Consider the following 57,671-nt stretch of genomic DNA (forward strand, 5'->3'; position numbering starts at 1 on the left):
CATGTAAGAATAAGTAAAAACCGAGTAAAGCTTCCGCGTCCTGCTCACGCCCCTTACCTACATCCATGTAGGCAACAAAGAGTTTATCGACCCTAGGCAGAACCCGAAGGGCAGCGCATGTTTGGCATTTATGCTGCGTTATCGCCTATTTATGGGGAGTAACCACACTTCATAGGCTCTGGCTTGCCTAAAAACCAAACAACTGCTGAAAATTCAACCACCAAAGTTCAACACGCCCTAATTAAATATGTTACTCCAATCTTGTTTGATCAGTGCGGGAACAGCTTCTTTTGGTACTGGCTTACTAAATAAATAGCCCTGAAAATGCCTACAGCCTAACTGATTTAAAAACTGTAGTTGTTGTGTGTTTTCAATGCCTTCAGCCACACACTCTTTACCTAGGCTATGCGCTAAGGTGAGCGTTGATTGAATAATCGCTTCATCATCAGAGTCCACACCAATATCTTGCACAAAGCTTCTATCTATTTTCAATACATCAATAGGAAAACGTTTTAAATACGTGAGTGAGGCATAGCCTGTACCAAAGTCATCCATGTAGAGTTTACAGCCAAGTTTTTTCAGCATTTCCATACTATGTAGTGCTCGTTTTGAGTCGCGCATTAAAATAGACTCAGTGATTTCAAACACTATCGCGTCTGAAGGTACATCAGCCTTTGTAAGTGCCTTATGGATTTCAGTTACCAGCTCTTCGTATTCAAAATCAAGCGCAGAGAGGTTAATCGACAAGTACAATTGTGGCGATATTTCTCGCCATTGTTTAAGCGCTTGTAACGCACGGGTAAAGGTCTGCAGCATTATTTTTGTTATTAAGCCAATGCTCTCAGCCGCTAAAGAAAATTCTTGCGTTGGCACTAGCGTGTTTTCAGGCCAGCGCAATAACACTTCAAAGCCTTCGGTTTGCTGAGTGCGCGCATTCACTATGGGCTGATAATAATTACAAAACTGTTCTTCTTGGTATGCTTTAGTGAGCAACGACTCTAAATGCAGTGCTTTTTGTACATGTTGGTTCATCTCCTGCTTGTAAAACTTATAACTACTTTCGAGGGACTCTTTTGCATGATACAGCGCGATACTCGCAGCTTTTAAAAGCGCTGCGTGATCGAGAGCGTCATCAGGTGCTATTGCAACACCTATGCTTAAATTAACGTTTACCACCTGGCCATTAAATTCCATATTTTGGCTGACAGAGTCTATCAATTTAGAGCAAATAAGTAGCACTTCTTCAATTTGTTGCACATCTTCCACCAGCACAACAAATTCATCGCCGCCAAAGCGGGCCACACTGGCTGATGGGCGTAATGCGCGTTTAATGCGCTTAGCCACTTGCTTTATTAGCTCATCCGCCGCTTCACGTCCAAATGAATCATTAAAGTATTTAAACCGCTTAATATTTACATGCAGCATAGCGACTTTGCATTGATGATTTTGTGCTTGCTCAATAGCATGCTCAACCCTGTCGTTAAACAGCATGCGATTAGGTAAACCGGTTAAGGAATCGTAATTAGCTAAAATATGTAGCTCATTTTCGGCCAATTTTTGTGCATGAATATCGGTTAAAATAATAACGTAACTGCTTAAGCGATGTTCTGTGTCGGCCACTGCACTGATTTTTACTAATACATGGCGCTGCTCGCCACTGGCGAGGGTAACTAAGTCTTCACACGAAAAGTGCTCACCTACATTAAGTTTTTGCATTATCCGCAGGTAGTCAAAGCGGTTGCTTCGCGATATACCTAAATTAAGGGCACGGCTAGAGCGTGGCTCACTCGGAAAGTTAAAGGCCGTTTGCAATGATTTGTTTGAGGCGCGAACCGTAAAGTTTTTATCAAGAATAAACACCCAATCACGTGTTTGCTCAAATGCTGCGGTAAACAAACGCGCATGCTCTTCAAACACCATCTCGCGGGTCATATTGGTGTAAGTACCCGCTACTTTTTTAGGAGCCTGACCGCTCCACTCCACCACTTTGCCAAAATCTTTATACCAACGCCAATAGCCTTTAGCGTGGCGTAAGCGATAGGTGCAATTAAAGTAGCCTTTGTCGGTTGATAGAAACTCTAACCATTCTAATCTAAAAAGCGCTTTATCTTGCGGGTGAATTTTAGCGAGGTAATCATCTAGGCTTACACTTTCTTGATCATACCCAAGTTCATTACATAAGCGAGGTTGGTAAATACTACTGGATGTTGACTGCCAATCCCACATACCTGATTCACTTCCCTCTAAGGCTAATTTTAAGCGCGCTTCACTTTCTTTACTTTCTTTATTTGCCGCTAATAAGATGCGCTGAACTTTGTTGCGGCGCATTACCCAAAAAGCAATAAATGCTATAAACAAAATAGCATAAAGCACTATAAAATACGGTGCTCGCCACAGTGGATACTTAACACGAATTTTTAATACTGCAGGCGGAGTATACTCGCCTGTAAGCGGGTCTTTAGCCCATACCTTTAATTGGTAATTACCTGGGTTTAATTTTGGAAATAACACCCGATTATTATTACGCGTGTACGTTTTTTGCCCATCATCAAGCTGATACTCATAAATTATGCGCTCTTGATAGCTAAACGCCATTGCTGAAAACGCCACTTCTAAACCGATATCATCATGATTGAGTACTATTTCATTGAGTGGCTGTTTTAAATCGATAGATAAATCACGCGACATTAAATCAACCCGAGTGATATTTACGTGGTCAATTAATGAATGGTAATTTTGATTTTCCATTGGATGAAAATACGTAATGCCCTTTAAGCTACCATAGGCAATTCGGCCATCTTTTAGGTGCGCCATAGCACTGCTGTTAAACTCAGCTGAAAGCAGTCCTTCTGATGTAGAAAACTGCTGAAAATGAAGTGTTTCTGGGTTTAGTCGCCATATACCTTTATGACTACTCATCCAAATCATACCATCATCATCCAGTACCATGTCGTAAAGTAAGGTACCTAGCTTGTTTTTTTCTAAATCAACGGTGTGCACTAACTCATAGCTTTTAGCATCAAGTCCTATCAAGCCAAAGTTAGAAAGCGAAATCCATAAAATACCATTGTTATCTACCACGTAAGAAAGCACATTAATAGCCACATTGTCGTGTTGTTTTGGCACTTTATAAATGGTGTTTAACGTTAATGTGGTTGGATTTACTTGGTACAAAATACCCGCATTAAAAAACAGTGGCATATCGGGCTTGGTTGCCAGCGCTGGCGAAAAACCGTGCGCCAAAAACGGTTCTATTTTGCTAAAAGCCCCTTCTAATCGGGTGACTTTCTGGGTGTCGATATTGTATCTAAACATGCCATGATCCGAGTGCACATAGTATAAATCACCGTTTGGCATTAAAGTGACACCATGCACCCAACCCTGTATTAAGTCTCTATTGCTAGGATTACTTAAGGTTGGCTCGTTAATTTGATGGGTTACAGGGTCAAATTCAAATAACCCTCTGTTTGTATGTAACCATAACTTATCTTTGTAGGGAATAGCTTCATAAATGCTAAATTCAGTAGTCAATAAGTCGACTTTATAGTCTTTTAAGTAAACCTTGCTGGTGTGAGTACTCAAGTCAATTTCAGTTAAGCCATTGTGTGTTGCAAGCCACAGACTGTTATCGTACTCCGTAATGCCCCAAACCGAAGGATGAGAAAGGCCATCCCCCCCCAGTTGGCTACCATCTATATTGCTAAAGTGGTAGGTATTATTAGACAGATAAAATGCACCATCGGTTTTTGTAGCTAGCCAATAGCCACCCGATTTATCTTTAACCATGTCTATCATACTGGTATCAGATAGGCTGTATTTACTTTGCGTTATACGGGTGTTTTTTACTAACTCTTTCGTATTTAAATTAAATCTAAAAAGCCCTTTATTGGTCGCTAGATCTAGCTCTTCGCCTTCGTTAATAATGCGCCATACATTTAAATCGGCAATAATGGCTTTGTTTTTAAATGCTAAGTCGGGACGTTCAAACATGCCCGGCAAATCGCTAATATCAACTTGATATAACCCCTTGACGGTACCAACTAGCAACTGGTTGTTTTCTATTACAGAAAACGACTTTACGTTGTTTTGGTAAATATGTTCAGCTTTGCTTTTTAAATGCTGCAACGCTCTAATTTGCTCAGAAGCAATATCAAATACAAACGCGCCATGGCTAGTACCTATAAAAATATACCCATTATGATGAAAAAGCTCTCTTACTAAGGTGTTTTCGTATTCTTTAGGCAACTCAAATAAGCTCGTTATTTTACCTGTTTCGATATCTAATTTAGCAAAATCGCGTCCACGCCCAATCCACAAAGTCTTGTCATCAACAGCGACCATACTAAATACCGATTGGCTTAAAATTTGTTTTTCGCTGGTAGGCTGGGAAATAAACTGCTGGTAGGTATCAGTAGTGGGGTCATATTTGAATAAACCAGCGAGTAAAGAAGCTATCCAAATATTGCCCGCGGGGTCTTGATAAACACAATCAATAATAGCTTCTTCAAGCTCGCCATTAGGGCCGTTAATTGAAACAACTTGGTAGCCATCGTAACGATTTAACCCCCCTTCCGTAGAGAGCCATAAATAACCGTTATTATCAAGCAGCATAGTATTCACATAGCTTTGCGAAAGGCCCTCGCTGGGAGATAAACGCTTTACTTGTGCGCCCACTTGGCAACTAAATATAGCAATTAAAGCTATAAAGCAACTAATGATCCCGTTAACGCCTTTACTCATGGCTTGGTCCGTTGTTTTTGTTATAGGTATTCGAGAGCAACTATATTTCGATGAGCATAAATATCAAAAAGTGCTTTTAAACCAGGAGTATATGTTAATACCTGGTTAAAACCAAGGCCCATATATAAAGCTGTAATACTTTTATAAGCAAAGGTGTAAAGTGGTAGGGGCTGGTGTTTTACTGCAGCACTTACAAGTTGTGTTGCCAGCCCTTTACTACGATGCTGAGGGGCAACAAATACGGTCGATAAAAATAAGAAGTCGTGTTTATTTTGAATCCGACACGCCGCAACTATGTGCATTCCTTTGTAAACAACCCAAACCTGATCTTGCTTATTGGCACGCCCTCTTACGCTATACTGTGCATAAAACTTATTAACTAATGGAGTTTTAAGTGCGTCTAATATTTGTACTGTGTACATACTAGCTTAGCATTAACGCCAAATACTGCTCAAACTGTTGCTTTAAAAATGCTTGCTCAGCCACCGGGCGGCTATGAATGGTGTTGTAAACTTGTTCACGTGTTTTTTTATTACGTTTAATTTGATAAGCCCAAAATGATGCCTCGTAATCTAATTGAATCTGGTATTTTTGCTCTCGAGGTAAAGCACATAAGTTAAAACTCACAACCACTCCTAAGTACGGTTAATTATCCGCATTTATTATACGTATATTTGATACTATTTACTGTTTAAAAAGCAACAAACATGGGCAAAAAGCAGACTATTTTGTTATTATTTGCGACGATCATTTGTCCCTATCCCCATTTTAAACGGAAGTAATCTTGCAGATACAACCCAATGCTTTGTTTTTATTAGTCGTTTTATTTTTTAGTAAAATCACACTCGCCAATCACAATAGCGTTATATTTAACCGCCCCGCCGACTCAGCTCAAGCAAGCTATGCGCTCGCTTTACTCACATTAGCCTATAAAGAACTTAACTACGAAGTACACATAATTGATTTTAATCGCCAAAATGCATTATTAGCAGCCAATAATGGGGTGTTAGACGGCCAACTTGGGCGTGACATAAGCATAGAAGCAGATAATCAAAACCTAATTAGAATTAACTATCCGCTGTTTGACTATAAGCTTTTGCTATTTAAAAACTGCCAACCCAATACTCTCGATAAGCTCGATAGTATTGCGGTTTTGTCGGGTTATCCGGTTCAAAACCATTATTTGAAAGAGCAAAAATTTAACGGCAATATTATTGAAGTAAAAAATATTACAACCCAACTTAACCTACTAGCCCAACATAAAGTTGAGGGGGTAATTATGCTCGATTTTGTACTTAAAGCCGATAACTTTGCCCTGCCTGAGACGTGCATGCAAACCCAGCTGCTAAGTACGTTTTCGCTCTATCATTATGTACATAAAAAGCACGCGGCTTTGGTAAGTAAATTATTGAATGCTTTAAATAAATTGCACAATAACGGTACTACTCGCGCGTTGCGTGCAAAGTATAATTTAAAATATTAATAAGTCACACTAGGTTTAAAATTCAAAGCCTTGTTGTTTGTCCAAAGTAGTTTGAGATTGGGCTGCTTGGCGCTTTTGCAAATACCGTTTGTAGCGCTGCTGGCATAAGCTAAGTACTTTCTTTTTTTGCGCGTTGGTTAATGTGTTCCAATTAAAGCGCTCATCCCGGCTTCGGTAGCAACCTTTACAATAGCCTCGGTTATTTACTTGGCAAATACTTTTACAGGGGCTTGGAATATCAAATATTTCAATTTGTTGCATTGTGCCCCCTAAGTAGATTAATTACTTTGTACGAGTATAGCGTTATTTATGTACAAAAAAAAAGCAGCGTTTACGCTGCTTTTTTTACGCCAACGAAGCTGCCTAATGGCTTTCCTTACATGCTTTGTTTGTGATTTCAGCTTTACGTTGAAATGGCTTTGCATACATGGCTAAAACAAGTGGCTTTAGCTCTTCAGGCACCAAGGCTAAACGCTGCTCAAAGGTGGCGGTATCCGGCTCATTAATTACTGCTTGCTTGCAACCACCGGCAATGTAATTACCTGGGTGTAAGTAAAAAGACTCAACAATGTGCTTATCAATTGTTTGCGCTAGCTCATCGGCATCATCGCAGCCGCTTTGCACTGGCTCTCCAAAAGCTAAGTGTACATGCCCTTTGGCAGAGCTAAACCCTTCAACAATACTTGCAATGTCTTCGCCAGCTGATTTTACGTATTCACCATGTTGCTGTTTATGGTAAAGCTCTTTTGCTTTAGAAATTGCACAAGGCTCATACTGGTAAGAAATAGACACCGGAACAATTTTTAACTCTTTAATGTACTCACCAAACTCTTTCTTTTGTTTACGGCCATTCAGTTGCAGCATTTTTAGAAGCGCAGGATCTGTTTGATCAAATCCATCTTTTGCACGGCCTTCTTTTTGGGCAATCCAAATAGAGTTTCCTGCCGCTAACGAGTCATAAATATATGATGATAACTGCGTAAGCGCCTTAAGCATCTCTTTAGGTGCTTTGGCTGAGCGCTTAACGATAAAGCTTTTATTTAAACGCATCAGCTCGGTGATATAGGGTATTTGCAATAAATTATCGCCAATTGCTATGCGCACCGTCTTCATATTGTGCTGATACAACCCCCAGTTCACTAGTGCAGGATCCAGCACTATGTCGCGATGGTTTGATATAAATAAATACGCCTGCTGTGGGTCTAATTTATCTAAACCCGAAAAGGTGACTTTTGAGGTAGTGCGTTTTATAAGTTTATCTAAATACTCTGCAACTTCGTTTTGCACATCTTCAACGCTCGTAAATTTACCCCATTTTTTTCGTAACTGGCTTCTCACCAGTGCGCGAGCAATAAAAGGTATAGCCGATATAAAGCGCGGCAAGTTGTACTTTGCTATTACATCAATAAACGCATTATCGTTAATTAAACGCGCTAGCGAGGCCGCAACTTCGTCGTCGTTGTAAGGTCTTATGTCTGCGTACTTATCTTCTAATTCACTCATTACTGCATCTACAATGTTAAAAAACGGCACGCAAAACGTACCGTTTATATATAATTTTGATTATAACTCAGCCACTCTTAAATAAGAAATAGCCAATTGGTTATGCTTATTTGCGAGCCATTTCAGTTTATGACCACGCAAAAAGAAGTTGGTGCATTGTTTTTTAGTCTTATCAACTTTAATAAGGCTTGCTGACCTTTCATGGGTAAGTAAGTTCAACCTCAAAATAAAAACAGGCCCCAGCGATATAGCCCGCTAAAATATCATGTTATTTATATTTGAGTGGGCAGACCAGCCAATTTAGACTTTTATCAATAGCCTGACTTTTTGTACTAAGCATTTGGTAGTAATAGCATTAACATAAGTGTGTATTCGTAGTACCTTAAACACTCTTGTCATTTTACGGTACGCATTTAGATAGGACACACAATGAAAATCACCATTCTCGATAACGCTACTTTAGCTAAAACCTCGTTAACTTGCATTGAAGAACTAGGTGAGCTAACGACTTACGAACTTACCTCACCTGAGCAAGTTGTTGCTCACAGCCAAGGCGCGGACGTCCTTATTACCAACAAGGTTGTGCTAAATCGCGATACGATAAGCCAACTTAAAACACTTAAGCTTATATGCGTAAGTGCAACAGGCACTAATAATGTTGATTTAAACGCCGCTGAAGAATTTGGTATTGCCGTTACCAACGTAGCAGGCTACTCAACCCCTTCGGTTGTACAGCACACGTTTTCGTTGGTAACTAATTTATTAGGTAATACGCATCGCTATCAACGCGATTGTCAGCAAGGTGCATGGCAAAAAAGCGAAATGTTTTGCAGATTAGACTACAGCTTTAATGATTTACAAGGTAAAACATTTGCCATTATAGGTGGCGGCACGCTGGGTAAAGGTGTAGCCACAGTAGCACAAGCATTTGGCGCAAATGTAGTGGTGGCAGAGCGTAAAGGTGCGCCTTGTAGGAAAGACCGCACACCTTTCGAAGAAGTATTAAAAACCGCTGATATAATTAGCGTGCACTGCCCGCTAACTGATGAGACACGCGATTTAATTTCGTTAGATGAGCTAAAAATGATGAAACCCAGCAGTATTATTATTAATACCGCCCGCGGTGGCATTATAAACGAAGCCGACCTAGTAACAGCGCTTGAGCAAAATTTAATTGCTGGAGCAGGCGTTGATGTACTAACAAAAGAGCCAGCAGAGCTCACCAACCCACTAGCAAATTACACCGGCGAAAACTTGCTGCTTACCCCTCACATAGCCTGGGCAAGCACAGAGTCAATCGTACGCTTAATTAATGAGGTGAGCTTAAACATAGCAGCCTTTACTAACGGTGAATCTCGTAATCGTTTAGTGTAACGTATTTTGGCTATACTATATTTAATTGACCTAAATTAGCCTAATCGTTAAAAAAACTAAAAAGTGGCTGTTTTTACTAATGATTTTTATAATTCATCATTTAAAAATAGTCACAAAATCATAAGCTATTGAATTTTAAATCTTTGTTATATTGGCCTACTACTTGCCTTGAATGAGTAAATAATTAAATTAAAACTCATCAAGGACTATAACAATGAAAAAATCACTTTTAGCTGCAGCACTTATTGCCCCGTTTCTAACCGGTTGTGTTATTGCCGTATCAGATGGCGAAGCAGAAACGCACTGGGCAGGGAATGACTCATCAAGTTGGCAACAGCATCATAAAAAAAACCGCGAAGCAATTGCCGATCTAAAAATGGATAGCAGCTACCAATCTGTTTTAGCACAATTAAAAACGCCAAGCTTTACCGAACTGTTAAAAAAAGACGGTGATGTGTATCAGGTACTTTATTACATGACGCATAGTATTCACTCTGATGGAAAAACAACAAAAGATGAGTGCACACCGTTGGTGTTTAAAAATGATAAACTGGTGGGTATTGGTGAAAGCGCGCTGGGTATGATCACCAAATAACAACGTGCTAGTAAAATATAGTTGCCCCGCTCGGTAATAACATAATGTGTGGGGCCGATTTAAACAAGGCTTTGTGAAAACACAGCCATATTACAAGTTAAGCGCAACCACCTGATCACGACCTGCATCTTTTGCGGCATATAGCCCTAGGTCAGCTTGTTCAAGTAAAGCCTGCTCGGCACTGGCGTTGCCGTTTTCCATACTCGCAATACCAATACTAATTGTAATATGATCTGCATTTAAAGATGCTTTGTGCTCTATATTTAAATTGTTTACCGCTTTTCTTAGCTTTTGTGCAAAGGCTAATGCCTGTTGTTTATTAACATCGGGTAAGACCGCTGCAAACTCTTCCCCCCCGTAACGCGCTATAAAGTCAGTACTACGCTCACATTGCGCTGCTAAGGCTTGCGCAACCTGCTTTAAACACTCATCACCAGCACGATGTCCATAGCAGTCGTTATAGCGTTTAAAGTGATCGATATCCATTAATAAAACAGATAAGCATGAGCCATTACGTTTGCTTCTGCGCCATTCGCGAGAGAGGTTTTCGTCTAAATAACGCCTGTTGGGTATTTCTGTTAAGCCATCAATGGAGGCAAGCATCTCAAGCAAATCATTTTTTTGCTTAATAAGTAATTGATTACGAACTCTCACTTTTACTATAGATGCATTAAAGGGCTTAGTGATGTAATCCATTGCACCTAACTCAAGGCCTTTGGCTTCATCGGTGTGGCTATTATTAGCCGATATAAACACGATAGGGATAGATTGCGTAATAGGGTTTTCTTTAAGCTGCACAAGCACTTCGTAACCATCAATGCCTGGCATTACCACATCTAAAATAATTAAATCGACCTGATTTAATTTAATAAAGGTGAGCGCTTTTTCGCCGCTTTCGACTAAAAATACGTCATGCTCCGTGCCCAGTGTTTTTTCAAGCACAAGCCGATTAAGAGGATCATCATCCACAATCAGTATTTTAGCTTTTTTCGGCATCCCGTCCCCCTAAGGTTTCAATAAATATAATCACTTGTTTTAGCTGTGTGATCAGCTCTTTTAAACTTTGCTGAACAGGCTCGTTAGTTGTTTTAAGATGCGCTTCACATTGTTTTGCACACAGTGAAAGCCTAATAAACCCTAAGTTACCCGCAACCCCTTTTATGCTATGCACTAAGCGTACCACTTCATCCCGCTGGGTATTTTCCTCAATTTGCTGTAATTGGGTGTCACATAACTTTGCAAACTTCCCGACCATAGTTGCCAGTAAAGTTTCATCAAAATTAAACTGGGTAAGCGCAAAGTTTTGGTCGTAAAACTTAGGTTTTGTAAAGTCTACGTCCCTAATTGCATCTATCAAAACCTTAGCTACCACAGGTTTTGTTAAATGCTTATTCATACCACTATTAAGAGAGCGCTCAACATCTGCAGGCTCACAATGTGCTGTTAAAGCAAAAATAGGCAGTTGGCGTGCGTCAAACTGTTGGCGAATTAATTGTGTTGCTTGGCAACCGTCAATATGCGGCATTTGCACATCCATCAAAATTAAATCCGGCTTTAATATTTGTAGCAGCTCTATTGCCTCGGGGGCATTGGTGACTGTAACTACATTAACTTGGGCTTGCTTTAATACACTGCTAATAATGTCTAAGTTAAGTGGGTTATCATCAACCGCCATGATAAGTAAACCCGATATATCTTTTTTTAGCGCTTCATGATTGCTGGCTGATGCAACGTGTTCATCCCCCGCATTCGCGTTTAAGCTCATTAATCGTTGTGCTAACGCTGAGGCTTTAACATGCTGTGCGTTGATTTGGGTAGTACAAGGCAATGCTAATGTGTGCTCATGATTAACGACAACCACAGGGTATGCGTTGGCGCTGAGCGTTTCGTTTATAGATTCAACATTTAATAAATCGTTCAACGTACTTTCATCAATAATCAGTTGCTGGGCGTCAGCAAGCTTTATTGGGTAGCGTATTGCCTCTTCTAAGTGAATAGCAGCCACTTGCGAATAAGCATTAACAACCTCGTTTAGTTGTGCTGTCTCATCGCTCACAACAGCTAATGTATCAGGCATAAATACACTATTTTTAGCCGTATCTACTGCAAGCGATAAAGTAAAGTAAAACTCACAGCCATGGCCTTTATCACTATTAATAGCAATTTCGCCGCCCATCAATGCAACGCCATGCTTTACTATGGCCAAACCAAGCCCTACTCCTTGGTGGATACGTGTAGATGATTCATCCCCTTGAGTAAACGCATCAAACAGTCGCAGTTGGTCTGCTTTGGCAATCCCCACCCCACTGTCTATGACATGAAAAGATATACGCTGCCTATCTAAAGCATCATCTTCTTCAAGTACCAATTTTAAGGTAATACTGCCTTTATTAGTAAACTTAACGGCATTAGTGAGTAAGTTACCTAATATTTGCTGTAAACGGATCGAGTCACCAACGAGCGCGGGAGTTATGAGTGGGTCTACTTCAATATTAAAGCTTAACCCTTTATTTTCACACAGTGGCGCTGTTAAGCTCTCACAAATATCAATCAGTTCAACTAAACAAAAAGGCACCGGTTTAATTTGTGCTTGCGAACTCTCAACACGGGCAAAATCAAGCATCCGGTTTAGCATTAACAATAAGCTTTGCGCCGCGTTTTTAGCTTGCTTAGTTTGTTGCAATTGCTTATTTGTTAATCCCTGTTCCACTATCATATCTAATAGCCCTAACACAGCGTTTAGAGGCGTGCGTATCTCATGGCTTAAGTTAGCGATAAAGCGGCTTTTGGCTATTGTTGCACGCTCTGCATCATGCTTTGCTTTAGTCAGCGCACTGACATCTTGAATATGAATAACGTAATAAGAAGGGTCCCGATTTTCATCCCACACCAACGACACACTTAGCTGCAGCCAATTTGTTAGTTTTCCTTGCGAGAGCGTTAAATGGTAGACCCGCTTTTTATCATCTAATAAATGGCAAAGCGCATTTTTTATTTCTTGCCACTGCGCTTCATCAAATAACATTTTTAGTGGCTCACCAGTTAAAATATCTTGCTGTGAAAACAACTTACGAGCCGCTTTATTAACCTGCAATATGGTGTGTTCAAGCGAGAGCAGCACCACGCTGTTTGCTGCAAATTCTATCGCGCTTCTAAACTTAGATTCTGAGGCTTTTAAAGCCGATAAAGTTTGTTGCTGTTCAGTAATGTCTCGCCCAATCCCCATAGTGCCCAATAAATGTTGGTGCTCATTATAAAATGGCGCAATCGTTAATTGATAAGATTTGTCGGTGCTATCTATGCGTTGTTCAATGCTACTTTTTGTTTGCAAAACTTGCTTTTCAAGTAGGCTTAACTGTAAATCGTCGCTGTCTAAATCTTCAATACGTTTACCGACTAAAATTGCTTGCTCTTTTCCTACATAAGCTTCAAAAGCTTTATTACAGCCTAAAAAAGAACCATCAATATTTTTAAAGTAAATAAGATCAGGCACACTATTTAGCATGGTATTTAATAATGCCAAATGCCGCTCTTTTGCTTCATAACTGCGTTTTAGCTTTTGTGATTGCAGCTGTAATTGCTCATCGAGCTCTTTATTAGCCTCTTGTAACGACTCGACTAACTGTGCATTTTTATCAAATACATATTTAACCCGAGAAAACCAAGGCTGCCAATTTAAAGGAATGGGATAATTAGAAAGGGCGGCTTTAGGGGCATCATTTTGCTCAAAATATTGCATTAAATGCGTCATTGGCCTTACAAAAATACGCTGGCTTAGCCAAAAAAACACAGCAAACATTAAGCTTAAAAATAACGTTAAAAATACAAACTCCAAAAGTACCTCATACTTAATTGGCGTGATGACGTTTATTTGCGGCTCATAAAAGGCGGCATGAATGGGCAAATTCCCCATTGCTTGCATAAAAAACTGTGCGTGTGTGTTATTGGCTAGGTTTATTTTGTCATTATCATGAGCAAGCTCAGGCCAATAGTCTTTTAATGCTGTGGCTTCGTTTAATTGTTTTACTGAGCTGGCTATAACTTGATGCGACTGGTTCATAAATACATATTCGCCTTCGCTTGGTGCTACTTTTTTAAGCCAGTCAGACATAGCTTCTAAATCATAAATTAAAATGATGTAGCTGGACGAGTTAGGCTGCTTTTTACGGCCAATAGCAAAGTAGGCGCTATCGCGTATTTTTACTATGGGGCTGGAGGTAAGCTGATCAGGTGAAAATGCGGGCTTAAAACTACCATTTAAAATTTTATTGAGCATGGTGCTTTGGCTTTTGTTACGCCTCACAACATACGCAAACCCCGCTTCATCGACATAGGCAACGGCTGATAAGGATTGCATAAGCGATAAGGCAGTATTAAAAGTCGGACTAAGGGTTGTAGCTTGCTGCCACTGAATCAACGCACGGTTAGAAAAAGCAAACTGCCCTTTACCCACTATTTCACCTCGGCGTTCGCTAAAATGGCGGTAGTAGTAATTGTCGTATTGATTTATACCTTCAAGTAAGTTTCGATTAAATTGCTCAACACCCAGTTGTTGATACGATATAAAGGCATTGTCGAAAAAGTCATTTACCGAGCTCATGATATGACTAACTTGAGCTGACACTTGCTCAAAATCGGCTTGACGTTTTTCTATGGCGCGATCAACTTTTATATTATACAAATGCAAGCACAATAAAAATGCCACAAATAAGGGAACAAACAACGCTACAGATAAAGAGCGGTAATAGTCTTTTAGAGGTAAAAATTTCAACGTTTTGCCTAAGTTTTGGCCCGATAGTCAGCCACTAGACTATCGGGCCAAATTGTTCTGCGCAAGTTATAAATTTTCTTCTGCAAAGGAGGCCAAACGGCTGCGCACTACGCCATTTAAATTCACCGTCGCACTGCCTTCAAAGTCTTTAAAGCGTTCCACAATATAAGTAAGACCGGAGGTCACAGGGGTTAAATAATTGCTGTCTATTTGTGCTAAATTACCGCTACAGATTAGTTTTGTTCCTTCACCACAACGGGTAATAATGGTTTTAAGCTGAGATGCAGTTAAATTTTGGCTTTCATCCAAAATTACCACCGCGTTTTGAATACTACGGCCACGCATAAAGTTAACCGACTTAAACTGCACATTAGCTTTTTCCATTATGTAGTTACGGCTAGAAATTGGGTTTTCATCGCCTTTGTGTAACACCTCAAGCGTATCGGTAATTGCCGCTAACCATGGCGCCATTTTCTCTTCTTCGGTTCCTGGTAAAAAACCGATAGACTCCGCTATTTCTGGGGTATTTCGCGTAACGATAACCTTGTCATAAATCCCACGTTCAATCACCATTTCAAGCGCACTGGCCAGTGCCAGTAATGTTTTACCGCACCCTGCTGGGCCGGTTAAAATAACCAGCTCAATGCTGGGGTCTAATAAGGCGTCGAGTGCCATACCTTGGTAAATATTTTTAGGTTTAACTCCCCACGCTTGCTGGTGCATTAAACGCTCAACACTAATATCTTTTAATTTAATACGTTCGTTATCGTACGATTTGACCCGCGCAGCAAAGTGCTCACTGCCATCAAGTATATACTCATTGCAAAACACATCTGGGATTAAGTTTTTAGCCACATAATGAAAAGTATCACGGCCATGCTGCAGAGTTTCGCATTGCCCTACATGCTGCCAAAAGTCTCCTTCTATTTTTTTATAGCCACTGGTTAATAAAGCAATATCATCAATGAGCTGGTCGGTACGGTAATCTTCAACATATTTAAGGCCTGCCCCCTTGGCTTTAAGGCGCATATTTATATCTTTTGTCACCAATACAATTTTTGAATCGCTGTGCTGCTTTTGTAAATACACGGCACAGTTAATAATGCGGTGGTCGTTTTCATCCCCCGGTAAACCAGAAATAGAATCTGCAAAAAGGTGGTCATTTACAATAATGAGCGTGCCGGTTGAATCAGCCTTTGCCTTTTTATTACTAGGCAACGCAACACCCTGCAACATTTGCTCTGGTGTGGCATTTTTTAATACCTCATCTAAACCACGAATAGCCACTCGTGCATCGCGGCTTACGTCGTGTTTTCTGTCTTTAATGTGATCAAGCTCTTCTAAGACAGTCATGGGAATAACAACGTTATGTTCTTGGAAAGACAAATAAGCGAGGGGTTCGTGGAGTAATACATTGGTGTCTAGCACATACATTTTACTTTCAAGGTTCGAAGCTTTTTCCATAGCACTTTCCTTACGTTTTATGATTTTTATGCTATACCAAAATAACTAAGTAAAACGGGCCTTAATTCAAACCTGCAATACTTAATTGCTAAGGCATAATCTAAGTTTAGTCTATTTGTCATAAAAGTCCGTTTTATTACAAACACAATATAGTTTTTATTTACCTAAAAAAGAGCCATTTGTTAGCACTGTTAATGGGATTAATTCGCACTTATAAAATTAATTAAAAGTGAGCCAAATAGCGCCTTGCAGTGGTGTTATGTAACAGGTAACATAGCCGCCTTTTTCTTCATAGACGAGACATACATGAATTTTTCCTTAGGTCAGCGTTGGATCAGTGATACAGAGTCAGATTTAGGATTAGGCACCGTAGTTGCCATTGAAGGCCGCCAGGTCAGCATTTTATTTCCTGCCAGTGGTGAAAACCGTGTTTATTCTACAGCAGAAGCACCGGTTACCCGTGTGGCATTTAATCCAGGTGATGTGATCAAAAGCGTTGAAGAATGGGAATTAGAAGTAGAGTCTATTGAAGTGCAAGGTGAACTGCTTTGCTACGTGGGTACGCGCGTTGATACCGGCGAAGAAGCAAAGCTAAAAGAGACCTTTTTAGATCATTTTATTAAGTTTAATAAGCCACAAGATCGTTTATTCGCAGGCCAAGTAGATCGTTTTGATCGCTACACCTTACGTTACCAAACTTGGCAACACCAATTTGAACGCCAGCAATCGCCTATAAAGGGCTTAATTGGCCAGCGTGCTAACCTTATTCCGCATCAGCTTTATATTGCACAAGAAGTAGGTAAACGTTTTGCCCCACGTGTACTTCTCTCAGATGAAGTAGGTCTTGGTAAAACCATTGAAGCAGGCATGATACTACACCAACAAATCATTAGCGGCAGAGCAAGCCGTGTACTTATTGTGGTGCCAGAAAACCTGCAACACCAATGGTTAGTAGAAATGCTACGCCGCTTTAATTTACGTTTTTCTATTTTTGATGAAGAGCGTTGCGATGAAGCCTTTGCCGACTCACCAAACGTATTTGATACCGAGCAGTTAGTACTTACCAGCCTTGAGTTTTTAACCAAGAAAAAACGCTGGTTTGAACAAGCCACATTGGCTGATTGGGATTTACTCGTTGTTGATGAAGCGCACCACTTAAGCATTAATAACGGAAAACCAAGCACCGAATATCAACGCATGGCTGAACTTAGCCAAGATATTCCGGGGCTTATTTTATTAACAGCAACGCCTGACCAACTTGGCCACCGTAGCCACTTTGCCCGCTTACAATTGCTCGACCCAGATAGATTTTACGACTACGACGTATTCAAAGAAGAAGAAGCAAACTATAAAGACGTTGCCGAAGCGGCTAATCAGCTACTGCAAGCGCAGGCCCTTGATGATGCAGCCAAAGCCACACTCATTGAGCTATTAAAAGAAACCGATATTACCGATGTGCTTGAAAAAGCGCAGCAAGGTGATTTACCGGCGCGTAAAGAAATACTTAACATGCTGCTTGACCGTCACGGCACAGGTCGTATTTTATTTAGAAACAGCCGCAGCGGAATTGATGGCTACCCTAGCCGTAAATTACATGCTTATCCAATGGCACTGCCAAAGCAATATAAAACAGCCATGTCGGTACTTGGCAGCATGAGCGGTATACAAAGTGCAGAGCTAAGCGCACAACGCGCGCTATTCCCTGAAAAAATATTTCAAGAGTTTGAAGGTGAAAGTGCTAGCTGGGGTGCATTTGATCCACGTGTAGATTGGTTAATCGACACACTTAAGACCCTAAAGCACGAAAAAGTACTGCTTATTTGTGCCAAAGCCGAAACCGCTATCAGCCTTGAGCAAATTTTGCGTGAGCGTGAAGCAATAAAAGCCTCTGTGTTCCATGAGGGCATGTCGATTATAGAGCGCGACCGCGCGGCAGCCTTTTTTGCTGATGAATACGACAACGCACAAATACTGCTTTGTTCAGAGATTGGCTCAGAAGGACGTAACTTCCAGTTTTCACATCACTTAGTGTTATTTGATTTACCACTAAACCCTGACTTACTTGAACAACGTATCGGTCGATTAGACCGTATTGGGCAAACAAAAGATGTTAATATTCATGTGCCGTATTTTGAAAATACAGCGCAAGAAGTATTACTGCGTTGGTACAACGAAGGCCTTGATGCATTTGAAAGCACATCAACCACTGGCCAGTTATTGTATAAAGAATTTAGTGAAGACCTACTTGACTACATTGCTGCTCATAATTGTGATGAAGAAGAGCTCGACCCCCTACTTGAGCAAGTAGCCAAACAAAATGCCGTGCTACGCAAGCAAATGGAAAGTGGCCGTGACCGCCTATTAGAGCTACATTCATCTGGCCAAGGTGCTGCTGATTCATTGGTAGAAGAAATTGAAGCACTTGATAACCAATTTGAGTTACCAAGTTACATGATCAACGTATTCGACACATTTGGCGTAAGCCAAGAAGACAAAGGCGAAAACACCATTATTTTAAAGCCAACAGAGCATATGCTAAGTGCATCGTTCCCAAGCTTAAAAGATGATGGCATGACGGTGACATTTGACCGCGACACCGCCCTTTCGCAAGAAGATGTCCACTTTATTAGCTGGGATCACCCTATGGTGCAGGGCACCATGGATATGATTTGTGATGATGACTTTGGTAGCGCATCGGTTGCTTTGCTTAAAAACAAAAAATTGCCGCCAGGCACCTTTTTTGTTGAGCTGATTTTTGTAGCCGAAGCAATGGCACCAAAAGCCCTGCAAGTAGGACGCTTTTTACCACCAACGCCTATTCGCATATTGCTTGATAAAGCCAGTAATAACCTAGGTGAAAATGTAGCGTTTGATAGCTTTAACCAGCAGCTTTCAGCCGTTGGTCGCCAAACAGCAAGTAAATTAGCAGGTGCTTTACAAGGTGCGGTTCATCCAATGATCAACACCGCAAAAGACATGGCGCAGCAGCAGCTTGAGGTTATACGCAGTGAGTCACTTGAAAAAATGCAAAGCACCCTAGGCGAAGAACAAGCCCGCCTTGAAGCGCTTAAGCAAATTAACCCTAATATTCGCCAAGAAGAAATTACCTTCTTCGATAAGCAGCGCAGCGAGCTGACAACGCATATTCAAAAAGCCCAGTTAAAGCTTGATGCAATACGTTTAATTGTGGTTTCGCACTAAGGTTTTTTTGAGCTTTCAGTTTATAGCTGTCAGTCGTTAGATCAGGTGTAGCTAAACTACAATTTTAAAAGCACGGTTTACAGGCCGTGCTTTTTACATTCACCTCTACAACCACTCATCAGTATCTTGGCCACCTAATATAGCCATTATTTCAACATCAGTTTCTGTAATTCTGTAATAAATGCTATCTGAGCCACAAACGGCACGTCGATAGCCTGTGCGTATATGATCAACTGATTGGTATGAATAAGGATTTGCTGCTAGTTTTTCAAACATAGAGAAGAAACTATAAAAATAATTATCCGCTTGCTGTTGTGAAAATGCGTGACAGTCATATTGATAAATGCGACGTAAATCCTCTTTGGCATCGTTTGAAAGTTTAAATGTGCGCACTACTTAATGCTTGCTTTAAATTCTACTAACATTTGATCGGCAGATTGAGCGTTAAAATCGCTTTTTTCTGCGTTAGCAAGCTTACTGTTTATAGCTTCAGCCCTTCTTGCACGGCGAATTAAATCGTTCACCAATTCACTTTTATTAGCATAATCACCTATGTTTTCAACGTGATTACGTAGCCATAAATCATTTTGTTCAGTAAGTGAAATACTTTGCCTTGCCATAATATGTTCCCATAACTTTAGGTTGGTGTAATTTTACACCAGATTAAAAAGCATGCAATTAAACTTTTACCTTTTCCCTTGAGGCTTTGCGCTCGCTCCACTAAAATAGCGCCCTGCAAAATTACTGAGGTCGGCCGTGTTAGTTAATTACAATCCCCCAATGAGTCCGTATTTAACAATACTGCACCAAGATGACGACTTGCTCATCGTTAATAAACCCAGCGAACTTTTAACCGTCCCAGGTAAAGATCCAAAACATGCCGATAGCTTAATTAATCGCGTTAACCGTGTTTTTCCTACAGCTAAAATAGTGCACCGCCTAGATATGGCAACCTCAGGCATACTTTGCCTTGCTATGAATAAGGCTGCGCATCGGCATTTAAGTATGCAGTTTCAAGAGCGTGAAACGGCAAAACGCTATATTGCACGTGTTTACGGCCAACTTGAGCAAGATACTGGGTCGGTTGATTTACCCCTTATATGTGATTGGCCTAATCGCCCTAAGCAAATGGTTGATCATGAAAACGGTAAGCCCTCGCTCACTCACTTTAAAATACTGGCAAAAGAAGCGCACGCAACACGTGTAGAGCTCACGCCAATTACAGGGCGCTCACACCAATTACGCGTGCACATGCTAAGCCTTGGCCACCCAATACTGGGCGATAGACTTTATGCCCATAAAGAGGCCCTAGCCGCGGCACCACGTTTACAACTGCATGCACAAATGTTGCAACTAAAACACCCCGTGACCGAGCAAGTAATGACCTTTGAGGTAGAGCCCGATTTTTAATAGGTAAAGCTCACAAAGTTAGTACTAAACTTTTACCTTAGCGCGCCGATACTTAGTTATTACTTATGTTTTGGGCTTACTATGATATTTGCGCGGCTAATCAAAAAAACACTACACAGTGTATGTTGTTGCTCGGCGTTATGCTTAAGCGCCTATGCCAGTGCTGCAGAGCATATATCACCGCCTGCTTTATCAAGTATCGAAAATAGCGATATAAAACGCCTACTACCCAATGATGAAATTAAACCCATACTTGCTGGTGATACAGAGTTTTTAAGCTTGTATAGCGAATACATGAGCCGCGAGTTTAGAGGCATTGTATTACTCATTCCTGATTGGAACTCGACCCCCACCAGCAATGCTGGCATGAGTTACCTGCGAAAAGCGCTTACTAATTTAGGTTACACAACCTACGCCATGACAGTACCCGATATAGATTGGCAAGCAAGTAACATGGCTGCGCCTGCACAATCAGCGACCCAATCAACTAAGCCCGCGCAAAATGAAGCCCCTACAGAAACGGCGCAAAATAACAGCGACGATGCAGCCACAGCAGCCCAAGAGCCACATTTTGTTAATGCCATTGATTTGGTGAGTGATGAGGTACTAAGTAACTACAAAACGAATTTAATAATGCGTTATGAGGCGCTCTATCAAAACGCGATGAGCGAGCCAAATAATATTGTCGTTATAGCACAAGGTACCAGTGCGGGAGTATTGCTAGAATACTATGCAAACTTTCCTGACTCGCGAATAGATGCGTTTATAAGTTTAAGTAGTTATTTACCCAATACACAGCGCAATAAGGGTTTAGCGCAAACGTCATCCCTAGTGACCCCCGCTTTGCTTGATATTTACTATGCAAATGATAATACCGATATACTTATGAGCCTTAAAAACCGTCAGCGCTGGGTAAATCGTAATGCTAAATTTGATTACCGTCAGCGCCAACTGTTTGGCCTACGCGATGCGCCAGAGCAGCATGCTCGCTTAAGCAAAATAATAGACGGCTTTTTACGCCGCCTTTTTTAAATACTCGTAAGCCGCTTGAATATCTTGGCTTTTTTTAACAGCTACTTCCATCATGTGCTTAGGCAGCCCTTGAGAGACTAATTTATCAGGATGATGCTGCGCCATTAATTTACGATACGCGACTTTAATATCTCGTTGCGTCGCGTCGCTACTTAACCCTAATAAAGCCAAGGCCTGGGAGCGGTTCATGCTGTTATTAGGGGGCACATGATGGCCAGTTCCTTCACGGTAACCGCTACTTTGACCTTGCTGCTGTTGCCTATACTGTTGTTGTTGCTGTCTAAAACTAAATTCAGCTTGGTAGCGCTTAAGAATAAAAGCAAAATGGGTTTTAGAAATACCCAATTGTTTACTTACCTCTTGTAACAGCTGTTTTTCTTGCTCTGCGAGCACACCATCTGAAAATGCCATTTGAATTTGAATTTCTAAGAACAATTGCAGTAAATCGTAACGTTTTGCAAAACGTTCCTTAAAGTCATGTACCGTTTCTTTAATCGAAAAGTCGCTGTCTTTACCTGATTGAAATGCATGTTGAGCTTCGCGGCGCTCATCGCCTTTTAGCCCCATTTCGTCCATAAACATACTTGCCGCTTTTATGTGCACTTCGCTTACGCGACCGTTCGACTTTGCTATATGCCCCATAACTGCAAAACAGCTCGAAAAAAACAACGCCTGACGCTCATTCACATCATCACCTTTAAACAAACCTGAAAAGCCCCCGGCTTTATCAAAATCGTTTTTTAAGCTTTTATCAAATAAATGGCCGAGGTATAAACCTAAAATGGCGCCAAAAATCTTGCCAAACATAAAGCCAAAACAAAAACCGAGTATTTTTCCCCACATCTAATTAACTGCCTCTATTAAAGTGTGCTTTGTATGCGCTCGTTGAGCTGCGCGAGTCGCTGTGGTGTGCCGATATCGTCCCATTGACCTATATAAAGCTCAGTTGAGATAACATGTTGAGCGAGTTTTTCTCGCAATATTGGTCCAAGTGGGCGCACACCTGGCGCTAGCCCTTTGAAAAAATCTGCCTGGTAACGGCTGATTCCCGAAAATGTATACTTTTGACTTTCAGCCGATAAGTGGCTTAACGCAAAATCCCCTTTTTCATTGTGAGGAGGGTTTTCGACTAACACAATGTGGGCCTCGCCATCTTGCAGGTGCAATTGTGTAAGCGCATTCACATCGTAATCTGTGTATACATCACCATTAATTACAATAAATTGCTCGCCAAGCAGTGGCAGCGCCTGAATGATCCCTCCTGCGGTTTCAAGTCCGCCCTCAGCCTCTTGGCTATATTCAATGCTCACACCAAACTCAGCGCCATTTCTAAAGTAGCTTTTTATTTTATCCCCTTGCCAAGCTAGGTTTATAACAATGTCAGTAATGCCAGCGGCTTTGAGGTTATTAATATGATGCTCAATCAGCGGTTTACCCGCCACTTTTAGCATAGGTTTAGGCATAGCTTGAGTAAGCGGCATCATTCGCTGGCCTCGCCCGGCAGCTAAAATCATGGCTTTCATGTGCGCTCCTTTGCAAGTTTTAATGTCACCTTTGGTATTACAGTGCTACTTACCCATTCACTTAATGCTGCAAGCTCAGGGTAGCACTTGGCAACATCAACAATGTAATCCAACGTAGGTAAAATATTATCAAGGTAACCGGTTTTTCCATCGCGTAAATAGAGGCGGCAAAATATTCCCGCCGCCTTTAAATGACGCTGAATACCCGTTAAATCAAACCACTGTTTAAACTGCTCAAAAGAAGTATCTGTTATTAATTTTTGCGCTGTAAATTCTTCATACCCGTACTCAAGCAGCTGATCAAGCTGTGCTTGTGGCAACTTAAAATAGCAATCGCGTAACAGCGACACTAAGTCATAACACAACGGGCCGCGCACGGCATCTTGGTAATCTATAATTGCCCACTGCTCATTGCTATACATAATATTACGGCTATGGTAATCGCGATGAACCGTGACCGTAGGCTGTGCTAGCATAGCGTTCGTTAATAGCTCACAGCTTTGCTGCCAAATTGCTTGCTGCTCTGCACTGAGTGTTAAGCCAATAAAATCTGTCACCAGCCATTGGCTAAAAATATTCAGCTCAAGATGTATAAATTCTTTATTATAATTTTGCATAGCTGCTGATTCAGGCGTGTTGGCCCAGCTTGCCGCTAAACAAATTAATTGCTTGTAATATTCATCTCTATTTGGCTCATCAAGCTTATCGGCTAAGTGGGTATTTCCTAAGTCACTTAACACAAAAAAGCCTTGCTCTTCATCGCTTGCTATTATTTCGGGTAGTAAAAAGCCGTTGTCGGTGAATACTTTATTTAAAGAGATATACGGCGCGTTATTTACTTTTTGTGGGTCGGAGTCCATCACTATAAACGCTTTTCCAGCACAGCTTAAACGATAATAACGGCGAAAGCTGGCATCCCCAGTAATGGCTACTAAGGAGTGTGGTTTAGCATCAAAGTGCGTATTTATAAATAGTTGTAAATTATCAAAGCGTGTCATTATATAAGATGTCTATTTTTATAGGTCAATTACTGTATTTGCCATTGTTTTCCTTTATTATGTCTAGCTTATAATAAACCAAAGAGCATTAAGGTCGATAAATGAGCAAAACCTGGGGCATATTGATGCTAGGCGTAATTAGCGCACCATCGCTTGCCGAAACTGAACTGGCACACAACTTATGTGGCATTTCAATGCAAACCAGAGCTTGGCAACCTCTACCAAACTTAGCGGTAGGATCGGTTGATATACAAGCTGACGATGTAGAGCTCCTAGGCACTCAAAGCGCTGAATTTACCGGCAATGTTGATATTAACACCCTTGATATGAGTTTGTCCGCACAAACTGCGCTTATAGACAAACAGCGCGGTTTACTCAATGCAACAGGCCCAATTACATACCAAGACCGCGTAAGCCAAGTAAACAGCTCAGGTTTAAATGCCGATTTAAATAATTCTCAAATAAGTCTACTCGGTGCCGATTACAGTTTAACCGCGCAACAAGGCAAAGGTGGCGCTGAAAAACTCACTGTTGATGAGTCTGGCTTATTGTTAATGAATGCAAGCTTTACTACCTGCCCTAGTGATAAACCGGTTTGGGAAATAGAAGCCGATGAAATTAACCTCTCTCGCGAAGAAGGCTGGGGCGAAACCTATAACGCCGTGTTACGTATCCTTGATACCCCTGTTTTATATTTGCCTTATTTCACATTTCCGCTGGATGAGCGACGCAAGTCGGGCTTATTAACACCGAGTATTTCAAGCTCCGACCGTTATGGCCTTGAAACTGTTACCCCCTATTATTGGAACATTGCGCCTAATTTTGACGCCACCATTACGCCACGTTATATGTCGCGCAAAGGCTTACAGTTGCAAACTGAGTTTAGATACCTGAGCGAGCAGCATGAAGGGTTAGTCGGTATTGAATATTTAGATAGTGATGATTCGGAGCCAAGCCTTGATGAGCGCTACATGTTTCATTGGCAACAACAAAGCTATTTAAGTGAAGACTGGCGAGCCAATGTGGACGTCACCAACGTCAGTGATGATAACTACATCACCGATTTAAGCTCTAACTACGCCAATAAAACCGATACCCAACTTTATCGTACCGGGTCGGTGACTCACCTTGGTGACACATGGCGTACCGATATTAAGTTTCAAAACTTCGAAGTACTGGGTGATCACTTAGAGTCGTATGCCGCAGTTCCACAAATTAGCTTTACGCAGACCGCACCTTGGCGCTTTGATCACTTTGACTTTAGTTTGTCTGGTGAAGTAAGCCACTTTACTAACGACTCTTCAGAAATTGCCATAGACAGTGCTACCCGCGTACATGTAGAGCCAAAAGCGCGATTTAATTACGCAACGCATGCGTGGTCGTTTCTCTCAGAAGTGAGTTTATTGCAAACAAATTACAAACAAAGCGGTGATTTAACGGGTACGCAATACAGTGATAGCGTTTCGCGTACTTTACCAAAAGTACGTTTGTATTCGCAGCTTAACTTTGAACGCGACACCTCATACTTTTTTGAAGATGGCATTCAAACCCTTGAGCCACAAATACAATATTTATACACACCGAATAAGGATCAATCAGAAATTGGTCTGTTTGATACGACTCGCTTACAAGATGACTTTTTTGGCCTATTTAGAGATACACGATTTTCAGGCGTGGACCGTATAGCTGCAGCTAACCAATTTACGCTAGGTGCAACAACCCGATTATTTGATAGCAAACAAGAAGAAGTATTTAACTTTAGCGCGGGTCAAATCTTTTACCTAAATGATTCGGCTAAACCTACTGAGCAAGGTTTAGACTCGCAAACTAACTACAACGCGCTGTTTGCCGCACAAACAATGTTACATTGGCATCGCCGTTGGTATTTATCTGCGGGTATGCAATACGACTCTGATGGCAAGCAAATGATTCAGTCAAATGTCACTCTTGATTACAAAGGTGACAATAATGAGCTAGTTCAGTTGAACCATCGCTATGCAAATGATGTCTCAGGAAATACAATCGAGCAAACGGGTGTATTTACAAGTATCCCAATTAGTGAACAGTGGCAATTTATTGCAAGCTATCATCGGGACCTTGAAAATAATCGAAGCATCGAATTTTTAAGCGGATTACAGTATGAGTCGTGCTGTTGGGCAATCCAAATTACTGGCCACCGTCAGATTGAAACCGATTTAAATCAATCTATTGGGCAGCAACAAGCCACTTTTGATTCAGGTATTAGTTTAAACTTTGTATTAAAAGGGCTGGGCAGTAAGAGCCGTTACGATGCACAAAAATTATTGCAACAAGGTATTTTTGGCTACCGTAGACCGTATTTTCTTAATAATTAAGGCAAACGAGCAATTAAGGTGATACTTTAAAGCCCTAAAATGCAGTACGCCCTGTTTTAAAGCAGTACTATTAGAAGAGTAGTAAAAAGAATATGAATTTAAAAAAACTATTATCAACAGCTATTTTAAGCTTAAGCTTATGCCATGGCGCATTTGCCGCCCCACAGGAAATCGACAGAGTAATTGGCGTTGTAAACCAAGGCGTTATTTTAAAAAGTGAAGTAAACACCATAATCAATCGTGTTAAAAAGCAAGCCGCAGAACAAGGCCAGCAACTTCCTAAAGACGAAACGCTTCGCATACAAGCAGTAGAACGTTTAGTTAACCAAACGCTTATGATGCAAATGGCTGAGCGTATGGGCCTTGAAATTTCAGACAGCCAGTTAGACCAAACTTTAGCTAATATGGCAAAAGATCAAGGCGGCACGATTGCCGATCTTCGTCGTACAATTGAAGCCGCAGGCGAGAGTTTTCAGGCTTACCGAGAAGAAATTCGTAAAGAGATCACCACACAGCAAGTGACTCGCGCCAATGTAGACCGCCGTATCTATATTAGCCAACAAGAAGTAGATAACCTGTTAAAAATAATGGAAAGCCAAGGTCAAAATGCTGAAGAGTACGATATTGGTCATATCCTTATTGATATTCCAAACGATGCAACGCCCGATGAAATCACCAGCGCAAAAACCCGTGCAGACAAAGTTATTGAGCTATTAAACGATGGCCAAGAGTTTAAACGTATTGCAATTTCTTCATCTGGCGGTTCAAAAGCACTCGAAGGCGGACAACTAGGGTACATGGGTATCAACGAAATGCCTTCATTATTTGCTGAGGCTGTAAAAGGTCAAAAGAAAGGCGCGATTGTTGGCCCTCTTCGCTCAGGTGCTGGCTTTCATATAATTAAAGTGCAAGATGTACGTGGTCGTCAATTAGTAGAAACCACTGAGGTTCGCTCTCGTCATATTCTTATCAAACCTTCAATTATTTTAAGTGAAGAAAAAGCGCGCAGCATGCTTGCAGGGTTTGCCAAAGATTTACGCGCAGGAAAAGCTGACTTTGCAGAACTTGCCAAAGAATACTCAGAAGATCCAGGCTCTGCCCTTAAAGGCGGTGAGTATGATTGGACTGACCCTACAACGTATGTACCCGCGTTTAAAGATACTTTGTTATCACTTGATAAAAATCAAATTAGTGAACCATTTAGAACACAATTTGGTTGGCACATAGTACAACTTTTAGATAAACGTGTAGCAGATAAAACTGAGCTAGCTAAACGTAACCGTGCGCACGGCATGTTGTTTAATCGTAAATTTAAAGAAGAAAGTTTTAACTGGCAGCAAGAAATGCGCGAACAAGCCCATGTTGAAATTTTCCCTATAGACGAGTAATTATGACATTACGAATTGCAATTACCCCAGGGGAACCTGCGGGGATTGGCCCTGACTTACTGCTGCGATTAGCGCAGCAACCATGGCAAGCTCAACTGGTCGCTATCGCCGACAAACAGTTATTAAAAGAACGTGCCCAACACTTAGGCCTTAATATTGAACTAATTGATTTTGATGAAAATGCTCCTGCAGCCATTGCGCCTGCAGGTAGCATTTATATTCACCAAGTTGATTTAGGCACTGAGGTTAAGCTAGGTAAATTAGACGACTTAAACGGCCAATACGTACTTGATACCTTACGTATTGCTAGCGAAAAAAACATGGACGGTACATTTGATGCCGTTGTCACCGGCCCTGTTCACAAAGGGATTATTAATAAAGCCGGTATTTCGTTTAGTGGTCACACTGAGTACTTTGCTCAGCAATCTGGCACCTCAGATGTTGTCATGATGCTAGCGACCGAAGGTTTACGTGTTGCCCTTGTAACAACACATATACCGCTGGCTTATGTATCGCGTGCGATTACCCAAGAGCGCCTAACCAAAGTGATTAGTATTTTAAATCATGACTTACAAACGAAATTTGGTATTGAACAACCAAAAATTTTGGTCTGTGGATTAAACCCCCATGCTGGCGAAGACGGTCATTTAGGTACAGAAGAAATAGAAACGATTTCACCTACGCTTGCGCTTTTAAACAGCCAAGGTATGAATTTAATTGGACCGCTTCCTGCCGATACCCTGTTTCAAGATAAATACCTTTCTCAAGCCGATGCCGTGCTTGCTATGTATCACGATCAGGGTTTACCTGTGCTAAAATACAAGGGATTTGGTAACTCGGTAAATATAACCTTAGGTTTACCATTTATCCGCACTTCGGTTGATCACGGTACTGCGCTTGATTTAGCAGGCACTGGTGACGCTGAAGTTGGCAGTTTTGAATTAGCGATCCGCGAAGCAATTAAGCTCGCCCATGAAAAAGCACAAAATCAATGACCGATAAAGTACATTTAGGACACCGCGCCCGTAAACGTTTTGGGCAAAACTTTTTATTTGATGAATCTATCATTGATAAAATAGTCACTGCAATCGATCCTAAGCCACAAGACAACCTAGTAGAGATTGGCCCAGGTTTAGGCGCTATTACAGAGCCTGTTGCCGATTTAAGCGGCCAACTTACCGTTGTAGAGCTAGATAAAGACTTAGCCCAGCGCTTAATTGAGCACCCATTTTTAGGGCCTAAATTAAACGTAAACCAAGGCGATGCAATGAAGTTTGACTTTGCAAGCCTTGTACGCGATGACAAAAAATTAAAAGTGTTTGGTAACCTGCCTTACAATATTTCTACGCCATTACTGTTTCATCTTTTTGAGTTTGCTGATCATATTGAGCACATGCACTTTATGCTGCAAAAAGAAGTTGTAAAACGTATGGTTGCAGGTCCAGGCAGCAAAACATTTGGCCGCTTAAGTGTGATGACACAATATTACTGCCACGCAATGCCTGTGGTTGAAGTTCCGCCAGAGTGTTTTAAACCAGCTCCTAAAGTAGACTCAGCAGTTATTCGTCTTATTCCCAAAAAAGCTGAACAACGAACCGCTAAAAGCGTGAAAATTTTAAACACCGTGTGTTTAGAAGCGTTTAATCAGCGCCGTAAAACACTGCGTAACAGCTTAGGCAATTTACTCACCGCTGATGAGCTTACTAGCATTGGTATAGATATTACCTTGCGCGCTGAAAGCCTAACATTACAACAATTTATTGATATAGCTAATTGGATTTATGACAACAAGCAGTAATATTGGCTCTCCTGTAAAGGTCTCTGTAGAGACTTTTTATGTTGAAGGGCAATCTCAGCCTGAGCTAGATAAATATGTTTTTGCCTACTCAGTGACAATTAAAAACCACAGCCTTTGCAGTGCCACGCTTTTAAGCCGCTATTGGTTAATTACCGATGCCAACGGCAAAGAAGTTGAAGTGGAGGGCGAAGGCGTTGTGGGCGAAACCCCTGTGATAGGTCCTGGCGAAACTTATAAATACACCAGTGGCGCAATATTAGACACCCCCGTAGGTACAATGCAGGGGCACTACACATTGCGCAATGAGTTTGGCTCTGAGTTTGAGGCACCTATAAACGTATTCCGTTTAGCGTGTCCTAATATTTTACATTAGTAAAAAGCACAATGGCTGATTACGCAATTGGTGATTTACAAGGCTGCTTTGAAGAGTTTAGTCGCTTACTAAAACGGGTTGATTTTAACCCAAGTAAAGATCACCTTTATTTAGTTGGCGACATAGTCGCACGTGGCCCTGACTCGCTGGCTTGCCTAGATTACATTTACCGCCATCAAGACAGTATGAGTGTAACGTTAGGCAATCATGATTTACACATGATTGCCTGCCATTACCTTAATAAGCCGATAAATCCAAAAGACAAACTCGATGCTATTTTTAATAGTAAAAAACTGCCTCACTATATCGCCTATTTGCAAACCCAACCGCTTGCACTTTATTTAGCGCAGCACCGCAGCTTTATATCGCATGCAGGATTAAACCCTGACTGGTCTATAAAAACCGCACTTAAGCATGCACAGTTTGCTAAGCGTTGTTATCAATCAGCTAATGCAGCCCACTTTTTTAAAAAAATGTATCAGCCACACCCTACTCTGTGGGATGACGATTTAAACGACTTTGATAAGTTTAGGTACATAGTTAACTATTTTACCCGTATGCGCTTTTTAACCAGTAACAACACGTTAGAGCTTAATGCGAAAGGTGCAATTAACGACAATAAATCGTTAACAGCTTGGTTTGAACATCCTAATATAAAAGCATTAGAAAAAAACTTGATTTTTGGCCATTGGGCCGCTCTTGAAGGGGTTACTCAGCTGAGTCATGTGCACGCGCTTGATACTGGATGCGTATGGGGCGGGGCTTTAACAATGATGGACTTACAAACTAAGCAAAAAATAGTAGAAAAACCTGCGCATTTACCTAAATAAACTGTAAAAACCCACTACATATGTTAAATTTAAATTAATAGAAATTAATTGCTTAACTTATTGGTTAAAAAGCCGATAAGATGTGATTGAAGTACTTTAATTGGAAATCCGTATGAATCTGACAGTAAGCCAACGTATTTGGTGTGGTTTTATATTTATCACCTTATTACTCATAATCATTGGTGGTAACTCTTTAATAAAAATTGCGAGCATTGACCGCTCTACTCAGCAGGTAAACCAGTTATCACTTCCTGCACTAAATAAAAGCTCAGAGCTACAAGCTGAATTTATTTTAATGAGTAAAGCAGCTCAAGCCAGTTTTTATACCACCTCAAGCGCACAGCTCACCCCTATAAAACAAAAAGTACTTGAGCAAAAAGACAAATTTGATTCACTTCATGCTGAACTGCAACGCGTAGTAAAAAACGATGCATCACTGAGCCAAAAAAGCCAAGCAGTAGAAAAAACCTACCTAAGCTTTTTAAGTACAGTAGAAAACTTATTGGCTGATAAAGACAAGCAACTAGCACTAAATAAAACCCTTATAGCACAACTAGAAACAATAGAGATTGCTGCGGAAGATGCTAATTCAGTTGTGCTCGATATTACTGACATTGATAACTTTGAGCAAAATCACCCCCGCGCTTATCAAGCTGCTAATAACCTAGAAAACAACTTTATGTCGGTAGTTAGCAACAGTACCGATATGCTTACTGTAAAAACAACGAACACCTTAGATATTGTTAAAAATGAACAGGCTTACTATCTGGAAGAGGTCATTCGTACCTTAGCTTTAATAAAGCCTGCTATAGAGCAAGACAACAACGATTTATATAGTGATTTACAAGAGTACGTTGATACGTTAGTAGAAAATATAAGTGGAAATAATAGCCTAGCAGCTAACAAGCAACGTCTTATTGACGCCATTGCACTAACCGAAAAAGAACTTGCGCAGTCAGAGCAGGCAACCACAATGGCCCTGTCGCAAATTGACGATTTAGTCACGCAGACAAGTGCTGTCGCTTACAAATTACAAGAAGGCGTCCGTGAGGATGTTGATTCAGCTACTTTGTGGACGTGGGCAGGAATGATCATCGCGACGTTGATTGCAATTGCAATAGCGATTCTTACCGTTAATAGAATTACCAAGCCACTGGCTGAAGTGAATCGAATTTTAGATATTGTGGCCAGCGGTGATATGACCCAACGCTTAGATGACTCTGCCAAAGATGAATTCGGCGAGCTATCAAGAAGCTGCAACACCTTAATAGATAGCCTACGAAGCTTAATTAAGGGTATTATTTCACGCTCAACTCAATTAGCAGCAGCCTCTGAGCAAACATCGGCTATTACCGGTGAATCAAGCCAAGCTATCCGAAATCAACAAGCCCAAGTAGAACAAGCGGCAACTGCCACAACAGAAATGAGCAGCACGTCACAAACAGTTAGTAATAGCGCACAACAAGCCCTTGATGAAATTAAAAATGCTGACAAAGAAGCTGAGCGCGTAAAAGGTATTTCTCATCAAAACAAAGCGACTATTGAGCAACTTGCTCGCGAGGTTGACGATGCAGCCGGTGTTATTAATAAACTTCATCAAGATAGCGCCTCTATAGGCAGTATTTTAGATGTTATACGCGGTATTGCTGAGCAAACCAACCTATTAGCACTTAACGCTGCAATTGAAGCGGCACGTGCCGGTGAATATGGCCGAGGTTTTGCGGTAGTAGCGGATGAAGTACGCTCACTGGCAAGCAAAACGCAAGAGTCGACCCAAGAGATACAGTCGATGATTGAATCGCTTCAAAGTGGCGCAGAAGCGGCTGTAACAGCAATGGATAAAGGTAAGCAGCAAGCGGTATCGTGTGTTGAGCAGAGCGATTTAGCAAGCAGCGCATTAGACTCTATTACACTTGCCGTATCGCAAGCACACGACGTAAGCGAAGAAATATCGACCGCAGCGCAAGAGCAGCAACAAGTATCACAAGAAATTAGTGAACGATTAGAATCAATTGTTGCTATTGCAGAGCAAACTGCAGAAGGCGCAAACCAAACCAACATTTCAAGCTCAGAAGTGGCTAAACTCGCTGAAGAGTTAAGAATCTCGGTAGAAAACTTTAAGGTGTAATACCAATCGTATTACGCCAAAATCAGAGCAATAAAAAACCCGATACTGAGTAACAGTATCGGGTTTTTTATTTTAACGCTTACCTAGCAGCACGTTGGCGATTCCCGCCCACTTTAGGTTTAGTGTTAGCCTTTTTAAATTGGCTAAAGCCAGTATGGCGCGTTAAGGCTGGGCGCCCTCCTCTACCTTTACCTGCGCCTTTGTGTGCTTTTTCATCGCGGCCTTCTTCTGGCACCAAGCAATTTGGGCCTTTACCAATTAAATTGGCTTTCCCCATACTACGCAATGCCTCGCGGATCATTGGCCAACCCGATGGATCGTGATAGCGCAGTATTGCTTTATGTAAGCGACGCTGACGAGCTCCCTTTGGTACAGGCACTTGCTCTTTGTTATTTTTAATATTACGCAGTGAGTTCATTTCTGTATGATAAATAGTGGTCGCATTAGCCATAGGTGATGGATAAAAGTTTTGCACTTGGTCTAACTTAAAGTCATTAGATTTAAGCCACAGTGCCATGTTAACCATGTCTTCGTCTTTTGTACCTGGGTGAGCAGAAATAAAATACGGGATTAAATACTGCTTTTTACCAGCCTCTTTTGAGTACTTATCAAATAGTTCTTTAAATTGATCGTAAGCCCCCATGCCCGGCTTCATCATTTTAGATAAAGGACCATCCTCCGTATGTTCTGGCGCAATTTTTAAATAGCCCCCCACATGATGTGTCACCAACTCTTTAACGTAGCGCGGATCTTGTACGGCTAAATCGTAACGAACGCCTGAGGCTATTAAAATCTTTTTAATACCTTTCACTTCACGGGCTTTTTTATACAAATCGATAGTAGGTGTATGGTCTGTATCCATGTGTTTACAAATATCAGGATAAACACATGAAAGCCGCCTACAAGTGCTTTCTGCTTTTTTACTCGTACAGCGCAGCTTATACATATTTGCTGTTGGGCCGCCTAAGTCAGAAATAACCCCGGTAAAACCAGGCACTTTATCTCGAATCTGTTCTATTTCATCAATAATCGACTCTTGCGAACGACTTTGAATAATACGCCCTTCATGCTCGGTAATAGAGCAGAACGAACAACCGCCAAAACAACCTCGCATAATATTAACTGACGTTTTAATCATATCGTAAGCGGGTATTTTTGCATCCCCATAACTTGGGTGCGGTATACGCTGATAAGGTAAGCCAAATACATCATCCATTTCATGGGTTTCGAGCGGAAATGCAGGCGGGTTTACCCAAATATAGCGATCGCCATGGCGCTGAAATAATGCCCGGGCACAGCCTGGGTTTGTCTCTTGGTGCAAAATTCGTGATGCGTGGGCATACAAAGGCTTATTAACACTGACTTGCTCAAATGCAGGCAGTTTAACGTAGGTTTTTTCCCACGGTTTAGGGCGCGCTGGCTGAATAGTAATAGGTTTAGCAGCCTCAGCTTTTAAATCAATACCGGCTTGTTTAAACTCTGATTTACTACACCCTACATCATCTGCGCCATAAGGATTAGGGATTGGATCTATTTTGCCTATTTTATCAATCGCAGTTGAATCACTGCCACGCCAACCCGGTATTGGCTCTTTACGAATAACGGCTGTGCCACGAATATCCTGAATTGTATCCATAGTTTCGCCAGCGGCTATACGGTGGGCCACTTCTACAAGCGGGCGCTCTGCATTACCATAAATAAGGATATCGGCTTTAGAGTCAAATAAAATACTACGACGCACTTTTTCTTGCCAATAGTCGTAATGAGCAATACGACGCAGGCTTGCTTCAATACCACCAATCACAATGGGCACGCCTTTGTATGCTTCGCGTAAACGCTGAGAGTAAATCATCACCGCACGGTCAGGGCGCTTGCCACCTACATTACCTGGCGTGTAGGCATCGTCATGGCGCATGCGTTTTTCAGCCGTGTAACGGTTGATCATCGAATCCATATTACCGGCGGTTACACCAAAAAATAGATTCGGCTTACCAAGTGCCATAAAGGCATCTTTTGATTGCCAGTCTGGCTGAGCAATAATACCGACTCTAAAGCCTTGTGCTTCAAGTACACGGCCAATCACTGCCATACCAAAACTAGGATGATCCACATAAGCATCACCGCTGATTATAATAATATCGCAGCTATCCCAGCCGAGTGCGTCCATTTCTTCGCGAGTTGTAGGTAAAAATGGTGCAGTGCCATAACACTCTGCCCAATACTTTGGGTATGAGAATAGCGCGCGTTCAGCTTTAAGAGAGCTCATAATTTTGGCCATTGAATAACAAAAGGCGCGAATTATATCCTAATACATTGCTTATTTATACAACATTACCTGCGTATATCGCGCCTTGTTAGTATGTGATCTGTTTATATTAGTCTTTTTTATTTCGCTCTTTTATAAACTCTAACAGTTCTTGCTCGGGCATGGGCTTAGCATACATAAAGCCTTGTACTTCATCGCACCCTAAGTTTTTTAAAAACTCTGCCTGTTGCTGTGTTTCTACACCTTCAGCAATTGTTTTCAGACCTAATTTAGCGCCAAGCGACACCACCAAAGCAGCAATAGCGCCGGTGTCGTTATCGGGCAAGTCTTTTACAAAAGCGCGGTCAATTTTAAGTCTATCAAGCGGTAAGCTTTGTAAGTAACTCAACGAAGAAAAGCCCGTTCCAAAATCATCAATCGCTACCTCAACGCCTAACTCTTTTAACTCTTTTAAGGTATTGATCACGGTTTCTAGTTCATCCATCACCACACTTTCAGTGACTTCTAATTCGATATTACAAGGTTTAACGTCATACTTTTGTAAAGTGTTTTTTACTGTTGTCGCGTAGCCCTTTACCTTAAATTGCGGCACAGATACGTTTACAGCAATGCAAATTTCTTCACCCAACGCTTCTAAACGTTTTTGCTGCTGACATGCTTGCTCTAACACCCATTGGCCAATATCAACAATTAAACCGGCGTCCTCTGCTAATGGCACAAACACAGCTGGCGATATAAACGAGCCATCTTCTGATGGCCAACGCAGTAAGGCTTCGCAACCAATTAACGATAAATTATCGAGGGAAAGTTGCGGCTGATACCAAACCTGTAACTTTTCTCTGGCAAAGTCATGGCGTAACTGCCTAATAATACCTAAGCGCCAGGCCATTTTATCTTGCATATCAACTTCGTAGTAAACCCCTTCTTTGCATTTAAGCTTTTTAGCTTGATTAAGCGCAATATAAGCAACTTTGAGTGTGTCTAAACCTGTGCTTTGAAAGTCTTGCTGCTGACATAAACCAATTCTAAAATCGATGGGCAAAATATGCTCACCAGCTTTAAAAGGTACATTCAGTACATCGTTAAATTGTTCGAGATTAAACTCTGTTTGGCGAATAATAAAGCCGAAAACATCCGCACCAATACGTGATAGTAGCTTTGCGTCAGGGTAAGCGTCTTTAAGCCTTTTTACGATTTCAATGAGTAAATGGTTGCCAATTTCTTGCCCTAAGCCATTATTGATATCTGCAAAACCAATTATATCAATTAATACAAAAACGTAGTCATTCACATGTGGTTTTTGATAACGCTCCACCCGCTCTATAAAATTAGTACGGTTAGAAATACCTGTAAGTACATCTTTGTAGGCTGCATCCCTAAGCTTTACAAACAGCCTAACGTTATCAAGGGCTACACTCACATTAGTAAGAAAAATCTCTGCAAATTGTAGCTGTGCTTCACTTGGTTTATGCTCACACGCTAAATAAATGGCAGCCTGACGATGCTTACTTTTTACAATAAAGGTCATGCTTGAGTCGCTTTGTGTATGCTTTGCAGTTTCAAAACATTGCTCAACTTGCTCTAAGGCCATACTGTCTACATTAATAAGCTTTTCACCAAAGTAGCTTTCATAATGACCGCTTCCTCCAAGCACCTGTATATGGTTTTCGCCATCAAGTTTACTGCACACTAGCCCAACCTGCTGGGACTCTAAAATAATACCTAAGTGTTTAATAATTTCTTTGCACAGTACTTTAATATCTGTGAGACCTAAAATAGACTTTGATGCCGAAACAATAGTGTTCATCGCATCACTTTGATACTCAAGCTTGCATACTTGCTCGTAAGAGCGTATCGCTGTAATGAGCGATGTCACAAGCTTTGAACGGGTCAACTCGGTTTTTGTTTTATAGTCGTTAATGTCGTATTCGCGAATTACTTTTTCTTCTGGGGTGTTACCCGCTTGGCCTGTACGTAAAATAATTCGTACATGTTGATTATTAAGCTCTTCGCGTACACGCTTAACAACTTGCAAACCCGCATCATCAGATTCCATCACTACATCTAAAAATATGACAGATATTGTATTATTGTTTTTGAGTATTTCGATGGCTTCGCTGCCGGAATATGCATCATGAAAACGTAGCCCTGCTCCCCAAAACTCTACGCCCGACAACGCGAGCTTAGTCACTGAATGTATTTCAGGATCGTCATCAACGATCAAAACATCCCAAAAGTCAGATACCTCTGGGGTTATTTCTTCTTCGCTGTCTGGCGCTAAAAATAAAAAATCGCTTTGTTCTGACGACATTATCTTCCCTTTATCAGTTTTAATGCTTAAATAACCTCATACCTATGTACTAAAAATATATTTTTTGGTTTATAGGCTAATTCATACTATAGTCGATTAATAAAAAGTTGTTATATTTCAAACTAAAAAACTCGTAAAAGGTGTGCATATTAAATTTTTTAAAACCCTAATAAAAACGCTCTCATTGTTAATTTTAGTGGCTATTTTGATTGGTTTAACGCTTCCGCAAAATTACAGCGTCAATAAAAGCATACAAATAAATGCCAAAGTAGAAACTGTTAAATCGCTCGTGTCAGACTTTAGCCTATGGCATACATGGTCACCTTGGGGCAAAGTAGACCCAAGCATTCGTTTTGCGCTCGGCGAGCCCATCAGAGGTATAGGCGCGCATCAATCGTGGCAAAGCGATTGGGGATACGGTGAAATGACCATTACTTCGCTTTCAAAAAATAGAATGACCTTTAATGCGCTTTTAAAAAATGAACATATTATTGAAGGTGAAATTACCTTTAACGACGTAGAAGATAGGGTAAATGTAACTTGTAAAATTAATGGCCAAACAAACGCCTCGCTAATCTCAGGTTATCTATCGATTTTAAGCGAGTACGTATTAAGCAATACGGTGTCGCTTGGCTTAAATAACTTACAAACAGTGGCGCAATTACGCGACCAAAAAACTCAGCTGGATACAAATGACAGTAAAATCAGCCCAAGCGAGAATTAATCTTGCTAATATAATTGAGTCTTTACTTGGCTACCCTGTAAAAAAAATAACCAGCAATACTGGGCAACCAAGTACAAATCAAAGTTACGGTTCGAAAGGCGATCTAAACCCGCTTTATCACATAAATAGTGATAACCCTATTTTAGCGCGCGCCCAAAAGCGCCAAGATTTACTGCTTATAAAACAGCAACAAAACATAGAAACCATTTTAGCTAAAGCCATGGAATTTTGCCCCGACGTGGCAAGTAATAAGCAACCCGATGCCGACTGGATTGAGCGCTTTATTGCCCTATGTGAAGACACCTCTAACGAGTCAATGCAAACATTGTGGGCTAAAATTTTAACTGGTGAGACACTCAACCCAGGTACTTTTTCTATAAAAAGCTTACAAACACTCAAACACATGACCCAACGTGAAGCAGATGCATTACAAAAATGTGTATCGCTGAGCAGCTACAACGCAAAAGATGACAGCCACTTTATTTTATTAGGGTTTTATAAAAAGCCATCGCTTTTTGACTTGTTACGAAAAGGTAATAAGGTGTCGCTTAATTTAGGAAAAACGGGGATCAGCTTTCCTGATATTCTAACGCTTATGGATCTTAATTTACTCTACAGAAAAGAGATAGAATCGGCGGTATTAAAAGCAGGCCAAGAACTCACCCTGTCGTTTTTATCGCAAAAAGTGACATTAAAAGCTAAAAGCAGTGACTTGGTATTAAGCTATTATAAGTTTACGCAAACTGGCGATGAGCTTTCTAAACTCATAAACTACCCTATAAATAAGGTGTATAAGCAATTAATTAATAATGCACTGGAGGGTGAGTTTGATTTAACGTGGCATGCTAATAAATAGCACACCACGTTATAAGCTCACTAATTAAAAGTGAACCTGAATACCCGCAAATGGGCCTGATGCGTCAATATCGGTATTAATATCGTCAACATCATCAAGCTCAAGCGTCATAGAACGGTAACCCGCTTTAACTGCAACATCTACAGCCAGGTTATCAATAAGTTCATACGCTACGCCTACTTGATAGTCTTGTACTTTGCTATCGTCGATAGCTAAAAAGCTGCCTTCAAAAAACACACTTAAACCTGTAAAGGGTAAGCCTGCTTCAGCGCGGCCGTACGCAAGTGGTACAAAACCTGAAAAATCAACAGTTTCAGAGAAGTTAGTACCACCTTGCTGAGTAGTACCAGTGACAACAACGTCACCGTCAAACTGCTTTGCGTTTAAGCCTAAATCAATTGAAATTAAATCGTTATCAAAAATTTCGTAATAAAGAATGTAATCAATATGAGTTAAATCACTTAATGTGTTTGCCGTTGTACCAACCACATAATCTGAGCCATTAAAGCTAAACGTATCAGTAAGGGTTGCAGAACCATTAAGTTCAAGCTCTGTATATTTAAGCTTTAGGTTAGGAACTAATGGCACTGGGTGTTCTAGCGCCGCATAGTAGCTAATAAAAGTTTCGTCTTCAAAATTAAAATCTTGTGGTGCGTTATCTTTGTAAGAAAACTGACCGTCATTATCTGACTGCCAGCCATCAACACCTACATATAAACCTAATAAAGTGTCTGCCTGTGCTGCAGGGGCTAAACATGCCATGGAAAGGGCAGCTGCTAAACAATACTTTTTCATTTTTTATCCTTGAGCTAGTAGTTCGCTAAGTTCGATTAAAGCCGCATTGGCTCTTGAAATATAATTTGCCATTACTAAAGAATGATTTGCTACAAAGCCAAAGCCATTCCCATTTAAAATCATTGGGCTCCACACGGTTTCTTGTGTTGCCTCAAGCTCACGTATAATTTGCTGTAAGCTTACACGGGCGTTTTTCTTTTCAAGTACATCTGCAAAGTCGTATTCAACCGCTTGTAAAAAGTGTAATAACGCCCACGTTGCACCACGCGACTCGTAAAATACATCGTCTATTTCCCACCACGACGTCCTTACTTGTTGCTGAAGTGGTGAATAGGTTGCCTGCGTGTTAGATGAGTTACCTGCTAAATCAGTATTTACCTTGTCTTGGCCAACACTTGCACTTAAACGCTGGCTTAAACTACCTAAACGCTTTTCGGCTTCTTTTAACCAGCTACGTAGGTTATCTGCACGTGAGTAAAATTGACTATCTCGCTCATGCTCGTTAGCAATTTGTGAGCGGTATACTACTAAATAGTCAATTCCCTTTTGGTACTCTCCCTCGGCACTTGGCCAAGCCCATGCCTCAGAGCTAATATTAAACTGCGGCTGCGCTTTTTTAAGCGCTTCATGTTCGGTTGATTGCGACTGCGAACGGCTAAAATCTTTACGCATAGATAGGGCTAAATCACGCACCATTTCAAGCGCGCCATATTCCCATGCAGGCATATCATCCATTATCACACTTGGGGGCATTACATCGTTTGATAAATAGCCACCTTGCTTATCAAGTAAAGTGCTAGCAACAGTAATGAGTGTTGTGGTTGTTGTGTAGCCCGTTACCATTTTTTCACTACGCGCTTGTGCCGTCTCTTTTGCATGAGTAACCACGTTAAAGCGTGCCGGCTCAATACTCCAATAAACAGCAATAGCGTAAAAAATAATAAGCAGCGCAATCAATGCACCAGCTATTTTTCCTTTGTGTTGCGACATTTATCCTCCTAGTGATGAGCGTGTTGTTTTTTAGATGGCTTAGAATTCGCGGCTTGCGCTTCAAGTGAGACCACCTGAGCATTAGTAAACAAGCGATTACCGTCACTAAAATATAGCGTGAGTTTACGTTCTTGCCCTACTTTTAGTGGTTCTTGTGGATCAAATACCATTAAATGGTAACCACCAGGCTGAAAGCTTAAACTTTCATGGCCCTTAATGGTAACAGCGTTAACTTGTTGCATTTTCATCATACCATTGACATGTGTATGCTCATGAATCTCTACTCTGCCTAAACCTTCAATGGTTGCTTTGGTTAATTTAGCAACACCGCCACCGTGGTTAGAAATTGTTAAATAGCCAACACTCGATTTACTGCCAGGCAAAAACGCTCTTACTTGCGCATGGCTTACTTCAAGTTTAGCTTCGTCTGTATCGTGGCTGTGCCCAGCATGTGCAGCAACCGATGACGAAAACACATTAAACATTAACGCCGAGGCCATAAAAAAGCACTGCTTCATCATCGCTTTGTTCCTTGTGAAAGCATAAATTTCACTTTAAATTTAACATAGTTAACTAATAATAGTCAGTTAAATTAAGGCTCAAGAGGTTACTTTTTTGTTATCGAGCACCAACCAACACAGTACAGCTACAAATAATAAAGGCCACGCTATCATTACCGAGCCAAATAACAGCGCCAAAATGGTGCCAACTAATGCAACAACCCCTGCGCCAATTAACCCCATGGTTATTAAAGCCATAACAGCTACTACAGCAATAATGGCAACTAATACGCCGGCCAACTCTAGTCCTACCCAGCTCATATCTGCAATCCACAACGGGAACTGCCATGAATCAAAATGTATTAACGACACCGCATCTGTAAAAAGTAATACATAAACAACAACACATATTGCTAAGGTTTTCATATCCCTCTCCTAATACGCCCGCTCTTCAAGGCAACAATGAGCTATAAAGTAACCAAGCGCCACTGCAAACGGAAAACTTATAAATAATAAAATAGTCACTAAGCGTGTTGACCACACCGGAAAATCAAGGCGACGCGCTAAACCACTACAAACGCCCGATATTTTTTTATTAAGCGAGTCTTTGTACCAACCACGCTGTGTTTTAAAGTTATTCATACTCAACTCCCTAGGCGTTTGGCACTGTTGTATTGATATTATTATGTTTAACACTGGCTTTTAAACGAGCCAGCTCTGCATCTATTTTTTCATTTTTTTCTAAAGACGCTATTTGCTCAGCGGTTGAACGTGCCGTATGTGTAAGTTCATAAGCATCAACTTGTGCCTCTATGCCTTCCACTTTTTGCTCTATCATTTCAAAGCGAGACAAGGCATTGGCAACATTGTCGCTGTGTAATTGCATATTCACTTTTTCACGTGCAACAACAATATCGTGGCGTTTTATTAATTGCGCTTGTTTAGTTTTAGCGTGCGCCATTTTTTGTTGTAAACGTTCACAATCCGCTGTAATTTTCTTTATCGACTCTTTAAGCTCATCTAGCTGCGTGCTTTTTTCAGCAATTTTGTCGTGTACTTGTTGTTTTTCTAACAAGGCAGACTTGGCTAAATCATCACGGTTTTTAGCAACGGCAAGCTCTGCCTTTGTTTGCCATGAGGTTAAATCTTTTTGTTTTTGTGCGATTTGGCGTTTAAGCGTTTTTTCTTCACACAGTAAGGCAGCAGCAGTGCTTCTGCACTCATTTAATGCCTCTTGCATTTCACTTAACATAAGGTTGAGAAGCTTTTCAGGGTCTTCAGCTTTATCTAGCATGGCTGCTATATTTGATTTGATAACGTCATTTACGCGATTAAATACACTCATTGTTTTGTCCCATTGTTTTAATTGATAACAACAAGACGATTCCAAGAGTTATGCCAAACTCTTAAAAAATAAATATTATACTTTCAAAACATACACTTAAAATTTAAAAGGTGTCATTGCAAGTGACCATAAGCTGAACATAGAAAAGTGTAATTAACTAATATTTTGATCTTTTGACTAAATTTTAGGATCAAAAAAGCCACTAAAAAGTGGCTTAATTTAAAATTTATACGGCTTAAGTTTATTCGGGTACAAAACTCAATGCTTTATCCATAACCGACAAATCAGCCTGTTTACCATGGCCATTTTCTGAAAGGTGACGTCTAAATCCGCGCGCCCCAGGCTGCCCCTGAAAAATCCCCAACATATGACGTGCTATATGCCAAAAATTAGCACCTAAACGCATTTCTTCTTCGATGTAATCGTACATAGCACGCACCACATCGTGACGCGTTTGGGTATTAGCCACCTCACCGTAAATTTTTTCATCCACTTCATTAAGCATAAATGGGTTGCTATATGCTTCGCGGCCAATCATAACGCCGTCTATGTGCGCTAAATGCGCAAGGCTTTCTTCAATCGTTTTAACACCGCCGTTAATACTTAAATCGAGCTGTGGGTAGTCTTTTTTTAGCTGATAAACACGTGGGTAATCAAGCGGCGGGACTTCACGGTTTTCTTTAGGACTTAAGCCATTCAACCACGCTTTACGGGCATGAATAATAAAGTCATCACAGCCAACTTTATGGCTAGCTTCAATTAACGCGCATAAAAACTCATACGAGTCTTGTTCATCAATACCAATGCGCGTTTTTACCGTAACCGGAATATCTACTTCGCTTTTCATTGCTGCAACACATTGTGCAACCAGATCAGGCTCAGCCATTAAGCAAGCACCAAAGCGCCCGTTTTGTACCCTATCTGATGGGCAGCCTACATTTAGGTTAATTTCATCGTAGCCACGCTCACCCGCAAGTCTTGCACATTTAGCAAGCGCATCGGGGTCTGAGCCACCCAGTTGCAAAGCAACCGGCCCTTCGTGTTGATTAAAGTGTAAGTAATCGCCACGCCCAAATAAAATAGCCCCTGTGGTGATCATCTCAGTGTATAAAACAGCGTGCTTAGTCATCTTACGATGAAAAGTACGGCAATGACGATCTGTCCAATCAAGCATCGGTGCCACGCTAAACCGCCTAAACCCTGTATTACTTGCCATTACTGGGCTAGAGCCCTTATTTAGTGTGTTACTCATATAGTCTGAATTGCCTTGAATTGCCTTGAATCGCCGCGAGTTTCGATATACAGTCACCCTATAGTCACCCTTGCAGGGTTGGACTGTTCAATAACTTAGGGTTAAATCATGGCTTCATATAATATCGAAAAACGCCGTCTTGCTTCAGGCGACTACCGCTATAAGTGCGTAGTACGCGAGAAATCTAAGGGTAAGATTATACACAATGAAAGTAAAACATTCAGTAAAAGAGTGTTGGCTGAGAGCTGGGGCAAGAAACAAGTTAACGATATTGAGCAATCGAGGGTGACTGAAACAAAACAAACGGTCACCCTAGGCACCCTCATGAATATGTATTATGAAAACCATGATTTATGGAATGCTACGGGGCGTACTAAACAATTTGTTATTAAGATGCTGATTGATTGCGACATAGCATCGATTTTATCAAATGAGTTACGCACTAGTGATTTGATAGAGCATTGTAAAAATAGGCGTAGTGCTGGTGCAGGGCCAGCGACTATTTATCATGATATTGCATATTTGCGCAGCGTTATGAAAAAGGCGGGACCAGTCTGGAATATTGATGCTAACCATAAAATATTTGAAGACGCAGTGCCGGTGCTAATCGAAATGGGGTTAGTTGGCAAAAGCCAAAAGCGAACACGCCGCCCTACTGATAATGAATTAGATAAATTGCGCGAAGGCTTGAAGGAACGCATGGACTATAGGCCAAACGGTAAAGTGCGCATTCCTTTTTTAGATATTTTAGATTTTAGTATTTTAACGTGCATGCGTATTGGCGAGGTTTGTAAACTACGTTGGGAAGATTTAAACGAGGATCACAAAACTATATTAGTGCGTGATAGAAAAGACCCACGGAAAAAGGAAGGTAATCACATGATTGTGCCTTTGCTCGCTGGTTCATTTGATATTGTTATGCAACAGCCTAAAAATGATGATTTGATATTTCCTTATAACTCACGATCGGTTACTGCTGGTTTTCAGCGGGTACGTAATGCATTAGGTATTGAGGATTTACGCTATCATGATTTACGTCGCGAAGGTGCTAGCCGTTTATTCGAAAAAGGTTATTCAATAGAAGAAGTGGCCCAAGTAACAGGCCACCGTAATTTAAATATTTTATGGCAAGTTTATACGCAATTATTCCCGCATAAATTACACAATAAGTTTAGAGACTAATTCAATATCTCTTTATTTATACTTAGGCTGTTGTCTAACATCCTATGTAAAACTGAATCTAATAATTTTGGTTGTAGGTCTCTATATTTTTCATTATTGGTCAATAAAGTAAGTACCGCTATCATTTCCATATTCAAGCTAGCTATAGTATCTAATTTTTCGTTCATGGATTTACCTCTACGTTTTATTTGTAGCTACAATACTCTACTTTTAAAATCGCGCTACTGATTGGAATTTACAAAAAATTCATTTCTAGATTTCAGTTTTATTTTTAATTAAGCTATTGTTTTATTATGGGTTTCTTAAGAACCATACAAAGCCTTTTGATCCTAAAAACCTCACGTAAACGGGCTAAGTTATTGTTTAATCGTTTTATTACTTTAAATTCCTAACGAATTACAGGCGCTTAAACTGTAAAACAGTGAAATTAGTTTCGATCTTTTCAGATCTTTGATCTGCTAAGGAACTTATATAGGGCGCTAGCTGGCGGTTTAAATGAAGTACTTTAAAACTGTAAAAAAATAACGATAAAGAGCGCGCAGGAGGGTGAGGAAGAGTGCGGATTTCGTGGCATACATTCTGTGTGGAGCCGTTTTCCGTGGGTGAAACTACGCTGGCCAACATAGGCGGCGATAACTTTACTGCAGTGAATGCAGGGCAATAAAAAACCCAGCGGGATGCTGGGCTTGTTTGGGTGGCTTTGGGGCTATTTGGTTATTGGGTCTAGTCTGCCTTTTTGGTTGTCGGCTTGTGATGCTTGGCCGCTAAAGTCTCCAGCTTGTTCTGGTGCTTGGGTTTTTGCAGTTCCTGCAGCAACGCCCTTGTGTGTGTGGCTTGCACATGTGTTAGCTAATTCGCTTACTGTTGCCATTAGTTCTGATAGGAGTTTGAGTACGTTCTCGCCTTCACTGCCTAACCATGTTTTTGGGCTTCGGTGGTCTTGCTCTTTAGTTGCTATTACTTTGCGGGTTTCACATTGTAGGTCGGCTAATTTGCCGATGATGTCTTTTAATGATTCGTCTGTTTTGTTTTCAAAGTTACCGGCGTCATCAATGTGTTGATAAACCCCTTCACGTACTTGGGTACGGGTTTCACCTTCTTTAATAGCAGGTAAGTCCCAGCCAAAAGGTAATACTGTTCTAATGAACGGTTTATCAGCTCGGCCATAGGCAAAGCCAATTTCTACAATAGAATTAATAGCCGGCGGTTCTAATCGACCTGCTTTATCACCCGCACCTGGTAATGGTAACGGCACGGCTTGAAGTGGTTTTGATTTGGTATCTGTTCCGTTTTCGTCAATGAGCTGCACGTTAACAGCATAGCGAGGGTAGTATGCATCGCTACCGCGCTCGCCATCATCAGTTGGCAGTTCAGGCAATGCAACTACTCTACCCCAGCGTGGTAAATGCAATTGTCCGGTTAGTTCTGGAAACAGCCGGCGCACTATTCTTTGAATTGATTTATCCATGTTCACCAACTTATTTGCATGTTAGTGCCTTTAAACTCAACCGCTGATATACGTTCATCATTGGCAGTTACGTTTGGGCGTATCATTGGTGCGGCTGGCATAGTGGCAGCTTTACCTGCTTGATGATCTGTCATTAGGCCGTTCGCTATAGAAATTGGTTTATCAGACCAAAACGAATCAGCATAACTTCCCACAAATACTTTACCATTGCCTTGTTGATACCAGACAAAATCCTCAATCTTAAACGCTCGGCCTATATTGTTTAGCATGGCATAGCCTGAGCTATCAGAGTAAAAACACGGGATTGCCGTATCAACATAAGCAGCGTTTGGTATAACAAACTCTATACCTGTTTGATTAGTGACCTCGTCAAGTACCTGGCGCATGGTTGGATGGCGCAGCATTACACTTAAATTATAAGCAAGTGATGCCGCCCATTCTCGGCAAAACAATGTATACCAGCCATTTATAGCGGGCATTACACGTTCAACATAGCCACTAAATACACGGTCGACCATATCACCCCAACCTAAATCAACCGTAACCGGTGCCAATTTATCAGCCTTTTGATTAACCGTAATTTGGCATGTACCAGGCGTTGATGATTGCAGTATTATCCAGTGCTCTTTCATATCAACTTTTGAATCGTTGACATAAGCACGAGATATAAAACGCGCGTTAGCCGTCGTCATTATGCTGTTCTCAGTGCGGCAAAGTTTTCGTTTAGATGCTGGCTAATATTTGCATATTGAACACCTGTATCACCGCCTTGCACATTGGCCGTTGCATCGGGTGAGCGTTCTTCTACTTTTTGCGGCACTGAGCGGTACTCGCTTAGCGTAAAACTAACGGCCCATTGGCGTGTGGTTTCTTGCTCCACCGCTTCAATCTTGCTACTAAAGCGCACTTGCTTAACACCCAGTGCACTGGCCGTGTGGTTACTTATACGATAAATAGAACGCGCACCACTTTCAGTTGCTTCGGCCAAGGTAAACAGTTCAGCTAAATGATCAGCCTTAGTGAATGGTAATAAACCACTCACCGTCAGCTTTTTAGCTTTAGTTCCTGTTTCAGCTTGGTCGGTACTGGATGATTGGCCGCTTGCATCCTCGCTGGCAAGCTCAAGACTTGCCGTCATGCGAAGGGTTTTTAAAGTAATAAAAATACTATTAAGAGATAACATAATCACTCACACAATAAATCTGCCATATTGATACAAGCAACTAAATGAATATTGCTGGCCGTTTTGTAAACTTAAAGATTGATCTCCTTGCAATGCGAGTGGTGTGTAGTAAAACTTTAGGTACGCGTCTGTGTCCCATATTCTTGCGAGTATCGTAGCCTGATCTTCGGTGTTTTCTGAAGGCACAATTATCATTTGTTGTAATTTAGAACCATATTGATAAAGCGGCAACTGATTAACGTCAAGCTCAATAGTTCCGTCAGTGCTTTCTGGGGAAAAGCTATGTTTAGGTGTATACATTAAACTACGACTAGTCGAATGCATGCCTGTAAAAATAGTCTTTAAATGCACGCTCCCGCTATTTGCACTATACCATGCAGTTAAATTACACCCGCCATCAACACCAAAATCAAGAGTGTATCTAAAATCTAGCTGAGGGGTAGTGTCTATTTTCCCAACGTAACGTACTCGCACAACAGGATCAATCATAAACATACCGTTTGCTAGCTTTAAGCTATCATTCTCTTCAGTATAATTTGATGTATCAATTTTTATCTGACTACTTCCAACTCTAATTTCGCAATCACCCGGTGTCGCTATATCACCACCATGATAACTACCTGCAAACTTGCCCATAGTATCAACGAGTACAGTATCAATTGATGCGCCAGTGCCTGCATATGTCATAGACTTCATACCATGAACTATTATTTTTCCTTTATATTTATAGTAAGCATCAATCTCATTTTTGGGTATATCTGCTAAGTCATAAACATCAGCAGCAAATAAATACAGGCGTGCACTCCCACTACTAATTACTACTGTATTTTCACTACGCCCAATAATTGGTGTTTCAAATTCAATATGTTTTACGCGATTAATATCACTCTTTGCGCTAAACGTTTTTATAAGCTCACCATTAACTGTAATAGTCGCATCATCTGTGCTACCCGATGATGTATAAACTGCAATATTAGACTTTCTTCTACTGGCCGGTATTTTAAAAGTAGCTGAATTGCCAGCGCTCAAATCAAATGCATTCAGCTCTGTTCCTTCGGTTGCGCTCCAGCGTTCTGCCGGCCCCCCATTAAATATTTTATTTAAATATTCATATGAGGTCACATTAGTACCCGCTGTAACGCTATCTGGAGTTTGATAAACAATACCACCTTCAGCTAAATAACTATTCCATAGCCTTAAGCGGTCAAAAGTCCCGCCCATATCATTTTCACCATTTGCACCGCTACCATTTCCTAAAAAAAACATAGCAATCCCACCAAAACTAGAAGGTGATAAAATGCAATGAATAGAGTTATAAACGGATGTAACATTGTTAGGAGTACGGTCAACCTTAACAACTAATTTGTTTTTTGATTTTGATGTGACTGGCTGTACTTTTGATACAGGCTTAACAAATTTATTAGTTAGTGATTCTCGGGTGATCCCCACTAAATTCCCATTCGTCAAATAGCCACTTGCGTACACCGAGTTATTACCTATAACAGTAGCGCCATTTAAATTGATAGACCCATTAAATCTAATTTTAGCGTTTGGTACATAGATAGTTTTAACACCCACAGCTAATAAAGTATGAATGGCTAAACCTATGTTTGCATCATCATCTAGAGGGGCATTAGCATGTTGAATAGAAGAACTACCATTGTGCTGCATTACAGCAATAAAACCATTATTCAGTAATATTACAGTCCTGCCATTCACAGGTTTACTGCCAATATCTTCTATTAAGTAACTCGCCCCAAAGCCATCTCCTTTATTGTTATACCCTTTTGTTTTTATCAACGTACCTAACGGTACATTCATAGCTTTCATCTCATGAACGGTATCTGCATTTCTAATTGTTTTGCCAACTAGGCCATCAATTTCCCGTAAATCTATAATAGAATCTGCAAATTGCTTTAATAGTTCAGCTATCTTCACTAAATAATGTTTACTTCCCTGCGCATCACTAAAGCTACTTAACTGCTCAGTTGTATTAAAAATAGATAATTTGGGCTCCCACTCACTTGATGAGTTCCCTTCAAGCCACGCTTCCAAGTAAACAAACTTTGGGTAGCTATCTAGCGTAAAAATAAAGTCACTTTTTAATTCAACTCTCAATCCAGCAACATAACCTACACCCGCAATAACTCTAAATTCATCATCGTTAGCTGTCGGTTCTACCTTAAACCCATCACCTATAAACCAGTCGCGGCCATTCATATCCATGGCTAAGTTTTGTGTCAATGCATCCATGCCAGCTAAGCGAGCACTAAAATCTAGTTGCCATGTTTCTGGTGCTACTGTAATACCGGTTATATCGCTAATGCCTGAGTACTCAATGGCAAAGTTACGGTTTAGCGTATTACCTGCATTGCCTAATTCTGTAATTGTTTTGTTTACGCTTTTTACATGGCTAATAGCTACCAGCGTATTATTTACAGATGAATACAAACCAACCCAGTTAAATTCAAACGGGCCTGTTAGGCTGTTTAATACGGTTGAGTAAACCACTGTATTGTTATTGATACGGCCAACTTGCTGAACTGGCTGGGTATGCACTCGCTGTGCTGTAGGCGGTAAATCTTCGCTGCGGTCTACCGGTGCTTGCGAATCTTGTCCTGGTACATAAGCAAAAATAAACGTATCAATATCTAACTGCTCATTTGCCTGCGCTTTTTGTGCAAATAAGGCTTCGCCTGCGTTAGTAACTACTTGTGACATGGTTTAACTCTCCTGATCTATTTTTGCAACGGTGTAATCGCTGTGGTTATCAAATGACTGTAAGCCACCGTATGTATTCATTTCTGCTACTGTTTGATACTGGTAACGCCTTGCGGTACGTCCGTATTGCCTAACAATGTAATTAATAAGATTTTGCCGCTCGCTTAAATCATCATCCGTGAGTTTTAGGTTTATAACGTCCCAGTCAGATACCGAAAAACGCTCAGCTATCTCTACATAAGGCATATCGAGCTTTTTAAACATGGCAAGCCAGCCTTCAGTACTCCCTGCGCCTTTTGCAAATTGCAGTGCAAACTTAACGCGCACCCGGTACATTACTTCGTCTTCTTGGGGTATTTGCTCTACGTCACGTTCCCACGCTAATAAGTGCACTAATTCAATTTCGGCTGTCATTGGGTCAAGCTGCTTTGCAGGCCATGCCAATAAATCGCTTAAGCGCTGCCAATAAATAACAGCGCCTTTACGTAATTTATCCAGCTCACTGGCTGGGCGAGCCAACCAATAAGGCATTTTAGTAATTACGTTAAAATCAAACGCCATTATGGTTAGCTCCCAAGTTCAACGGTTAACGAACCTAGACGCGGCACTTCATTTGCGCTGGTAATGTCGCCTTGGTGCCAGTTTAACGATTCAATATCAGCAAAGTTACGGTGTAGCTCTTGGCTTAACCGGCTAAAGCTAAAGCGGCTTGTTGGCAGTGTTTTAGTGGCGGTATAGTCGGTGTTTTCTCTAAATGCGCAGCGTATAAAGTTGTCTATTTCTTGCTTAACTTCTATGGCGGCTTCATTGGTTAAGGTATTAACTAAATAAACAGTTACCCCTATATCAACCAATACGCCTGGCATTGCTAATACTAAAATATCGTCGCCGTGGCCGTGGTGCCCTTGCTGCATTACATAGTCGTTTAAATCATCAAGTAATATTTGCGAAGGCTCGCCAATGTCTAACAAAATAAAGGCGTTTGCTGTACCTGGTCCGCGCGGTGCATCGTGTTCAAAATATATGTTGTCGGTATCAAGGCCTGATCGCTCAGTCATAATGGCGGTATATACGGCATCAATATGCCAAGGGGCTGCGGCAGTAAATGCATTGCGTGTTCTAAGCTTTAAATTTTGATTGCTTTCAGCATCAGCGCCCAGTACATCAATCCATTCAGCGTCGTTGTTTACACTGCCAATACCCGTTACCGATTCCGGTAATATATGGTAATACCCTGCGCCAAGGTTGTATGCTGCACCGGCGTTTTCTGCAATTACGCTTACTAATATGCTGCTTTGGTTTTCTGGCAGTATTACATCATCAACCGTAAGCACTCGGTAAATAGTCCCGTTTATGGCATCGGTTTGTATTACCGTTCCTGCACTAATTAGTAAGCTAGGGCCAAGGTTTGCTGCACGCTTAAAACGCACTTTGCCTTGTGTGCGCTCTTCGCTTTTACGTGTTAGGTCGTGCTCCCACGCTTTGGCTTCAATAAAGTCGCTGTCGGTGGCTGTTTGCAAAAATAAGTTGGGGAGTATTTTTTCAATTAATACTTTGTTGACTATCCACGTTGCAGGCTTTGCCACAATGGCGCTAATCAATCGCCAAAAAGGTGAGTAAATAGAGTCATTCGCAATAATGCTACCTTGCTCTTCTACGTCTTGCTTAAATAGGGTTTTCCACCCGTCTTCTGTGGTAGGAATACCTGCATTTTCTACAATACGGGTAAAATTAATTGTTGGGGTTTCATCAGCCATTTACTGTGCCTCTACTAATAACGATGAAATTTCACCGAAGTCTATTGTTTGTGCGTACACCCACCACTGGCCTTTGTTTATTTCGTTTTGCTGAACTTGCACCGTGCCTGGCATAATGCGAACGTCATCTTCTACCAATAGTTTTATTTTTGTTTGTGTGTCGTTGGTTACGCTGGTTCCTCTATCACTCACTAATAAATTTGCAAGGCCGGTGTCTAAAATAGCGTGCACTATGTCTTGGGCTATAACGTCACGATCGGTTAAATACGTTGGGTTGCTACCGGCATCTAGCACCACGTCGCCATTTAATATTTGTAAGTCGCGATAAATACTCATGAGTGCATCTCAACAAAGTTCATGTAGTTGGTTTCGCCTTTGGCTGGGTACACGTTAACCGTGCCTACACTGGTCGACTTTTGTTGGTTTGCGTTGCTTATTTGCTGAGTAATACCGCCGCGCTCAACACGGCTTTTAACTGGCTCTATTGCGGCAATGCTAGGCATGTTTTCTGCTGAATCACTCTGCTTAGGCGCATCAATACCTAACGAGCCTTTTATACCCTCAAAACTAGTGTCTATTTCAATGCCTGCTAAATCAGCTAGCTGTTCAATAGCCCATAATATTGGCGCAAATAACACTTCAACGGCTTTCCATGCGTATTCAAGGCCCGTAAGCAAAACGCTTACCCAACTAATATCGGCAAAGCTTGCTTTTAAATCGTCCCAGTAATAAATCAAAGCACCAACTGCAAGAACCGCAGCGGCCACTGCAGCTACAATTAAGCCAATGGGGTTGGCGTACATCACAAGGTTTACTGCAAACATTACGGCTCTTAAAGCGCTTAACCCCGATGTAAGTGCAGCATTAATACCTGCCCATGCCATTGCACCCACTCCCCATGCAACCATAGCCATTTTGCCCGCGCCCATTATGAGCGTGAACAAACCACCTGCAGCAACAAGGCCAAGTAACGCAACAGCGCCATACCCAATGTATTTAGTAAGCATTGGAAATTCTTCAGTAAAGGCCACTACGCCTGTGCCCATGTCGGCAATTAAACCAACAAAGTCGTTAAATACGGGGAGTATTGCACTGCCCCATGCTGCACGAATAACAAACCAGCTTTGGCTTAGTCGCTCGCTTTGGTCGGTCATGCTCATTGCCATTTTTTCAGCTTGTTGCATGCCGTTTACGTTACCTAACGAATCAATTGATTTGCCAAGGCTATTAATGTCGTTCATTAGTAATTTTATAGTGCCTACGGCCTCGCTTGACCCGAATGCTTTTTTAAGTTCGTCGCCCTCGGCTACGTCTATGGTTTCGCCGTATTTGCCTTTAATTTGGTTTAGTATGTCAACCATTGGCAGCATAGCGCCTTGGCTGTCAGTAAAACTTAAATTAAGTGCATCTTGTGCTTTACCTACACCGGCTAAAAACGATTTATATTTTGTACCGGCTTCACTGCCCGACATAGTCGCTTGCAATGTACCGAGTATGGCCATTTGCTCGTTCATACCAATACCGGCGCTTGTTGCTTCAGCACCAATTGATGTGAACGCCGATGACATTTCAGCGCCTGTTGTTTTAAACGCTTGTACGGCGGTAGCCGTCATGCCTGTTAGCTGCTCTACCCACTCACTTTTACCCATAGCATTAGCTTGGTTTTTAAAAATACCATACATGGTACCCATGTAATTGGTAATAGTGCCTGCGTCGGCTTTGGTGGCTGCGGCTAATACGTTGCTCGACATGGTAAACGTAGATAGGTCGTTGTCGTTTAATCCAGCAATGGCGCTTTGTATGTCGTAGCTTGATTTAACAAATTCGGTAGACGATTTACCGTATTTAAGGGCAAATTCGTAAGAGGTATCACTAAGTTGTTTTAATGCCGATTCGCGCACACCTAGCGATTTAACTTCGCCTAATGCGCGGTCCATTTCAATGGCTGGCATTAATGCGTTTTGTAGTGCATAGCCACTGGCAGCAATACCCGCAACGCCCGACGCCATTTTCATGGTGCCGCGTTGGTAGTCGTTGGTTAACCCATTTAAGCTATTGCTTACTTTGGCAATAGGCTTTGTTATTTGGTCAATCATGCCAACGGTAAACATTAGCGGTTGCGGTAAACTCATTTACTTGCCCCCAAAGGCCTTGCACACAGCATTGGTTATTATGTTTTCTAGGTTTTCGCGCTGGTTTTTATACAACCAACCAGCGCGGGCTAGGTTTTGCTCGTCGTCTTGCTCATGTGGCAAAAAATGACGGCGTAAAATAAACAGTTGTTCAAGCTGATTCGAGTCGATTGAATCAATCAGCCCTTCTATTTTTTTACGGCAATTTCCAGCACTGGCGAAAACTCAGCTTTAAGCGTTGACGCAATTTGCAGCTCAGAACCTGGTGAGCTTTCAAGTACCTTTTTAAGTTCGGTTTTTTGTTTGTCGTCAATGGTGCGCATTACCATGTTGTGTGACGCTGCGGTCATTGAGCCACCGCGGGCAACAAGGTCTACAAAGTCGCTGTGATCTTGCACGGTCATGTTAAAAGTAAAATCAGTAGCGGCGATGGTTAATATAATTGTTTGTTTCATGGGTTAATCCTTAGATTTGGTTAATAGTCTTTCGAGTGTGTCAAATCCGTTTTGTAATTGGCGCTCCATGCGTTCGGTTAATTTGTCAAAATCGGTTTTAGTGGCGTAGGTTTCGGCCACATGGGTTTTATGATCGCTTAGCTCTTTGGCTGTATCTTTATTTGCTCTGCTCAGCGCCACAATAATGGGCACTAATACACTCAAAATTAACGCGGCTGTTGATATAGCAACCATTATCCACTGTGTCATTTTGCTACTCCTTGCCCTGACGTTTTTTGCATTAGATTCATTAATTTATCTTTATCGTTCGAACTTTTAGTAGCGCTTAACCAAAATGCAGCGGCGTTGGCCAGTAGCACAAATAAGTTACCCACTAAATACACGATTAGGTCACGGTTTCGCTCAATGTCGGGGCCATAAAACAACGCCCCCAATACCGCTGAAAACAAAACAAACAACAAGATTGTGAGCGTTGAGGGCATCCAATGATCTTTATTGTTAGTTCGTGCATTTTGGCGGTCGTTTAAATCTGCCTTGTATTCTTCAAGTGCGATTTTTTGTAGCTCAATATTAGCCTGGCGTATCTGTTCGCGTTCTTCGTGTGCCCACTGCTGTAACTTAAGCGCTGCATCAGGATTGTTTTTTAGCTCAGCGGCTACGGCTTCTGGTGTGTTATCTGTGCCTAAAGCACCTGCTATTTGGCTACCTATACTTACCGCTAAACCTACAGGCCCTGTTAATAATGGAGCTACTGCGCCAGCAATACCGCCTACTGTGTTTGCAATTTTTTGCCATTCCATAATTAGTGTCCCGCCTGTTTTAAGTAACTTGCTTCACGCCAGCGGCGCGTGGTGTATCGGTCGCCAAAATCAACGAGCTCTCTGATCATGGCTTGAGTATTTTGTGTTATGGCGTAGCGCCAAAAATTAGGGCAACGCTTGGCCAAATGGCCGTACTGAAAAGCAACCGATGCAATCACGGTTTGCATCGGTTCGCTTAGCTGTTCAAATTCAACCGTTGAGTGCTGGTTGTAAGTAGCAACTAGGTAATCGATTGATTGCTGCTTTACACATAAATCAATAATGGTTGCTTCGTTTTCGTTAATGCTAAGCGAGTTCTGCTTACAGGCTTTTAGTGCCTGTTCGCCTTTTAATAAGCAAAAACGCTTTAATTTGTTAGCGATAAATTCGGGCAATAAGTACTTAAGTGCCGCTTCATCGCATTGGCCAATATCAAAGCCGGTGGCAATAGTGACCCCCGAATTAGAATGTTTAGCATCGGGCACATAGCCGGATAGTTGTGGGCCACCTTCCAGTGCGGCGATAAACTTAAAATTCACTTTGATATTGTTCATTTTCTACTCGCTTAACGATTGGCACGGTACACAACGCTGCACACCGGGTACTGCTTTGCGTCGTGCTTTAGGTATTAGGTCGCCGCAATCAATGCAATCCGTTGCACTGATTTTATTGGCGTTGTTAAGTCCTTTTAGGCGCTGATCAATAAACTGCTGATCGGCGCGTTCCTGTGCAATGGTTAGGTGGTCTAGATCATCCATTTACTAACTACCTTATTGCACTATGTTTTCAATTTCGTCGGGGCGCAGGTACGGCACACCGTTAATTTTTACAAAGTCAGGGTCGGTTACATCAAACGGAATTTTAAACAGGCTGGCGCTGCCGCCTTTTTTGTCTATGTCTAAAATGTCGCTTAGCTTAATGCGGCAACCAAAGGCTTCTACTTTCATTTCGTCTTGGCTGGTTTTGGCGTAAAACATAATGTCGAACGGTTCCATACCACGCCACGAACCGGCGCTTTTTGCAGCATCCGATATAAGCGCAAAGTTACTCGCGTTAACCGACAATTCGCCGCTGGCCGATACATCGCCATCAACTGAGCCATCGGGTACGCCACTGGTTTGGCTTACAGCACTGTTGTCGGTAATCGCCAGTGATGCTGTGTCAACTTGGACCATAATGTCGCCCAAGTTCACGTTAAAATTCATTCCTGATAAACGCATGGTGAATGCTCCTAGTTGCTGCTTAAATCAAGCAAAATATTTACGGTAATTTCTTTTGGGCTGTTGTATGGGCGCAGCACCATGTAAATAACCACGCTTTTATTGCTGGTCCATTCAATGGTTATGTCGCCTTCAACCGGTGGCTGTATTTCACCAGGGAACTGCGTGCCTAAAATGGTGGTACTCTTGCTCATGGCGCGTAGTGGGCGCATAAAATACGCCTTGTTTAGTTCAATACTATTTGGTGTTGAGTTAAGGGCACGGTTGGCAATACGGCGAATGGCAAGCACACGTACTTCGCGGCTGGCTTTATGCACAGGGCGTAAATGTTCAAGGTATTGGTAATCGCCACCTGCAGCGTCTAGCGTTTGTGCATCGCTCCAATAAGTACCTTCAAAATCGCTATACCACTGCGGTACGCTCATGCGGTTATTTGCTAGTGTTTCTAGTGTAGCAAGTGATAGCGGGTCGCCGTTCGTATCAACCGGTGCATCGCCTAGACCAAGCACACTGCCTGTTGCTACGCGCATTGGGCTGTCGGCAATACTTACGCTGCGGTCACATAGTCGCCCTGCTAATACGCCTACGTTATTAGCATGTAACTGTGGTACGGGTACCACTAAGTGCGCGGCAATATCGGCTTGCAGTGCAATAGTCGCGGCTTCATATTGCGACCATGTTTGTGTGGCTTCATCAATACCTGGTACGGCTACCAATGCCGAAACAAAACGCCCTAATGTGGCGTGCAA

At 41.4% G+C, this 57,671-nt stretch carries 54 protein-coding genes (1 of these 54 running past the window's edge); 16 read left to right on the forward strand and 38 right to left on the reverse strand.

The window, feature by feature from the left end:
• Positions 1–237: 237 nt before the first annotated feature.
• The 3 genes from AN389_RS13035 to AN389_RS13045 are packed head-to-tail and all read right to left on the reverse strand — an operon-like array spanning position 238 to position 5,367.
• Positions 238–4,740 (reverse strand): EAL domain-containing protein, encoded by a 4,503-nt coding sequence (locus tag AN389_RS13035; RefSeq protein ID WP_055016424.1) that lies wholly within the window; start codon positions 4,738–4,740, stop codon positions 238–240.
• Between the two features lie 20 nt (positions 4,741–4,760).
• Positions 4,761–5,162: a GNAT family N-acetyltransferase gene (locus AN389_RS13040; protein ID WP_055016423.1), complete on the reverse strand. Its 402-nt coding sequence runs from the start codon at positions 5,160–5,162 to the stop codon at positions 4,761–4,763.
• A gap of 1 nt (position 5,163) precedes the next feature.
• Positions 5,164–5,367 (reverse strand): DUF3283 family protein, encoded by a 204-nt coding sequence (locus AN389_RS13045; protein ID WP_055016422.1) that lies wholly within the window; start codon positions 5,365–5,367, stop codon positions 5,164–5,166.
• Positions 5,368–5,524: 157 nt separating this feature from the next.
• Between AN389_RS13045 and AN389_RS13050 the strand changes: the two genes are divergently transcribed.
• The gene (locus AN389_RS13050; RefSeq protein ID WP_055019981.1) at positions 5,525–6,223 is read left to right on the forward strand and encodes an ABC transporter substrate-binding protein; all 699 of its coding nucleotides are present in this window, start codon (positions 5,525–5,527) and stop codon (positions 6,221–6,223) included.
• A 15-nt stretch (positions 6,224–6,238) separates the two neighbouring features.
• Here the strand turns inward: AN389_RS13050 and AN389_RS13055 are convergent, their stop codons facing one another.
• Positions 6,239–6,484 (reverse strand): DUF1289 domain-containing protein, encoded by a 246-nt coding sequence (locus AN389_RS13055; protein WP_055016420.1) that lies wholly within the window; start codon positions 6,482–6,484, stop codon positions 6,239–6,241.
• 102 nt (positions 6,485–6,586) lie between these two features.
• Positions 6,587–7,726 carry a 1-acyl-sn-glycerol-3-phosphate acyltransferase gene (locus AN389_RS13060; RefSeq protein ID WP_055016430.1) on the reverse strand — a complete coding sequence of 380 codons (1,140 nt, stop codon included), beginning with the start codon at positions 7,724–7,726 and terminating at the stop codon, positions 6,587–6,589.
• Between the two features lie 429 nt (positions 7,727–8,155).
• Between AN389_RS13060 and AN389_RS13065 the strand changes: the two genes are divergently transcribed.
• Both AN389_RS13065 and AN389_RS13070 read left to right on the forward strand, forming a co-directional pair.
• Positions 8,156–9,100 (forward strand): D-2-hydroxyacid dehydrogenase, encoded by a 945-nt coding sequence (locus tag AN389_RS13065; RefSeq protein WP_055016419.1) that lies wholly within the window; start codon positions 8,156–8,158, stop codon positions 9,098–9,100.
• Positions 9,101–9,314: 214 nt separating this feature from the next.
• On the forward strand, positions 9,315–9,695 hold the full coding sequence (locus AN389_RS13070; RefSeq protein ID WP_055016418.1) for a DUF3192 domain-containing protein: 381 nt from the start codon (positions 9,315–9,317) through the stop codon (positions 9,693–9,695).
• A 90-nt stretch (positions 9,696–9,785) separates the two neighbouring features.
• On the opposite strand, the gene AN389_RS13075 is transcribed toward AN389_RS13070, so the two are convergent.
• The 3 genes from AN389_RS13075 to AN389_RS13085 all read right to left on the reverse strand — a co-directional run bounded on the left by AN389_RS13075 (position 9,786) and on the right by AN389_RS13085 (position 15,930).
• A complete protein-coding gene (locus AN389_RS13075) occupies positions 9,786–10,691 on the reverse strand; it encodes a diguanylate cyclase (RefSeq protein WP_055016417.1) in 906 nt (301 codons plus the stop codon).
• On the reverse strand, positions 10,675–14,466 hold the full coding sequence (locus AN389_RS13080; protein WP_055019982.1) for a PAS domain-containing hybrid sensor histidine kinase/response regulator: 3,792 nt from the start codon (positions 14,464–14,466) through the stop codon (positions 10,675–10,677). Before AN389_RS13080 ends, AN389_RS13075 begins: the two co-directional genes overlap by 17 nt.
• A 66-nt stretch (positions 14,467–14,532) precedes the next feature.
• Complete coding sequence (locus AN389_RS13085; RefSeq protein ID WP_055016415.1) at positions 14,533–15,930, reverse strand: PhoH family protein; 1,398 nt, start codon at positions 15,928–15,930, stop codon at positions 14,533–14,535.
• Positions 15,931–16,236: 306 nt separating this feature from the next.
• Here AN389_RS13085 and rapA point away from each other — a divergent pair, with 306 nt between their 5' ends.
• Positions 16,237–19,131, forward strand: coding sequence for an RNA polymerase-associated protein RapA (gene rapA / locus AN389_RS13090; protein WP_055019983.1), 2,895 nt, complete (start codon positions 16,237–16,239; stop codon positions 19,129–19,131).
• Positions 19,132–19,236: 105 nt separating this feature from the next.
• Here rapA and AN389_RS13095 read toward each other — a convergent pair whose 3' ends face one another.
• Positions 19,237–19,524 carry a type II toxin-antitoxin system RelE/ParE family toxin gene (locus tag AN389_RS13095; protein ID WP_055019984.1) on the reverse strand — a complete coding sequence of 96 codons (288 nt, stop codon included), beginning with the start codon at positions 19,522–19,524 and terminating at the stop codon, positions 19,237–19,239.
• The gene (locus AN389_RS13100) at positions 19,524–19,751 is read right to left on the reverse strand and encodes a hypothetical protein (protein ID WP_055018589.1); all 228 of its coding nucleotides are present in this window, start codon (positions 19,749–19,751) and stop codon (positions 19,524–19,526) included. The genes AN389_RS13095 and AN389_RS13100 overlap by 1 nt, the downstream gene beginning before the upstream one ends.
• 136 nt (positions 19,752–19,887) lie before the next feature.
• Between AN389_RS13100 and rluA the strand changes: the two genes are divergently transcribed.
• Together rluA and AN389_RS13110 are read left to right on the forward strand one after the other, a co-directional pair.
• Positions 19,888–20,541 carry a bifunctional tRNA pseudouridine(32) synthase/23S rRNA pseudouridine(746) synthase RluA gene (gene rluA, locus AN389_RS13105; protein ID WP_055016411.1) on the forward strand — a complete coding sequence of 218 codons (654 nt, stop codon included), beginning with the start codon at positions 19,888–19,890 and terminating at the stop codon, positions 20,539–20,541.
• 81 nt (positions 20,542–20,622) lie between these two features.
• Positions 20,623–21,573, forward strand: a complete 951-nt coding sequence (locus AN389_RS13110) for a DUF3530 family protein (RefSeq protein ID WP_082422764.1) — start codon at positions 20,623–20,625, stop codon at positions 21,571–21,573.
• Here the strand turns inward: AN389_RS13110 and djlA are convergent.
• Genes djlA through AN389_RS13125 form a run of 3 tightly spaced genes read right to left on the reverse strand, consistent with a single transcriptional unit; the run spans position 21,556 to position 24,094 of the window.
• Entirely contained in the window at positions 21,556–22,416 is an 861-nt protein-coding gene (djlA, locus tag AN389_RS13115; protein WP_055019985.1) for a co-chaperone DjlA, read from the reverse strand. The genes AN389_RS13110 and djlA overlap by 18 nt on opposite strands.
• Before the next feature lie 17 nt (positions 22,417–22,433).
• Positions 22,434–23,096 carry an N-acetylmuramate alpha-1-phosphate uridylyltransferase MurU gene (murU, locus tag AN389_RS13120; protein WP_055016409.1) on the reverse strand — a complete coding sequence of 221 codons (663 nt, stop codon included), beginning with the start codon at positions 23,094–23,096 and terminating at the stop codon, positions 22,434–22,436.
• Entirely contained in the window at positions 23,093–24,094 is a 1,002-nt protein-coding gene (locus AN389_RS13125) for an aminoglycoside phosphotransferase family protein (RefSeq protein ID WP_055018588.1), read from the reverse strand. The genes murU and AN389_RS13125 overlap by 4 nt, the downstream gene beginning before the upstream one ends.
• A gap of 101 nt (positions 24,095–24,195) precedes the next feature.
• On the opposite strand from AN389_RS13125, the gene lptD reads away from it, so the two are divergent.
• The 7 genes from lptD (at position 24,196) to AN389_RS13160 (ending at position 32,965) form a co-directional block, all read left to right on the forward strand.
• On the forward strand, positions 24,196–26,448 hold the full coding sequence (gene lptD, locus AN389_RS13130) for an LPS assembly protein LptD (protein WP_055016407.1): 2,253 nt from the start codon (positions 24,196–24,198) through the stop codon (positions 26,446–26,448).
• Positions 26,449–26,540: 92 nt separating this feature from the next.
• Complete coding sequence (surA, locus tag AN389_RS13135) at positions 26,541–27,836, forward strand: peptidylprolyl isomerase SurA (RefSeq protein ID WP_055019986.1); 1,296 nt, start codon at positions 26,541–26,543, stop codon at positions 27,834–27,836.
• Positions 27,837–27,838: 2 nt separating this feature from the next.
• Positions 27,839–28,831, forward strand: coding sequence for a 4-hydroxythreonine-4-phosphate dehydrogenase PdxA (pdxA, locus tag AN389_RS13140; protein WP_055016405.1), 993 nt, complete (start codon positions 27,839–27,841; stop codon positions 28,829–28,831).
• Positions 28,828–29,634: a 16S rRNA (adenine(1518)-N(6)/adenine(1519)-N(6))-dimethyltransferase RsmA gene (gene rsmA, locus AN389_RS13145; protein WP_004585856.1), complete on the forward strand. Its 807-nt coding sequence runs from the start codon at positions 28,828–28,830 to the stop codon at positions 29,632–29,634. The genes pdxA and rsmA overlap by 4 nt, the downstream gene beginning before the upstream one ends.
• Positions 29,618–30,007 carry a Co2+/Mg2+ efflux protein ApaG gene (gene apaG, locus AN389_RS13150; protein ID WP_055016404.1) on the forward strand — a complete coding sequence of 130 codons (390 nt, stop codon included), beginning with the start codon at positions 29,618–29,620 and terminating at the stop codon, positions 30,005–30,007. Before rsmA ends, apaG begins: the two co-directional genes overlap by 17 nt.
• A gap of 11 nt (positions 30,008–30,018) precedes the next feature.
• On the forward strand, positions 30,019–30,837 hold the full coding sequence (locus AN389_RS13155; RefSeq protein ID WP_055019987.1) for a symmetrical bis(5'-nucleosyl)-tetraphosphatase: 819 nt from the start codon (positions 30,019–30,021) through the stop codon (positions 30,835–30,837).
• Positions 30,838–30,949: 112 nt separating this feature from the next.
• Positions 30,950–32,965, forward strand: a complete 2,016-nt coding sequence (locus AN389_RS13160; protein ID WP_055016402.1) for a methyl-accepting chemotaxis protein — start codon at positions 30,950–30,952, stop codon at positions 32,963–32,965.
• Between the two features lie 79 nt (positions 32,966–33,044).
• Here AN389_RS13160 and AN389_RS13165 read toward each other — a convergent pair whose 3' ends face one another.
• Together AN389_RS13165 and AN389_RS13170 are read right to left on the reverse strand one after the other, a co-directional pair.
• Positions 33,045–35,231 (reverse strand): YgiQ family radical SAM protein, encoded by a 2,187-nt coding sequence (locus AN389_RS13165; protein ID WP_055016428.1) that lies wholly within the window; start codon positions 35,229–35,231, stop codon positions 33,045–33,047.
• Positions 35,232–35,340: 109 nt separating this feature from the next.
• Entirely contained in the window at positions 35,341–37,542 is a 2,202-nt protein-coding gene (locus tag AN389_RS13170) for an EAL domain-containing protein (RefSeq protein ID WP_055016401.1), read from the reverse strand.
• 142 nt (positions 37,543–37,684) lie between these two features.
• On the opposite strand from AN389_RS13170, the gene AN389_RS13175 reads away from it, so the two are divergent.
• Positions 37,685–38,266 carry an SRPBCC family protein gene (locus tag AN389_RS13175; RefSeq protein ID WP_082430560.1) on the forward strand — a complete coding sequence of 194 codons (582 nt, stop codon included), beginning with the start codon at positions 37,685–37,687 and terminating at the stop codon, positions 38,264–38,266.
• Positions 38,235–39,122, forward strand: coding sequence for a TIGR03899 family protein (locus AN389_RS13180; RefSeq protein WP_055016400.1), 888 nt, complete (start codon positions 38,235–38,237; stop codon positions 39,120–39,122). The genes AN389_RS13175 and AN389_RS13180 overlap by 32 nt, the downstream gene beginning before the upstream one ends.
• Positions 39,123–39,146: 24 nt before the next feature.
• Here the strand turns inward: AN389_RS13180 and AN389_RS13185 are convergent, their stop codons facing one another.
• The 7 genes from AN389_RS13185 to dusA form a co-directional block, all read right to left on the reverse strand.
• A complete protein-coding gene (locus tag AN389_RS13185; protein WP_055016399.1) occupies positions 39,147–39,917 on the reverse strand; it encodes a TIGR04219 family outer membrane beta-barrel protein in 771 nt (256 codons plus the stop codon).
• Positions 39,918–39,920: 3 nt separating this feature from the next.
• Positions 39,921–40,907 (reverse strand): DUF2333 family protein, encoded by a 987-nt coding sequence (locus tag AN389_RS13190; protein ID WP_055016398.1) that lies wholly within the window; start codon positions 40,905–40,907, stop codon positions 39,921–39,923.
• A gap of 8 nt (positions 40,908–40,915) precedes the next feature.
• On the reverse strand, positions 40,916–41,428 hold the full coding sequence (locus AN389_RS13195; RefSeq protein ID WP_055016397.1) for a copper chaperone PCu(A)C: 513 nt from the start codon (positions 41,426–41,428) through the stop codon (positions 40,916–40,918).
• A gap of 78 nt (positions 41,429–41,506) precedes the next feature.
• Positions 41,507–41,833, reverse strand: coding sequence for a hypothetical protein (locus AN389_RS13200; RefSeq protein ID WP_055016396.1), 327 nt, complete (start codon positions 41,831–41,833; stop codon positions 41,507–41,509).
• Between the two features lie 9 nt (positions 41,834–41,842).
• Positions 41,843–42,049, reverse strand: coding sequence for a PspC domain-containing protein (locus AN389_RS13205; RefSeq protein WP_055016395.1), 207 nt, complete (start codon positions 42,047–42,049; stop codon positions 41,843–41,845).
• A 10-nt stretch (positions 42,050–42,059) separates the two neighbouring features.
• A complete protein-coding gene (locus AN389_RS13210) occupies positions 42,060–42,752 on the reverse strand; it encodes a PspA/IM30 family protein (protein WP_055016394.1) in 693 nt (230 codons plus the stop codon).
• A gap of 241 nt (positions 42,753–42,993) precedes the next feature.
• Positions 42,994–43,968 carry a tRNA dihydrouridine(20/20a) synthase DusA gene (gene dusA / locus AN389_RS13215; RefSeq protein ID WP_082430562.1) on the reverse strand — a complete coding sequence of 325 codons (975 nt, stop codon included), beginning with the start codon at positions 43,966–43,968 and terminating at the stop codon, positions 42,994–42,996.
• A gap of 144 nt (positions 43,969–44,112) precedes the next feature.
• Between dusA and AN389_RS13220 the strand changes: the two genes are divergently transcribed.
• The gene (locus tag AN389_RS13220) at positions 44,113–45,186 is read left to right on the forward strand and encodes a site-specific integrase (protein ID WP_055019988.1); all 1,074 of its coding nucleotides are present in this window, start codon (positions 44,113–44,115) and stop codon (positions 45,184–45,186) included.
• A gap of 706 nt (positions 45,187–45,892) precedes the next feature.
• Here the strand turns inward: AN389_RS13220 and AN389_RS13225 are convergent.
• The 16 genes in view from AN389_RS13225 to AN389_RS13295 are tightly spaced (at most 12 nt apart) and all read right to left on the reverse strand, a layout consistent with a single transcriptional unit that may run on beyond the window.
• On the reverse strand, positions 45,893–46,654 hold the full coding sequence (locus AN389_RS13225; protein WP_055019989.1) for a hypothetical protein: 762 nt from the start codon (positions 46,652–46,654) through the stop codon (positions 45,893–45,895).
• A gap of 2 nt (positions 46,655–46,656) precedes the next feature.
• Positions 46,657–47,346, reverse strand: coding sequence for a hypothetical protein (locus tag AN389_RS13230; RefSeq protein WP_055019990.1), 690 nt, complete (start codon positions 47,344–47,346; stop codon positions 46,657–46,659).
• Positions 47,346–47,837 (reverse strand): adenine glycosylase, encoded by a 492-nt coding sequence (locus AN389_RS13235; protein WP_200911305.1) that lies wholly within the window; start codon positions 47,835–47,837, stop codon positions 47,346–47,348. The genes AN389_RS13230 and AN389_RS13235 overlap by 1 nt, the downstream gene beginning before the upstream one ends.
• A gap of 6 nt (positions 47,838–47,843) precedes the next feature.
• Positions 47,844–50,558 carry a phage tail protein gene (locus AN389_RS13240; protein ID WP_055019991.1) on the reverse strand — a complete coding sequence of 905 codons (2,715 nt, stop codon included), beginning with the start codon at positions 50,556–50,558 and terminating at the stop codon, positions 47,844–47,846.
• Between the two features lie 3 nt (positions 50,559–50,561).
• Positions 50,562–51,119 (reverse strand): hypothetical protein, encoded by a 558-nt coding sequence (locus AN389_RS13245; RefSeq protein ID WP_055019992.1) that lies wholly within the window; start codon positions 51,117–51,119, stop codon positions 50,562–50,564.
• A 5-nt stretch (positions 51,120–51,124) separates the two neighbouring features.
• On the reverse strand, positions 51,125–52,315 hold the full coding sequence (locus AN389_RS13250) for a baseplate J/gp47 family protein (RefSeq protein WP_055019993.1): 1,191 nt from the start codon (positions 52,313–52,315) through the stop codon (positions 51,125–51,127).
• A complete protein-coding gene (locus AN389_RS13255) occupies positions 52,316–52,651 on the reverse strand; it encodes a DUF2590 family protein (RefSeq protein WP_055019994.1) in 336 nt (111 codons plus the stop codon).
• Complete coding sequence (locus tag AN389_RS13260) at positions 52,648–54,447, reverse strand: phage tail tape measure protein (protein ID WP_055019995.1); 1,800 nt, start codon at positions 54,445–54,447, stop codon at positions 52,648–52,650. Before AN389_RS13260 ends, AN389_RS13255 begins: the two co-directional genes overlap by 4 nt.
• The gene (locus AN389_RS20830; RefSeq protein WP_377110213.1) at positions 54,448–54,639 is read right to left on the reverse strand and encodes a DUF6890 family protein; all 192 of its coding nucleotides are present in this window, start codon (positions 54,637–54,639) and stop codon (positions 54,448–54,450) included. It abuts the gene before it with no gap.
• A complete protein-coding gene (locus AN389_RS13265; RefSeq protein WP_055019996.1) occupies positions 54,636–54,902 on the reverse strand; it encodes a putative phage tail assembly chaperone in 267 nt (88 codons plus the stop codon). The genes AN389_RS20830 and AN389_RS13265 overlap by 4 nt, the downstream gene beginning before the upstream one ends.
• A 3-nt stretch (positions 54,903–54,905) precedes the next feature.
• A complete protein-coding gene (locus AN389_RS13270; RefSeq protein WP_055019997.1) occupies positions 54,906–55,151 on the reverse strand; it encodes a hypothetical protein in 246 nt (81 codons plus the stop codon).
• Complete coding sequence (locus tag AN389_RS13275) at positions 55,148–55,702, reverse strand: hypothetical protein (protein ID WP_055019998.1); 555 nt, start codon at positions 55,700–55,702, stop codon at positions 55,148–55,150. Before AN389_RS13275 ends, AN389_RS13270 begins: the two co-directional genes overlap by 4 nt.
• 2 nt (positions 55,703–55,704) lie before the next feature.
• Positions 55,705–56,256 (reverse strand): pesticin C-terminus-like muramidase, encoded by a 552-nt coding sequence (locus tag AN389_RS13280; protein ID WP_055019999.1) that lies wholly within the window; start codon positions 56,254–56,256, stop codon positions 55,705–55,707.
• Positions 56,257–56,259: 3 nt separating this feature from the next.
• Positions 56,260–56,460: a TraR/DksA C4-type zinc finger protein gene (locus AN389_RS13285; RefSeq protein WP_055020000.1), complete on the reverse strand. Its 201-nt coding sequence runs from the start codon at positions 56,458–56,460 to the stop codon at positions 56,260–56,262.
• 12 nt (positions 56,461–56,472) lie between these two features.
• Positions 56,473–56,922 (reverse strand): phage protein, encoded by a 450-nt coding sequence (locus AN389_RS13290; protein WP_055020001.1) that lies wholly within the window; start codon positions 56,920–56,922, stop codon positions 56,473–56,475.
• 11 nt (positions 56,923–56,933) lie between these two features.
• Positions 56,934–57,671, reverse strand: partial view of a DUF2586 domain-containing protein gene (locus tag AN389_RS13295; protein ID WP_055020002.1) — the 3' portion only. 369 nt of this gene lie beyond the right edge of the window; only the last 738 of its 1,107 coding nucleotides appear in the window; its start codon lies off the right edge, out of view — the gene reads right to left on this strand; it ends in the stop codon at positions 56,934–56,936.

The sequence above is a fragment of the Pseudoalteromonas sp. P1-7a genome, assembly GCF_001401855.1.
In the GTDB taxonomy this organism is placed as follows: Bacteria; Pseudomonadota; Gammaproteobacteria; order Enterobacterales; family Alteromonadaceae; genus Pseudoalteromonas.

Excerpts from the sequence above, each read along its gene's own strand:
- AN389_RS13035 (WP_055016424.1), bottom strand. The coding sequence starts at position 4,740 with ATGAGTAAAGGCGTTAACGGGATCATTAGTTGCTTTATAGCTTTAATT.
- AN389_RS13040 (WP_055016423.1), bottom strand. The coding sequence starts at position 5,162 with ATGTACACAGTACAAATATTAGACGCACTTAAAACTCCATTAGTTAAT.
- AN389_RS13055 (WP_055016420.1), bottom strand. The coding sequence starts at position 6,484 with ATGCAACAAATTGAAATATTTGATATTCCAAGCCCCTGTAAAAGTATT.
- AN389_RS13060 (WP_055016430.1), bottom strand. The coding sequence starts at position 7,726 with ATGAGTGAATTAGAAGATAAGTACGCAGACATAAGACCTTACAACGAC.
- AN389_RS13065 (WP_055016419.1), top strand. The coding sequence starts at position 8,156 with ATGAAAATCACCATTCTCGATAACGCTACTTTAGCTAAAACCTCGTTA.
- AN389_RS13070 (WP_055016418.1), top strand. The coding sequence starts at position 9,315 with ATGAAAAAATCACTTTTAGCTGCAGCACTTATTGCCCCGTTTCTAACC.
- AN389_RS13075 (WP_055016417.1), bottom strand. The coding sequence starts at position 10,691 with ATGCCGAAAAAAGCTAAAATACTGATTGTGGATGATGATCCTCTTAAT.
- AN389_RS13085 (WP_055016415.1), bottom strand. The coding sequence starts at position 15,930 with ATGGAAAAAGCTTCGAACCTTGAAAGTAAAATGTATGTGCTAGACACC.
- rapA (WP_055019983.1), top strand. The coding sequence starts at position 16,237 with ATGAATTTTTCCTTAGGTCAGCGTTGGATCAGTGATACAGAGTCAGAT.
- AN389_RS13100 (WP_055018589.1), bottom strand. The coding sequence starts at position 19,751 with ATGGCAAGGCAAAGTATTTCACTTACTGAACAAAATGATTTATGGCTA.
- AN389_RS13110 (WP_082422764.1), top strand. The coding sequence starts at position 20,623 with ATGATATTTGCGCGGCTAATCAAAAAAACACTACACAGTGTATGTTGT.
- djlA (WP_055019985.1), bottom strand. The coding sequence starts at position 22,416 with ATGTGGGGAAAAATACTCGGTTTTTGTTTTGGCTTTATGTTTGGCAAG.
- murU (WP_055016409.1), bottom strand. The coding sequence starts at position 23,096 with ATGAAAGCCATGATTTTAGCTGCCGGGCGAGGCCAGCGAATGATGCCG.
- AN389_RS13125 (WP_055018588.1), bottom strand. The coding sequence starts at position 24,094 with ATGACACGCTTTGATAATTTACAACTATTTATAAATACGCACTTTGAT.
- lptD (WP_055016407.1), top strand. The coding sequence starts at position 24,196 with ATGAGCAAAACCTGGGGCATATTGATGCTAGGCGTAATTAGCGCACCA.
- surA (WP_055019986.1), top strand. The coding sequence starts at position 26,541 with ATGAATTTAAAAAAACTATTATCAACAGCTATTTTAAGCTTAAGCTTA.
- pdxA (WP_055016405.1), top strand. The coding sequence starts at position 27,839 with ATGACATTACGAATTGCAATTACCCCAGGGGAACCTGCGGGGATTGGC.
- rsmA (WP_004585856.1), top strand. The coding sequence starts at position 28,828 with ATGACCGATAAAGTACATTTAGGACACCGCGCCCGTAAACGTTTTGGG.
- apaG (WP_055016404.1), top strand. The coding sequence starts at position 29,618 with ATGACAACAAGCAGTAATATTGGCTCTCCTGTAAAGGTCTCTGTAGAG.
- AN389_RS13155 (WP_055019987.1), top strand. The coding sequence starts at position 30,019 with ATGGCTGATTACGCAATTGGTGATTTACAAGGCTGCTTTGAAGAGTTT.
- AN389_RS13160 (WP_055016402.1), top strand. The coding sequence starts at position 30,950 with ATGAATCTGACAGTAAGCCAACGTATTTGGTGTGGTTTTATATTTATC.
- AN389_RS13165 (WP_055016428.1), bottom strand. The coding sequence starts at position 35,231 with ATGAGCTCTCTTAAAGCTGAACGCGCGCTATTCTCATACCCAAAGTAT.
- AN389_RS13170 (WP_055016401.1), bottom strand. The coding sequence starts at position 37,542 with ATGTCGTCAGAACAAAGCGATTTTTTATTTTTAGCGCCAGACAGCGAA.
- AN389_RS13180 (WP_055016400.1), top strand. The coding sequence starts at position 38,235 with ATGACAGTAAAATCAGCCCAAGCGAGAATTAATCTTGCTAATATAATT.
- AN389_RS13185 (WP_055016399.1), bottom strand. The coding sequence starts at position 39,917 with ATGAAAAAGTATTGTTTAGCAGCTGCCCTTTCCATGGCATGTTTAGCC.
- AN389_RS13190 (WP_055016398.1), bottom strand. The coding sequence starts at position 40,907 with ATGTCGCAACACAAAGGAAAAATAGCTGGTGCATTGATTGCGCTGCTT.
- AN389_RS13195 (WP_055016397.1), bottom strand. The coding sequence starts at position 41,428 with ATGATGAAGCAGTGCTTTTTTATGGCCTCGGCGTTAATGTTTAATGTG.
- AN389_RS13200 (WP_055016396.1), bottom strand. The coding sequence starts at position 41,833 with ATGAAAACCTTAGCAATATGTGTTGTTGTTTATGTATTACTTTTTACA.
- AN389_RS13205 (WP_055016395.1), bottom strand. The coding sequence starts at position 42,049 with ATGAATAACTTTAAAACACAGCGTGGTTGGTACAAAGACTCGCTTAAT.
- AN389_RS13210 (WP_055016394.1), bottom strand. The coding sequence starts at position 42,752 with ATGAGTGTATTTAATCGCGTAAATGACGTTATCAAATCAAATATAGCA.
- dusA (WP_082430562.1), bottom strand. The coding sequence starts at position 43,968 with ATGGCAAGTAATACAGGGTTTAGGCGGTTTAGCGTGGCACCGATGCTT.
- AN389_RS13220 (WP_055019988.1), top strand. The coding sequence starts at position 44,113 with ATGGCTTCATATAATATCGAAAAACGCCGTCTTGCTTCAGGCGACTAC.
- AN389_RS13225 (WP_055019989.1), bottom strand. The coding sequence starts at position 46,654 with ATGGATAAATCAATTCAAAGAATAGTGCGCCGGCTGTTTCCAGAACTA.
- AN389_RS13230 (WP_055019990.1), bottom strand. The coding sequence starts at position 47,346 with ATGACGACGGCTAACGCGCGTTTTATATCTCGTGCTTATGTCAACGAT.
- AN389_RS13235 (WP_200911305.1), bottom strand. The coding sequence starts at position 47,837 with ATGTTATCTCTTAATAGTATTTTTATTACTTTAAAAACCCTTCGCATG.
- AN389_RS13240 (WP_055019991.1), bottom strand. The coding sequence starts at position 50,558 with ATGTCACAAGTAGTTACTAACGCAGGCGAAGCCTTATTTGCACAAAAA.
- AN389_RS13245 (WP_055019992.1), bottom strand. The coding sequence starts at position 51,119 with ATGGCGTTTGATTTTAACGTAATTACTAAAATGCCTTATTGGTTGGCT.
- AN389_RS13250 (WP_055019993.1), bottom strand. The coding sequence starts at position 52,315 with ATGGCTGATGAAACCCCAACAATTAATTTTACCCGTATTGTAGAAAAT.
- AN389_RS13255 (WP_055019994.1), bottom strand. The coding sequence starts at position 52,651 with ATGAGTATTTATCGCGACTTACAAATATTAAATGGCGACGTGGTGCTA.
- AN389_RS13260 (WP_055019995.1), bottom strand. The coding sequence starts at position 54,447 with ATGAGTTTACCGCAACCGCTAATGTTTACCGTTGGCATGATTGACCAA.
- AN389_RS13265 (WP_055019996.1), bottom strand. The coding sequence starts at position 54,902 with ATGAAACAAACAATTATATTAACCATCGCCGCTACTGATTTTACTTTT.
- AN389_RS13270 (WP_055019997.1), bottom strand. The coding sequence starts at position 55,151 with ATGACACAGTGGATAATGGTTGCTATATCAACAGCCGCGTTAATTTTG.
- AN389_RS13275 (WP_055019998.1), bottom strand. The coding sequence starts at position 55,702 with ATGGAATGGCAAAAAATTGCAAACACAGTAGGCGGTATTGCTGGCGCA.
- AN389_RS13280 (WP_055019999.1), bottom strand. The coding sequence starts at position 56,256 with ATGAACAATATCAAAGTGAATTTTAAGTTTATCGCCGCACTGGAAGGT.
- AN389_RS13285 (WP_055020000.1), bottom strand. The coding sequence starts at position 56,460 with ATGGATGATCTAGACCACCTAACCATTGCACAGGAACGCGCCGATCAG.
- AN389_RS13290 (WP_055020001.1), bottom strand. The coding sequence starts at position 56,922 with ATGCGTTTATCAGGAATGAATTTTAACGTGAACTTGGGCGACATTATG.